This window comes from Streptomyces viridifaciens, assembly GCF_001888885.2.
GTDB classification, from domain to species: domain Bacteria; phylum Actinomycetota; class Actinomycetes; order Streptomycetales; family Streptomycetaceae; genus Kitasatospora; species Kitasatospora aureofaciens.
The window spans coordinates 1-56,550 of the sequence record NZ_CP090842.1; the positions used below are offsets into that span (position 1 = coordinate 1).

A 56,550-nucleotide genomic window follows, 5' to 3' on the forward strand; every position below is an offset into this window, starting at 1 on the left:
CGCGGCGGCCCCCGGACGGCGGGCACGGCGGCCAGGACGGGCGCCAGGGGGCGGGATACGGCAGGGGCGCGGACAGCGGCCAGACAACCGACCCGCACCAAGCTTGATGCCACGCGCGAGGCATCCAGCCAACCCCCCGGCCGGCAAGGACGGCGGCACCGAACAGGACCAGGGCCAGGCGGACACCGACAAGCAGCCAGGCGGCCTCGCGCCGCGCGGCCTGGACGGCGGCGAGCAGAACACCGACGGCACCGAGCAGGACCCCGACGAGCGGCCCCCGGACACCGTGGGCCCCTGGGAGACGAGTACTCAAATCGAGCCCCAGAGCGCGCGGGCAGAAAACCAGCAAAACCACCGGCGAAAACCTCGGCTAAAACTCCCCCGAAAACCACCCGCAGAAAATCCAGGAACCCGCCGGAAAACACGCCAACTCCCCACCCCCGGCACCCCCGCCCCCAGTCGTATGGCATGCCCACGGCGAACACACACAGCAACCAGCAACAGCCCCGGCCCGGGACGGGCGTAGCAACCGACCGGCTGCCCCAGCCAACCCCGCCAACCCCAAAAAGCGCCTCCAACCACCAACAGGTCACACCCCGCGGCCCCTCACCGGGTAGAGCTTGGCGTGCAGCACCCGTTCCTCCCACCACGGATCGTCCGGGGCGGAGACCAGCGCGGCCACCTGCTCGCGCTTGGTCGGGGCGGGCAGCACCAGCGCGCCCAAGTCCTTGATGGCGCGGTCCTGTTCGCACTGCGGGCACTCCAGCCGGTCCGGGCTGGCCTTCTCCCGCAGCTCCAGCTTCGAGCCCTCCTTCCCCCCGATCGAGCCCCGGCACGTCCAGCACGGGCGCAGCAAGGCGTTCGCGGTCCGGGCGGCCTCCAGCTGTTCTTCGGCCTCCCGTTCCAGGCGTTCCTCGCGGTCCTGGTGGCAGGGCCAGCAGCGGCCGCCGGGGCGGCGGGTCCACTCGACCTGTCCCTGGCGGCCGTATTCCCAGGTGCTCTCCTGCTCGGGAACGTCGCCGCAGTCGATGCAGACCAGGGAGTCCATCAGCTCCTGGTGGGCCTTGTGCTCCTCGTCCTCGCGGGCGGCCTGGCGCAGGTCGTAGGCGGCTCGGTTGTTCGGGTTCTCCAGCGCCTCGATGAGGGAGTGCCGGCCCGAGCGGCCGAGGCGCCACCACACCGGCCCGAGCGGCCCGTGCTCGGCCAGTAGCTCCAGGGTGGTCGCGACGATGGGCACCGCGTCGTCGTACTCGCGCCACCCGTCGTCGTTGTAGTCGCGGACCTCCCTGCACCACCGGCCGCGCCAGCAGTCGGCGGACAGGTCCACGACTGCCTGCTGCCGGTTGGCCAGCGCGACCGGTCCGGCGTCGGTGACGACCAGGGCGACCGGCGGGTACCCGGCCCGGGTGTGGCCGGGCCAGGTGCGGCGCCACCAGTGCACCGTCCGGTCGGCCGGCTCCCAGTCGGCGAGGGCCGGGTCGTTGTCGCGGACCCTGGTGCGGAACAGCTCGCGGTACCGGGGGAACTTCGCGGCGACGTCAGCCGGCGCCATGGTGGAGCGGTCAACCTCCACCATCAACACCGGCACCCCGATCTCCGGGGCCTGCCACACCCCGTCCGGACGCACCTTGCGCCTGCCACCCGGCAGCAGGAACTCGACCTCGGTCGCCCAGGACCGCACCGTGCCCACCCAGCCCGCCGCCCCGGGCGCGCTACCGCCGAGGACGAACGCGAGCACGGTCTCGTTGACCGCCATCGCATGCTGGGCACCGGAGCGCCCGGCGCCCCGGGCCGTGCCACCCATCTCCGAGCGGACCATCCCGAGCACCTGACCGGATGCCGTACACCCAGGAGGGCTTGTAGCCTTCGGTTCTCGAACCGAGGGCTACGTCGACGGGAGTAGGCGCTGCACCATTCCGTTCGCGGTCATGCCTATGGCTGTGGCAAGTTGGTGCAGGCTGCCGCGTTACGGTGGGTGGTCGAAAACACTGCTCAGGTCTCAGCGGCGCGAGGGGCATGGGGGCTGGTATGGGATCCCCGGGGCGTACTGCGTCCAGTCGTTCGTACTGATGCCGGTGCCGGCGTAGGCGCAGAGGCGATCGGCCAGTGCAGTCGGGTCGGTGTCGAAGAAGCGGACGGAATCACTGCCGACAACGGCGAGCCGGTCGCCGTTGGGCGTGAACTGGATGTCTTCCGCGTATTCGCCGGGGGCGATGGTCCCGGTCACGTGGGGGATGGACGGGTTGCGGATGTCCCACAGTTGAACTGCGGACTTGTCGCCACGGGCCCATACGGCCATGAGTTTGCTGTTCGGGCTGAAGGCGACGGCGCTGGTACCAGGCTGGGTGTTGATGGCCGCGATGGACCGTGGTTGGGCCGGGTTGCGGGTGTCCCAGAGAGCCAGGGTGTTCTCAGCCGCGCCGGTGGCGGCCAGTAGCTTGCTGTCGCCGCTGAATCGCACGGTGGATCCGGAGCGGTCGGAGAGTTTGACGGTGCTGGTCGGGTGGCCGGCGGTGAGGCCGTACAGGTACAAGCTGGTGCCGAACCCGCTGGCCTGCGTAGTCGCGGCGGCGACGCCAGAGGAACCCGCAACGCTGCCGTGGTTCACGCCGGTCAGCGGCGAGTCCACGCCATGCTGCGGGTGGTGCGGATCGCTGATGTCCCACCACGTGACGCCGTCCTGGGTGAGGACGCAGGCAGTGTGGTTGTCCACCAGGCCGGCCAGGTCCCGGTTGGGGTCGGGGAGGGGGAGCTTGCCTGCCTTGAGGACGGTGTGGCTGTCGGTCACGCGCCAGAGCTGGAGGTAGCCGTCGCCCTGTACGGCGACCAGGCTTCCATCATCGGAGGAGGTGACTCCCGAGGACACGATGACATCGCCGAGCCCGGTGGGGGTGGTGGGGAAGTGTGCCGTGCCGAGTGAGACGCCGGTTGGGTGTGTGGGATCGTGAATGTCCCATAGTTGCACCGCGCCGTCGTGGTCGACGGTCAGCAGCGCAGTCGCGGTGAGGAAGGTGATCGTTTGCGAGAAGGTGGCGAGGGGGATTGTGGCCAGGGGGTCCTTCCCGCCGGCTCCGGATCCGGGTACCTCCCACAGCCCGACGATTTTCGAGTTGTCGCCCATGGTGCCTCGTGCACGCGTTTCGACCGGTGCCGCGATCAGGTTCCCGTCTGGGCTGATCGCGAAGTTGTCCTTGCCCGTCACCTGGAGGCCGCCGACCCGCGCCACCGGGTCTCGCCACAGGCGTACCTTTCCGTCTCCTCCACCGCTCAGTACCGCGCCGTTCGGCGTGGCCGCCAGGGTTCTGGTGTCGAAGGCGGTGCTGGTGCAGGCCGGAACCACAAGGCTGTCAAGGCTGATATTCGAGACGTCCACATGGCACAGCGCGCCCTTGGCGTCATACGTGCCCATTCCGCCGAAGGTGAGTTGGCTGCCCTCTGGGCTGTAGGCCACGCTCATCACATCTACCGAGACCCCGGGGAAGACCGATAGCGGTTTCGAGGTGTCGCCGATCTTCCACAGGTCCACATGCGCGTCCCCGCCCGCGGCCAGCCAGTTGCCGTCCGGGCTGAAAACGAGCGACTGGTAGCCGGTGGAGATGGCGGTGGTCGAGACGGGTTTGGCGGGGTCGGTCAGGTCCCAGAGCTGGGTGGCGCCGGCCTGGTTGCTGGTGGCCAGCAGTTTGCTGGTGGGGGCGAAGGCCACTCCTCCTATCAGGGTGCCGTTGCCGTTGCCGGGCAGTACTGGCAGGAGGCGCGGGTTCGCGGTGTCCTGGACGGACCAGAGCATGCTGGAGCCCTGCTCTGTGGCGGCGGCGAGCAGGTTCCCGTCCGGGCTGAATGCGAGTGAGCTGACTCTCAGGCCGCCGGGGAGTTGGTCCGGTCCGGGCAGGGGTAGCTTGGCCAGGGTGCTCGGGTGCTGGGGATCGGCCAGGGACAGCAGACACAGGCCGCTCTGGTCCGGGCATCTTGCGGCCAGTTGCGGCTGGTCGGGAGCTAAGGCGATCGCGGCTGCGCGTTGCAGGTGCAGCGTCGTGTGCGCAACCGGGGCGGACGGGTCGGCCGTGTTCCATATCCGCACGGAGCCGTCTTCGGTACCTGCCCCTACCAGGGAGCCATGCGCCTGCGCAGCTACGCTAATCACTTCGCTGCCCGTGGTGGCGAGGACGTGGTCGAGCGGCGTGCCGAGGATTGTGTAGAGCTGGCTGGCAGCGGCTTGGGTGGGGGAAGTGCGGTAGGCGGCGATCGCGAGTTGGGCGGCCAGCCCCGGTTCTGTGGGGGTCAGGGCGGCTGCGTCCGCGGCGAGGGTGTTCGCGCGGGTGATCGCGACGTTGCGCGCGGCGTCCTTGTGTGCGCGTTGTGCGTTCACTGCGGCTGCCGCGGCGACGAGCGCCAGGACGCAGACGGTGGCGACCCCGGACCACAGTGCGCCACGACGACGGCGCAGGCGCCGCTTGCCGTGCTTGAGGAAGTCCTTCAGTGGCTCGCTCAGTTCGGCCGAACGGGCGGGCAGCCACTGTCGTGAGAGCGCGATGGCGGTTCGGGTCGGCAGTAGGTCCGCCGGCCGATTCCGGTCCTCCCAGCGGTCCAGGTCGTTCTGTATGCTCTCCCGCCAGGCCAGGAACGAGCGGTCCGCTGCCACCAGCTCCCTGGTGGTCTCCCATGCTGTGATAACCGCCTCGTGGGCGAATTCGACACGCCGGCCCTCGCCCGCGCGGTCGCTGCTGTCCTGGCCCTGGATCACCAGGAGCCTGGCTCTGGCCAGGCGCTGGGCGATATCCCATTCCTGGGGATCGATCTCGGTTCGGTAGACGGCGCGGCGCAGCGGCGCGGCCGTGCCGACCGGGATCCGCACCAGTCGGGTGAGCAGTCGTCTGGCGGCTTCCCGGTCCGCGTCCGGTATCAGGGCGCCCCACTGCTCCTTCGCGCAGTAGTTGAGGGCGCCGGCGACACCGCCGAGCCGGGTGTATTCCTGATAGGTGATGAGGCCGCCTGCGCACCGTCGCCACAACTGGTCGAGGGTGAAGCCGAGCAGCGGCAGAATGCCGGGTTCGGAGCCGGCGTCGGCCAGAATGCGCTCGATCAGCTCGTCCTCGTAGCGGGCACCGGGGACCGCGTCGACCGGCTTGGCGATGACCTCGCGCAGTTGGTCGGGGCGCATCGGTTGGAGTGCCTGGATCTTCCTGCTGACCAGCGGGCCCAGCCGTGGGTGGGCGAGGGCGTGTTCCAGCAGGTCGGCGCGCAGGGTGGCCAGCACGGCGACCTGGTCGGGGGTGCCGGGGCCGCCCAGCACCTCGGCCAGCTCGTCGATGGCGCTGTCGCTCTGGTCGAGGAGTTCCTCGAACTGGTCGAGCACGACCAGCAGACGTGAGCTTTTCTTCAGTTCCAGGATCCGGAATGCGGTCTCGCGAATCCCTCGGGTGGCGAGTTCTTCGGTCAGCTCGGTGATCCTGGCCGGGCGCTCGGCCTCGGACAGTTCGGGGTTCAGCTCCTGCAGCAGGGCCGCGGCCAGCGCCCGCAGCGCGGTGTTGTACGCGGCGAAGTGGACCACCACGGCGCTGTCTCCGGCCTTACGCCGCCTGGGGATGACGCCTGCCATGGCCAGCGACGACTTGCCGCAGCCGGAGGGCCCGACCAGCGTGGTCCAGCGCTCGCGCGCGGTGATGGCGGCGAGCTGGTCGGCGTCGGCTTCGCGGCCGAAGTAGCTGCCGGTGTCGGACTCCTGGAATGCGTTCAGTCCGCGAAACGGTGAGGGCGGCTCGGCGAGCGGTCCCAGGTCGGGCCAGGCCGCGATCAGCCGGTCGGTCGGGATCAGGTAGCTGACCGGCGGGGTGCCCGCCTCTGCCACCGTCATCAGGCCGACCACGCCGCCGAGTTGCTCGTCCCAGACCGCGCTGCCACTGAATCCCGCCGACACCCGGTGGCCCTGTCCGGACTGGTCGAGCTGCACCCACTGGCCGGCCAGCCTCGCCCGAAGGGTTCCGGAGTGCCACACGCCCTCGGGATGCCCCTGGGGGAATCCGAAGACCCGGGACGGGTGGTCCCAGGTCTGCTGCGGGCCCGTCTTGATCAACCTGATCGGCCGGGCACCGGGCAGTGGCGCCTCTAGCGCGAGCACGGCCAGGTCGGCCGCGGCCGGCTGCGCCGGGCCCCAGACTCTCACCCGCGCCGTGCCCGACACCGGTTCCCGCCCCGGCATGGCCGGTAAGAGAGCGGCTTCGAGCACGAGTTGCGCGCCGTCTGGCGGCATCTCACCACCGGGCAGCCCGAGTGCCGTGCTCACCACGTGGGCGCAGGTGAGCACCAAGTCCTCCGCCACCAGGAAGCCGACGCCGACCGGCTCGCCCCGCGAGTCCTGGACCCGCAGCAGCGCCGCGTGCAACGCCGCCGGATCCCCCCCAGCCGATGGCTCGGGAGTGGTCACGGCGTCCGACCCGCCTCGGCAGACGGCGGACGCCAGGTGAGCGAGACCTTGAAATTGGCCTGCGCCGTGGTCGTGGAGATCACCAAGTCGGCTTCGGCGGACATCGACAGGCCGAACTCCAGCGAGATCTCCTCCGGCGCCTGCGCCATCCCGCCCAGGCCCTCGACAAAGCTCTCCGCCACCGGCCTGATACCCGCCAGCATCTCCCCGAGCGAACGCGCCGCCCGTGCCGCCACCTGGCCGGGCCGGGACACCTGAATCAACCCCTCACCGGCCGGCTCGACCTCCACCCTCACCAACTGCCCCAGCCCGGCCTCACCCTCGACCGGGAGTTCCACCAAGTACTTCACGTCCACCCCTTCGCAAGAGTCGCACCCTGCGGGCAAAGCCATGAACGACACCGCTGCCGCACCGCGCTGTTGCGCGCCCGCGGTGCAGCTCGCACGGCCTGCACCGCCGCCAACCGGTAACTGGCTCAGCAGCACGGCAGGTCGTCGGTGCCGGAAAGTCAGCCAGCCGGCAATCCGGCAGTCACTCACAGTCTCCAGCCAACTCGGCGGGGAGAAAAGCGATTTGAGCAAAAGCGGAGCTTCGGGCAGGGGTAGACCGGCAACACCTCGCCAGCCGCCTACCCCCTCGCACGCGCCCTTGACGGCGAGGAACGGCCCGGCCCGTCCGAGGACGGGCGACGGTGTCGCCGGTCCCAACCGGCTTGCCCGGGCGGTCCGGCCTGGGGAAACAGGGGCGGCGCCGGACGGGGGCCGCTACCTCCGGTACAACCTCCGGTCACACCGTCCAGCACACCGTCTGGGCAACCCTTCAGCACCCTGCCCAGGCAACCGACGCCCGGCGGCCGTCACTGCAGACCGGTCAGCCCTGTTCCATGGGGAAGAGCGTCTCGTTTGGTTGCCGAGCAGCGGGGAGAGCAGCGGCGCTGGAGGGGTTGCGCAGCTGGGGCAGCTCCATCATCAGGGTGATCAGGTCGACTGGCGGGGTGTGGCCTCCGGAGCGCTTGCGGAGGAACTCCTTGAGGTGGACCTTTCGGGCCGGGATCGTACGGGCCCCGTCAAGAGCACCGCTGGCGACCAGTTCGTCGGCGAGTTCGGGCAACTGGGTCATGTACTCACTGAAGATGGCGTCCGCGGCTTCTTCGATGGCGCTGATCGCCTCCTGGATCGCGCGCGTTCGAATCCGGCGCGCCTCAAAGTCCATTTCGTCCGGACGTGGCACCAGCCGATCGGCTGCGCGGCGTCGGGCCTGGGGATCCTTGGCCTCGCGGAAGGTCGGATCGTCCTGCAGTAGTCGCGAGATTCGCGTGACCTCCGCCTGCTCGTCCCTCGCTCGGCTCGTACGGATCTGCTCGACCATGTCGTTCTTCTCGTCCTGGGCCTTCTCGGCGTCGTCCGCGAGGGCCGCCGCCCATGAGGCAAGGCGTGACCAGAACACGGCGACGCCGTCCAGGACGACGCACAGCTGCACGTCCACGATCTGGCCGTCGTGGCGCCTGGCTCGACGCCGTACCCGCTCGACCGCCTTCACGCTGGCGGTCTCGGCCTCCGACAGGGCGTCAGGGTCGTCGTCGTCCTCGGGGAAGGCGCCGGCCAGGAAGGCATCGGCGTCGAAGGCGGTCGTGCGGTGGAACAGCACCCGGGCGCCGGCCGCACGGGCGAGGCCACAGAACTCGTCCACCGTCATCGCCTCGCCGTCCACCTCCGCGCGACCTGGGTGGTCCTCCGGTACGGCCGGGACCATGTGCAGGCCGTACTCACCGGCCAGGACAGGCAACCGCTCACACAACTCAACGAGAACAGCGTCACCCTTCACCTCTACACCTTTCCTTGATCACTCAACGCATGCTCTTCATGACCATAGGTGAAGAGTCTGACGCTACGTCACCCATTCAGCGGGCAGCCGAATGGTGGAATCAGGGATGCGGACAGACCACACCCGACGCCGTCCGCACCCGGGAAGCGGCTGACCGCCTCGACCACGCCGAAGGACCGAAGGTCGGCACCCCCGGCTCGGCGTCAGCACCGCAGCCGGTCAAGCCAGGCCGCCAGGCAGGGCCCACCAACAAGCGCCGCAGGCCCCACCACAACCCGACGGCGCACCCCCACCCCCACCCCCACCACCAGGAGGACAGGGGCGCGCAGAGAGGGATGTCGGTATTACCGGCCACCTTGGTTGGCCCTGTGAGCTGCGCAGATGCCACCCCGCGCCCGGGCCGGGGGTGCTGGCATCAGGAGCTACAGCAGGAGTCACAGCAGGAGCTGCATCAGGAGCTGCATCGGGAGGCCCGGGAAGGGCCGTTCCCGGGCCGAGTGGAGGCCGGACCGCACTGCTGGGGCCGGACGGTGCGTCAGGACCCCACGGTCGCCGCCAGGGGCCGCCCGTGGGGCATCGGTCGTGCCAGGGGGCGGTGCCGGACCCGGTCGGCGTCGACAGTCCAACCGGACCGAGGGAGGGCCTGGCGGAGGATCACCGCCGATCCGGCCCGACGGGGCCCCGGAGGCGTCCGGCGTTCGCCGGGCGCTCACCAACCATCACGGCCCCGCAGGGTCAGACCCCTGCCGACCGGACCGTCACCCACCACCGCCCCTCCACCTACCAGCAAGCCGGGGAAAGGAATGGACAGAAGGGGTTGTCGCATTTTCCGCCCTTCCAAAAGCGGCCGCTGAGCTGCGGAAACGCGCGGCCGCGGCCGGGAGCGACGGGGTACGTACGGTGGTACCTGCGGTGGTGCCGTCGGTGCCGCCTACGGTGGCACCTGCGGTGGTGCCTACGTGGAACCAGCGCGGAACCGGGGTGACCGCCGTGGGCCGGCCGGTCGACGCGGACGGCTTCGCCGGACGCGCACAGGAACCACCGGCCCGCCGCAGGCGCGAACCCCGAACCGAACCGACCTACCTCCACCAAGACAAGGACAGGAGAAGGGTTGTCGGCACTTCCGGCCCACCCAAAACAGCCCCCGACATGCGGTGATGCCATGCCGGGCCGGATCACCATGCGCCTACAAGACCACCCGGAAGACGTCCCGGAAGACGCCGACAAGGCGCCCCACAAGACCACTCACAAGACGCGGCGGTGCTGCGGCGCCGGGCTGCTGGCGGTGCGGGTCAGGTCAGCTGCTGGTTGCGGGCGGCACGGAGCAGGGCGACGGCGTGGAGCGCGTCGGTGGAGAGCCAGGGATCGCCGTCGGTGGCGTCGATGATCAGGCGGCCCTGGATGTAGGTGCCCCAGCCGTCGCCGAGCGCCTCGACCCAGCCGAGCAGCCGGCGGTTCGGGTCGCGGACGGCGAACAGGTCCGACGTGCTGTCCCAGCCCTCCACCACCAGGTCGCTCCCCTCGATGCTCCAGGTGGAGTTCGGGGCCCCCAGACCGCGGGCGAGCGGCGAGGAGGAGGTGCGCTCAGACGCCAGAGCCAGGAGCAGTTCCTGCGGCAGGGTGTCGACCGGTTGCGGCCGCCGCGCGACGGACGCGGCCTGGTCTGTTTCGACGCGCGGGGAAACGGTGGAGCGGGCGGCGGCCGGGCCGGCGCCGTTTGTTTCGACGCGCGGGGAATCAAGGCGGGCGGCGGCAGGCTCCGGGGCGGGCGCCTGGGCACGGGCCCGCTCGCTGCGCAGCCGGGCGGAGGTCATCTCGTAGCGCAGCACGTGGGCTTTGCGCAGGATGCGCTGTGTGGCGCCGGTGAGGCTGGTCTCCAGGAATGCGAGGGCCTGGTTGCAGCGTAGGTCGTCGCCCTCGCCGCGGCGGGCCTGTTCCAGGTGTTCCAGGAAGCGGGCGGTGCTGCGCTGTACGGCGGCGGCGAGCTCCAGGAGCTCGCGGTGGCCGGTCTCACCGGTGGCCGGGATTTCGACGCGCGAGGTAACAAGGGCGTCGGCGACGGCGGCGCCATCAACCTACGCCCTCGCTCGTCAGGCGCGGTAGCGCTCGGCGTTGCTGGAGGCGGCTGGCAGCGCGCGGGCTCCCGATCGGTTCGGAAGCCGACTCGATCCGCTGGAGAGCACGGTGCTGGCCAGTCCCCCGGCTGCAGCCTTCCAAGCCGTACTCGAAGAGGTCCTCGCGGTGGCGGCGCGCGCCCAGGCGGTGGCGTGAACCTCGGCGCCGGGGGCCTGTCGGCATCAGTCGGCGGCTTCCTGGTGCGGCGTGATCGGTTGGGTGGTGGATTGGTCCGATTGGGTGAAATCGCGTCAAGGGCTGGTGTCGTATTGCCTATTTCGGGTTAATAGTGGTGACCGTTTTTCCGGTGGGTTGCCCATCTCTCCGGGGATAGAGGCAACCCCTGTGTGCGTGGTATGCGCAGGCGGGTCCTTCTCTCTGTCCCGGTGTGCAAGCGGTGATCCGGTTCGCGTATACCGGCGCCGTGCGGCGCGGGCCCCGGTGGGATTTCTTGGGTGGCCCTCTCAGCCCAGAGAGGTTTGCCATGGAGCCGAACACGGGTTGGTCGGGAGCTCCGGCGATAGTCTGCGGGGTTCGGCCGGTTGTACCGGCGGGTGGATCCCAGGTGCCCGCTGTACGGGGGCTTGTGGCGCCGCTGTTGAGTGCGGCGTTCTCCACGGTGACGATCCCGGCGGGCACGAGCCCGCTCGCGGTGGCGGTGGCGCCGAACGGCAACGTCTACGTCGGCAACAACAATTCGAACAACGTGACGGTGATCAGCAGCGTCTCGAACGCCGTCCTGGCCACCGTCCCCGTCGGCTCGAACCCGGCGATGATCGCGGTGGCGCCGAACGGCAACGTCTACGTCACCAACCAGAGCTCGAGCAACGTGACGGTGATCGACAGTGCCACGAACACCGTCCTGACCACCGTCGCCGTCGGCGGGGGCCCGTTCGCGGTGGCGGTGGCGCCGAACGGCAACGTCTACGTCGCCAACTCCACTTCGAACAACGTGACGGTGATCAGCAGCGTCTCGAACACCGTCCTGGCCACCGTCCCCGTGGGCGCGGTCCCGGACGCGGTGGCGGTGGCGCCGAACGGCAACGTCTACGTCGCCAACCGGAATGACAACACCGTGACGGTGATCAGCAGTGCCACGAACACCGTCCTGACCACCCTCCCCTCCGGTGGTTTCCCGGGCTTCGCGGCGGTGGCGCCAAACGGCAACGTCTACATCGCCAACCAGACCTCGAACAACGTGACGGTGATCGACAGTGCCACGAACACCGTCCTGGCCACCGTCCCCGCCGGCATTGTCCCGGGGGTGATCGCGGTGGCGCCGAACGGCAACCTCTACGTCACCAACACCGTTTCGAACAACGTGACGGTGATCAGCAGCACTACGAATACCGTCCTGGCCACCGTCGGCACCGGCGCCGGCCCGTTCGGGGTGGCGGTGGCGCCGAACGGCAACGTCTACGTCGGCAACTCCAATTCGAACAACGTGACGGTGATCAGCAGTGCCACGAACACCGTCGTGGCCACCGTCCCCGTCGGCGCGTTCCCGTTCTCGGTGGCGGCGGCGGCGAACAGCAACGTCTACGTCACCAACGCCAATTCGGCGAACGTGACGGAGATCTCGCCGTTGACGGTGACGACCTCACCGGCGTCGCCGAGGTGCGGGCAAGCGGTGACATTCAGCATTTCCGGGGGAACTCCGAACGGGACAGCGGTGGTGAACTTCGGGGACGCCAGCCCCACGGTCACCGCCGCCCTGGACGCCACCGGGAGCGGGCAGACCACCCACACCTACACCGCCGGTACGTTCACCGCGACCGTGAACGGCAACCCCACCCCCGTCACCGTGAGCCCCAACCCCACAACGCCGACACTGTCGGTGACGCCGAACCCCTCCAGCTGTGGGCAGAGCGTGACCGTGTGCGCCACCATCACCCCGGCACCAGGCACCACCTCAGTGCCGATGGGCACGGTCACCTTCACCCTCCCCAACGGCCAGAGCCAGATGATCCCCGTGAACGGCGTGGGGCAGGCCTGCTTCACCACCACCGCCCTGACCACCGGCACCCTCACCGCCGCCTACAGCGGTGACAGCTGCTTCACCGGCTCCACCGCCAGCACTCCCGTCACCGTGACACCCAATCCCACAACGCTGACCGCGCAACCAAGCACGATCCGGCTCCGGCTGACCCCGCTGCCGGAGTTCTACATCCCCACCCTCAGTGCCACCCTGACGACCACCTCGGGGATGCCGGTGGCTGGTCAGCCGGTGACCTTCACCGCCATCACGCTCTTCGGCCCGGTCAACCTCGGTACCGCCGTCACCGATGCCAGCGGCACCGCCACCATCCACAACGCCATCGTCCCCGTCTTCACCGTCGCCACCCCCTTCTACACCGCCACATTCGCCGGCACCGCCTGCTACACCGCCTCCACCGCCCACGGCATCCTCCTGTTCATTCCCCTCCCGTCCTGACCTCATTGGCTCCGGCAACCGCTGTCCTCCCCTCCACCGCATGCGGGCCGGCGGTGTCAGGTCAGCGTCGTCGCCGGTGCTCCAACCGGGCGAGGATGGCCTGCAGGACGAGCTCCTCCAGGGGCGGACACGGCCCTCGACGACCAGCCGGCGATTGCCGGCGGTGCGGTGCGCCTCATCCACGACGACCAGGTCCCACGCGGGCAGGCCGTGCAGCTGGTGAGCCTGGACGATCCGCTCCAGGGACGCGTAGGTCGCGTACACGGTGACCGGCTCGCCGGGCCTGGCGGAGGCGACCAGGTCGGCGATCCGCGCGGCCTGCGTCGACACCTGCGCCCGGATCCGGCCACCCGCCTCCGCGCTCTCCAGCGCCTCCTCACGGGAGCAGGCCGCCACCGCCAGGCCCCGGCGTCCGCCGTTCAGCGACCAGGCCTCCGCCGTCTGCGTGGTACGAGCGGCACCGGACCCTCCAGCTCCCGGCGGGCAAGGCAACGGGGGGCTTGACCGGGCAGGTAGCGTCCCGAGTACTCGACGCCCAGGTCGGCACCGTCGTTTACCGAGTCCATGAGCGCTACTGGGCCGTCCGTCGTCCAGATGCCGCAGTCCTCCCAGCGCGTGACGGGTCCGCCAGGACGCGGTCGGCCGCAGTGACCAGCCCGGCTACAAGGGCGTGCAGGTCTGGTACTTGCCGTGCAAAGACGAGGCAGCGGCGCTGGCCACGTCGGTTCGAGGGCTGGCTGCGCAATCCCGGAGGAACTCTTGAACCCGGGGGCCCGGCCATCCCGCTGCGGCGGCCGCGGCCCAGAACCGAAGGCCATCGTGGGGGCCCAGGGGGCCGAGGAGATCGAGAACGTGGTCGATCGTGGTTGTGTCCGGGCGCAGCCGCTGCATGGCGACAGCGCGCAGGGCGCCGTCGGCGAGCATCGGTGTGCCGCTGTCCAGGCACCAGCGCAGGGAATCGGCTGTGGCTTCGGAAGCACTCAGCCGCATGATGGCGTCGCCGAGCGCGGTGTACACCATGGTCGCCTCGAACGGGCGCTGGGCAAGGTCCCGGAGCAGGCCGAGCGCGGGACGGTGCCCGCACATCCCCAGTGCCATGACCATCTGGTACTGGGTCTCCCACGTACGGGGGTCGCGCACCTCCCGCTCAAGGGCGTCCAGGAGCGGCGGCCCCGCTACGGGATCGGCAAGCCAGCGCAGCCGTGTCGCGGCGGAACGCCGCTTCGGCGAAAGCCGGTGGCCGAGCTGCTCCACCGCCTCATCCAACGTCAACGCCATCGCGGTCCCTGTCTGCTCGGCTTCGTTCCCGGCGCAGCGTAGGGCCCCGTACCGACAGTGCCTGCCGGGTGGCTGGGGGAAGCGCGCGCTCCGGTGTTCTGGGCCGAGGGGGGAACCGATCGATGGATGCGGCCGGACGGTTGGCGTGGGTGTACTCGTCCGCGATGTTGAAGACGCTGGCGCACACCGGGCATTGCGCGTCGCCGAAGAGGTGGGCGATCCCGTCGGCGAGCGCCTCCTGCCCGTCGCGGACCGCGATCCGGTGCATCCACCGGCCGGTCCCGGTGAGCTCTTCGGCAACGGCCGGTCGCAGTTCCCGTCGCAGCTCCTCGTCACCGTCCCACACCTGCGAGTAGCACCCGAACCGGCCGACGGCGATCTTCATCCCCGCACCGCAGTGCGGGCACTCCAGCTCGTAGATGTCGTCCGCGAAGCCCTCCAGGACGTTCACCCAGTGATACTCCTGCGCGACGGCGAGCAGAGCGCGGAAGGAAACAAGGTAGTCAGCCGGCCGCGACCGCAGGTGCCGGTCCAGCACCTCGCCGAACTCCGCGATCGTGCCCGCGCAGTCCGCCAGCAGGTCGTCGCAGCCGTGGTGCGCAGCCGCGCGCTCGAGGATCCGCCCCGCCACGGCGCGCGCGTGCGCGCTACACGGCGCGAGGCTCACCAGCCGCGGCAGGGCAGCGAAGCCTGCCGGAAAGACCAGGTCGCCCTCGAGGACGAGCCGCCAACCCAGCTCCTGCCCCGCATCCGCGTCGTCCCAGCGCTCCAGCCGCGCCACAAGCGCCGGGACGCGATCGACCTCGAAACCGCTGTCGCCTACGCGCTCCCAGTCCACCACCCCGGTATTGAACACCGGACACCCGACATCCGGAGCCGGGCTCTGCACGCCGGCGGTTGGCATAGGGATCTGCATCATGATGTCACCGGGCGACGTCCTCTGATGTCACCACACATCCGCGCCCCGGTGACACCCACGACTCCCCCGCCCCCACACGCCATCACCAACAAGGGCCAGTGACATCAGCTGATTCCCAAGTGACAACAAACCGCAGATTCGCAGATGATATGGCGTAAATCCCCAGAAGAAGCGTCTCCCCCGGGGCCGGCACTCACCCGGGCGGCGGCCCCGGCAGCAGTCGCCAGGCGCAGCACGACCGGCACCGACACCGGGCGTCCCGGACAGGCCTCCCACCGGCCCTCTCGCACCCGTGCCAGGGCGGGGCGTCGAAGATGCAAGAGCTGTCACCGACCCGACCCCCACACCACCCCCGGAATCAGGCCAGGGAGCTGCCCGGGAAACAGCCCACCAACCGTCACAACCCACCCGGCCTTGGCCTGTGCCCTTTGCTGAGCCGCCGTCATCGTCGCCATGGACCGTTCTCCTGACCCCCGGGCGCCTTACGCACTGCGAAGTGCCTACTTCCTGATGAGGAGCTACGCACCAATAGTGGTGCAAGGCGCCGAGAACACCACCATCCTCTGCCCGATGCGAAAGGCACACCATGCGCACCTCCTCCGCCCCGCTTCCCGGCGGCACCTGGGCCCTGGGCGACCTGACCGTCACCCGGTTCGGCTACGGCGCCATGCAGCTCGCCGGCCCCTGGGTCATGGGTCCGCCCGCCGACCACGACGGCGCACTCGCCGTCCTGCGCGAGGCCGTCGGCCTCGGTATCACCCACATCGACACCGCCGACGCCTACGGGCCACACGTCACCAACCAGCTGATCCGCGAAGCGCTGCACCCGTACTCCGACTCGCTGCACATCGTGACCAAGGTCGGCGCGACCCGCGACCAGGAGGGAGGCTGGCCCCCGGCACGCAGGCCCGACGAGCTGCGCCGGGCCGTCATCGACAATCTGGAGATCCTCCGCCTCGACACGCTGGACGTGGTCAACCTCCGGCTCGGTGACGCCCAGGGACCCGTGCCGGGTTCGCTCGCGGAGGCGTTCGGGACGCTCGTCGACCTCCAGCGGCAGGGATTGATCCGGCACCTCGGCGTGAGCAACGCGACAGCGGAACAGGTCGCCGAGGCACGCTCGATCGCGCCGATCGTGTGCGTGCAGAACATGTACAACCTCGCCCACCGCCACGACGACGAGCTCATCGACGAACTCGCCGAGCATGGCATCGCCTACGTGCCCTTCTTCCCCCTCGGCGGCTTCACCCCGCTGCAGTCCTCGGCGCTCACGGCCGTAGCCTCCCGGCTGGACGCGACGCCGATGTCGGTCGCCCTGGCCTGGCTGCTGCGGCGCTCGCCGAACATCCTGCTGATCCCTGGCACCTCGTCGGTGGCGCACCTGCGCGAAAACGTCGCCGGCGCGGGACTCCCGCTCTCCGACGACGATCTCGCCGAGCTCGGCAAGATCGGCTGCTGATTCCACGGCGCTCCCCAGCGGGTGGGCCGCAGCGGCCGCGGGGCGCTCGGGGCGGCGGCGCCGCGCGTCGATCCCACGGTGGCTCGGTCAGCCGTGCTGGAAGAACGGGCACAGGTCTCCCAGTGATCACGGAGGCCTGTGCCCGCCTCACTACCGGGAACCCCACCGCGCCGATCCGCGCAGCCTCCTAGGAGCGAGAGCAGCTGCCGATGCCGACGGGCACGTGCCGGAATGTGGGCCAGTTCCTTCGAGCGCCCCGTGTGCGCCCAGACGATCTCGTTGTCGGGGTAGTGCGCGAGGATCTCCGTCAGTTCGTCTCCGCCTGCAGCGTCCGCGTTGCGCTCTGCGCGGCATGTTCCACTCCGCCTTGCAGGAGGACTTCGCCCAGCAGTGTGATGTGGTGCAGCACTGTGCCGCCTTGTCGCTGTTTGGTGGTGAGGCCGGCGTCGGCCAGGATGCTGGCGTGCTGGCTGGCAGTGGCCGGGGCGATGCCGAGCGCGGCGGCCAGGTCGCTGGTGCTGAGCGGGCCGCCCGTGGCCAGGGTGTCGAGCGCGACGGCCCGGGTCCGGCCCAGCAATGCGGTCAGCGCCGGTGGCGGGCCGACCCGGTCATCCGTGAGCAGCAGCCGGTCGGCCGGCAGGGGGTAGATGAGCACGGGCGGGTCTTCCGGACGCTCGAAGCCGGCGATCACCAGGCGGCCGGACGCGAAGACGGCCGGCTGAAGCACCAGGCCGCGACCCGCCAGGGGAAGCTCGGTCACGCAGGGCGACGACATCGGCAGGCTCAGGACAGGTGGCTTCCACCGGGCGGCCGGGTGCAGTGTGGCCAGTACCGCGTTCAGGCCCCCGGTGGCCAGCTGCCTCGTCCGGTACTGGTGCTCCGCGGCCACCACAGCGTCGATCTGCTCCCAGTACGGCGTGATTGCCGCCGACTGGTACTCCGCCGTGAGGTCGCCGAGCAGCACACGCGACCGGTGGTCACCGTTCGCCAGGTCCCTGGCGAACGGTGTCAGCCGGCGCAGGCGGCCCAGCCCTCGCAGATAGCCGCGACCGTCCCGGTCCATCCCGTCCGCCGTGGCCTCGGCCGTGTCCCGGCCCTCTGGCCGCGCGATCAGGAACTCCGGAAGGTCGGTCGCCGCGAACAGGTCGAACAGCATGGCCGAACGCGGCTTCCAGCGCCGCCCGAGTTGCTCGTGCCACTTCCCGAGCCTGCTCTCCGGCCGGCGGGTCGCCAGCAGGTGGAGACTCAACGACAGTTCCGCGGACATGTCGGCGGCCGGCGCGACCCGGGTGAGCGCCAGATCCCGGTCGGTGAAACGGATCCTCAACACCTGCTGATCCTGGACCCCGCCAGACAGCCGCGGCAAGGGATTCGTCGAGAGACGAATCCCTTGGCCCAGGAAGCGAAGTGACGCATCGTCATCGGCAGCGAGAGACCCCAACGGCCCCGCAACGGCTCCGGGCGACCCGCTGCAGAGCCGGGAACTGACAGATTTCCATCTCATCGAGAGCGAAGGTTGCCATGCTCAAGCGAAACCTTGCCCGCCTTGGCGCGCTGGCCGGCGTGGCCGCACTTGTGACTGCGGCCACTCTGGGAACGGCCAGCGCCTCGACGTCGGCGCCGTCCCTCAGCCTCGGGTCGAGCGGGGCGGGTGTCTGGTGCGTGCAGCACGACATCAACGACATCCTCCACCTCGGCCTGTCGGAGGACGGCCAGTTCGGACCGGCCACCCAGGCTGCCGTGAAGACCTTCCAGGCCAACTGGGGCCTGCAGCAGGACGGCATCGTGGGACCCCAGACGGGCAACTACCTGTTCTACTACGGGGACTCCTACTACAACGGCACCGCCAACGGCTACTGCTACTCGCACCTGCCGACGACGTGGTGAGCACCCGGTGAGCACCCGCGGCCCCGCCCCGCTCCCGATGGGGGCGGGGCCACACGACTGCGTCGGGACCGCGAAGCCCGCCTCATCGGCCCCACCATCGAACTCCGTGGCCGGGTCGTCGAGCGACATCACCCACACGTGTGCGGCGCTCCCGGCGACCGCGATCCCGTGGGCGGCGAGCGGCACGGGAACCGGGCCGGTGCCGGTCTCGCCGGAGGACGACCGGGCCTACGGGTGCTCGACCTGGGACGGCTCCCAGCGGTTCGTCGACACCCCGGTGGCCGCCCCGCCCGCTCCCGGCGCGCCGCCGCGCAGCGCGCAGGGGTGAAGAGGATCCAGTGGCCCCAGGTGGTGAAGGCCAGGATGAGGGAGAGGACCGTGACGATCCCGCACGTGCTCCCGGTCAGGAGGCACTCCCAGGGTGAGGGTGGTGGGCCGATCCAGCAGCCTTTCCGTGTGCTCCCCGGGAGCGCGATGGCGATCGAGGCCACCGGGGCGACGGGGAGGGCCTGGCGGATGACGGTGGCACGGTTGACGGCTCGGTGCCCCAGGGATTCCAGCCTTGCGCAGCGTGACCACCCTGATGCCGGCGCCGCGCGCAGGAACTCGCCGTCACCGTGCCGCAGGCCGGCCGGGCGAAGGCCTGGCACCTCACCGCGTCCGGCTCCGCCGTCACCGCCACCTTTCCCGAGGCCTTGCGGGTGGAGGTGAGGATGAACAGCACCCTCCGGCCGTAGTGCACGGCGGAGACGACCAGCGGAGGGTTGTCGTGGCCCATGTCCTCCTGGTTGACGCGCTTGCGGCTGATCTTTCAGGATTCGCCGCCCCTGGCGCGGTACGTGGCCGATGATGTGATCTGTCCGGCGCCGGGATGGGCGGGCCGGAGCCGGGGGAAAGGGACCGCTTGTGGAGATCGTCAGCAGCACCGGACTGGACGGCCTGCCCTGGCCGGAACTGCTGCCCGACCGAAGCCCCGTGCTGGTCTTCCCCGCGCACCCCGCACGCCTGCCCGTCCCCGAGGACGGCTGGGCCGGCTGCGACGCCGCCCGCACCTTCCCGGCCGCCCCACAGCCCGGCTGGTCCGCCGTCATGACCGGCACCCGGCTGACCATCCACCGCCCGGGCGGTGCGATCTGGTTCGACGGCGAGATCACCGCCACCCGGGAATGGCACCGCCGCCTGCGCGACCAGCACACCCTGCTGCTGATCACCGGCGCCTTCACCAGCGCCTTCGACCTGCGCCCGGCCGCCGCGGCCGGCCGGCTCCTGCTGCTCACCGCCCCGGTCGGGCACACCGACAACCCCTGATCCGAGCAGGCACGACCCGCCCCCTCGGTGACGGGGCGCCAGCAGGCCCCGTAGCCGGAGTCCGGTTGAGGCAGCCGGCCAGATCGTGGCGGTGGGCCGGGGCATGCCGGTCGAGGACCGCGACGGGCCGGACGGCTCGGCACGGGCCGCACGTTCTGTGGCAATTCGCCCACCATCTGTCATGTCCATGACTATCATGGGCGGGGCGCCACGCCCGATGCACGCCCGCCGAAGACGTCCATCTCACACCTGGAGACCTCGTGAATTCCACCGTTTCCCGGCGACAGCGCCTGTACGCTCCCACCGCCGCCGGCCTTGCACTGTTGTGTTCCGTCGCCCTCGGCGCCGCGACACCGGCGCAGGCCTTCAGCGGGGACAACCACGAGAAGGTCACCCGGGCCGCCCTGGGACCCGGGGGCTGGCACCCGAACTCGCTGACGGCGATGGCGGACGGGAACTCGGGCGCGATCGTCGCCAACGACCACGGCGAGTACTTCGGCATCGGCAAGCTCCACTGCGACAACGCCGACTACCTCGACCCCCGGTACGACAGCCGCTACCCCCGCACCCGTGCGCAGGCCGATGCCGAGATCATCGACTGCGTCGAGGGCTCCGTCGACCACGTCAAGCGGGCCCTGGCCGCCGCGGACCGGCTGGTCGACGCGAAGGGGCACGCCATCGCCGCCCAGACCTCCATCTCCCCTGCCTGCGCATGGAACGACCAACCGGGACGGGCGAAGTGCGAGGTGCTGGAGGACCTGGGCCGCGGCTGGCACCAGATCGAGGACTTCTACGCCCACAGCAACTGGGCCGACCAGGCCGCCCCGGGAGCCGTCGGCGCCAGGAACCCCCCGGGACTGGGAAGGACCGACCTGCCCGCGTTCTTCTCCATCGCCCGCTACAGCTCCATGAACCGGGCCGACTGGGTCAAGGACGCCACCCGCCACATCCCGCACGACCTGGCCACCGGCTGCTACCCGGACCGCGACCACACCGGGACGGTCTCCAACTGCGCGAACCGCGTCACCCACGACGGGGTACTGAACAAGGACACCAAGGACAGCCCCCGCTCGGCCGTCGGCCACAACTTCGACCGCGCCTACGATCTCGCCGTCAAGGACATCGCCCGCCAGTGGAAGGAGTTCAAGGACGAGCTCCAGCACAGGTACCCCGACAACGGCCGGGCCCAGGCAATGATCTGCGCCATCACCCATGACCACCCGGACAGGACCTGCGGCTGACCCGCCACCAGGAGGACGACGGGTCAGCCGGTGACGGTCTCGGCGTGCCGGTGGAGGGCGTCCAGGAGGGCGGCCTGCCGGTCGGTCAGCTTGCCCTCGGTTCGAGCCCTGGCCTGTTTGCGCAGCCAGGTGCCGGGGCGGAAGGTGGGGTCGGCCTCGCCGCCGGTGCGGTTGGCGGGGCCGGTGAGGGTGCCGCCGGCGGTGAGGTAGGCGAGCAGGCGGCGGTAGGAGCGGTTCCAGTCCGGCTCCAGGCGCCACAGCTCGTCCAGCGCGTCGAGCCTGGCGACCTGGTCCTCGGTGAGGCCCGCGGCCTTGCGCTGGCGGCGCATCCAGGCGCCCACGGCGTAGTCGTCGAGCTTCGCCGTCGCCGGGATCGCGAGGTGGCCGTGCTGGTGGTGGAAGGCGGCGGCGTAGGCGGCCCCGCGTTCCCAGGCGTTGGCGTTCTTCGACCAGATCATGCCGAGCGCGTCCAGCTCGCTGACGCGGGCGGGGTCGAGCAGGCCCTGGCCGTACAGGTGGCGCTGGCGGGTGAGCCAGGAGATCAGCTCGGCGTGCGCCTGCTTGTCGGTGGGGTCGAGGTGGCCGTGCCGGAGGTGGAACACGGCGGCGACGGCGTGCATCCGCTGCCACTCGACCGCGCGCGGGTTGAAGGCGCGCAGCTTGACCGTCTGGAGGATCTGCGCGGCGTGCCGGCGGGCGTTGATCTTGAGCCACTCGATCGGCGACTCGGCGGGCGCCGGCTGCTGCTGTCCCGCCTCGCCCTCGGCCGGCGTGGCTGCGGTGGTGTGCGCGGTGCCCTGGGAGCGGTGGGCGCGCAGTTCGGTGATCCGGCCGGCGACCCGGGCGTCGTGCGCCGCCAGGGCGCGCAGGACGCGCCAGATCGTGCGGAAGGAGCCGGCTTCGATCTCGGTGTCGGCCTCGGCTTTCACGGCCTCTCCGGCGTCGCGGACCTCGGCCGGGTGCGCGGTTGCGGTGTCGTCGCCGACCTCCGGGGTGGGGAGGTAGACGGGGATGATGACCCAGGAGACCTTGCCCTGGCGGTAGGACTGGCGCAGGGCCCGGCCGACGGCCTGGACGATGTCGATCACGCTCGACTTGGGATCGGCGAAGCAGATGGCGTCCACGGCGGCGACGTCGATGCCTTCCGTCAGGAGCCGGGAGTTGCAGAGGATTCCGCACTCCTCGCCGTCCTCGCCGGTGTGGGCCCTGAACTCGGCGAACGCGGCCCGGCGTTCGCGCAGGCGGTCGGTGCCGGCCACCGCCTTCGCCCAGATCCGCTCCGGGCGCTCCGCGTCCTCCAGCAGCTGGGAGGCGTCCAGCAGGGTGCCGGCGAACTCCCGCGCCGCGGACACCCGGGAGTGGAAGGTGATGACGCGGCGCAGGCCGAGGTCGGCGACCGCGCGCAGCACCGCGATCTGCAGGGCCAGGCGCAGGAGTTCCTCGTTGGTGCGCTGGGAGCGCAGGTCGGCGACGGCCGGGAGGTTGAGCAGGTCGCGCAGGTCCTCGTCGGTGACGACGGGGACCAGGACGCGGTAGTCGGCGAGGTAGCCGTGTTCGATGCCCTGTCCGAGGGTCCAGGTGAAGCAGGTCCTGCCGTAGGTCTGCTCGTCGTCCATGGAGCAGAGGGCGGGCAGTTTCTCGGCGCCGCCGCTGTCGGCGTCGGCGAGGTCGGCCAGGCCGTCCTTCGCGCGCCGGTCGTCCGCGATCCGCGGGGTGGCGGTGAAGTACAGCCGGCGGACGGCGGGGACCTGGTCGTCGGCGTGGATCGCGGCCCACGCCTTGCCCTCGGCGCCGGCGGTGCGGTGGGCCTCGTCGATGACGACCAGGTCCCAGGCCGGGAGGCCGAAGTCGCGGTGGGCCTGGACGATCCGCTCCAGCGACGCGTAGGTGGCGTACACGGTGACCGGCTCGCCGGGCTTCTCCTGGGCGACCAGGTCGGCGATGCGTGGGGCCTGCGTGCTCACCTGGGCGTGGACGCGGCCGCCGGCCTCCGCGCTCTCCAGCGCCTCCTCCCGCGAGCACGCCGCGACGGCCAGCCCCCGGCGCCCGCCCCGCAGCGACCACGCTTCGGCGCTCTGCTCCAGCAGCTCGATCGTCGGGACCAGGACCAGCACCCGGCCCTTCGCGGCCAGGCGCCGGGCGCAGCCAGCGGCGATCAGCGTCTTGCCGGAGCCGGTCGCCGCGACGACGGTCGCGCGGCCGCCGTCCTTCACCTCGCGCACCGCAGCCGCCACCGCGTCCTTCTGGAACCCGTGCAGCGGCAGCGGGTTCACCGCAGTGGTGCCGGACGGCTGTGCCGGGAGCGGCGGCACCGGGGCCTGGGCTCGCGGTCCGGGCGGCGTGTCCTGCGCGGCGGTGGCGGTGGTGGTCTCCACGGCGGTGCGTTTCCTTCGGATGCTGAGACGGCGGGCCGGTGCGGGCGGTGCTGTGGGAGGGTCGGGGCGGGCGGCCTCTCCCCGGGGCCGGGTCATGGAGTGGGGAGGGGCCGGCCGGACTCCCTACTGCTGCTGGGGCGGTACCCAGGCCCGGACCTCGAGGTACTGGATGTCGGCGTCCTCGACGGCGCGGCCGGTCTCCACCAGCCAGGCCTTCATGGCCTCGGTGACGTCGCCGTGGTGGTCGGCGACGCGCTGGGACCACTCGGCGGCGTCGAAGCCGCCGGTGCTGGCGGAGCCGTAGGTGCGCTCCTCGGTGCCGTCGGCGCGGGGGACGAAGCCGCGGCGCAGGCCCGGGGAGTCCTCGGTAGAGCCGGCCGACATCGTGTACTGGTCGGCCTTCATCCGGACCGTGAAGGCGAGGCGGCCGCCGGCCCGTCCGGTTTCGTGCACCACGGGCGCGAGGTGGGAGGCGCCGGACCTGATGGCCTGCTTCCCGGCGCGGCCGGCCATCGACTCGCCGGGCGCGCCGACGACGTCCTTGCCCCGCACCCGGGCCTTCTGCCCGGTCCGGGTCCGGCGGCGTTGCACGTTCTCCTGGGCGACGGCGCCGAGCGCCTCGGTGTCGCGTTCGCCGCCGCGCACCGCGCGCACGACCTGGCGCAGCGCGTTCACGAAGGCCGCGCCTTTGCCCTTGGTGAAGAACTGGGAGACGAGGGAGGCGTCGCGGCCGAGCATCTTGGCGATCTGGCGCTTGGTGTAGCCATGGTCGATCAGCTGCTGGGTCAGGCGCGCGGCCTCGTTCGTGTTGTCCGGGTCGGCCGGGCTCACTGGTCAGCTCCCGTGCGCGTGAGTTCGGCGCGGCCCAGGCCGCGCAGTGTGAGGTACTGCTCCTGGGTGGTGGGGTGCTCGACGGGGCCGGTGAGGTGGCCCTTGAGGAGGTAGTCGCCGGGCTCGCCGCGGTAGGGCCAGGGCTGGCGTTCGGTCAGGGCGATGCCGTCGGTGCCGAAGTACACGACGGTGCCGGGCTTCGCGTGGAGGGCACCGGCGTGGCCGATGACCTCCTTGCCCTGGCGGTACTTCATGTCCAGCAGCGCTGCCCGGGCTCCGGACCACACGTAGGCGGCCCACTCGGGGTGGGCGTACGGGTCGCGGGAGAAGCCGGCCTGGCGCTGCCAGGTCACGACCGTCTCGTCCTGGCCGAGGATCTCCACCCCGGCGGGGAGGGCCTCGCCGACGGGGGTGGTGCCGGAGACCAGGCGGGGGCGCTGGGCGAAGCCGCCGAGGCCGAACAGCAGCACCGACCGGACGGCGCGGGAGGCGAGGTAGGCGGCGGTGCGCTGGCGTTCGTCGGCGTGGGCGCGGGAGAGGCTGGTCAGGTCCGCCCAGGCCGACTTGAGGCGCTTGCCCCACTCGTCGAGGGGCTTGCCGTCTTCGAAGAGCAGGCCGTCGAGGACCTCGATCCGCCACGGTGCGATGTGGTTCGACAGGGCGAGGTGGACCTCGGCGCCGCCCGCCCAGGTGGTGAAGGTGGCGCCGGGCTCGGAGGGGTAGATCCAGGCCCGGTCACCGGTGACGGGGGCGGGCAGCAGGCCGACGTGGTTCCACCCGGGCGGGACGGTCACGCGCACGTTCCAGTGGGAGCAGGACATCAGGGCCTTGGTCTGCTCCTGCTCGGTCATCGCGGCGAACGCCTGCGCGGTGATGCGGCGTGGGGTGCCGACCGGGGACTTCCACAGGTGCTTGGCGTAGGCGAAGGTGCGGTCGTACTCCACCAGGGCGGGCAGCCGATCGGGCACGCGGGGCGGCAGGATCAGCTCGGTGCGGCCCTGGCCGCCGGTGGCGTGCAGCAGGCCGCGCAGTTCCTCGGACAGGACGGGGTAGCCGCCGGCCCACTTGCCGGTGGTTGGGACGGTGCGCGACCACAGGTCCCGGCCGGTCTGCGACGGGGAGCCCATCAGGACCGCGTCGTCCCAGTGGCGGCGCAGCGCCTGCCACAGCAGGGTGAACGCCTGGCGGCAGGTGACGACGTCGGCGCCGTCCGGGTCGAACCACTCCCCCATGGAGCGGATCTCCGTGGTGCCGCTGTCGGGGGCGGCGGCGGGGGCGTAGCGGCCGACGGGCTGGCGCTGGTGGACGAAGTGCCCGGCGAGCTTGTCGCGGCCGGAGCCGACGGCGGTGGTCCACCGCTCGCTGGGGGTGTTGAGCCAGGCGGCGACGGCGTCCTTGAGGGTGGAGTACCGCTCGGCGCCGTCGTGCCAGGGCGCGCCGGTGGTGATGTAGATGCGCTCGGTGCCGGGCGCGGTCGCCAGGACGGCGTCCAGGATCTCGCCCGGGGTGCGGGTGCCGAGGTCGAGGCGCACCACGCGGTCGCGCACGGCGAGGTCGCCGGTCGCGGCGTCCAGGAACACCGTGGAGCGGGCCTGCTGGGTGAAGTTCGGGCGCTTGGAGGCCAGGCCGGTGGTCGCGGCTTCGAACCGGGCGCCGGCGGGGCCTTCGGGGAGGGTGGGCAGTGCGCGCGGCCCGACAGCGGCCGGGGCGACCGGGGCGACCGGGGCCGTCGGGGTGGCCGGCGCGGCGGCGACGGGCGGGGCCGGGGCGGGCGGGGCCGCGGCGGGCTGCTCGGCGGCGGCCTGGTCCTCGGCCTCGGCCGGCGTCTCGACGGTCGGGGCCGGGGCGGGCGGGGCGGCCGGGGCCGGCTGCTCGGGCACGGCGGCGGGGCGGGTCAGCGCCGGAGCGACCGCGCTCACGGGTTCGGCGACCGGCTCGGCCTTCGGCGCCTCGACGGGCGCGGGCGTGGCAGCGGCGGCCCGGTCGTCGGTCTTGACGGCGCGGACGGCGGCCGGGGTCGGGTCCAGCAGCGGGGCGATCCGCACGACGTCGCCGACCGACAGGCCCGAGGCCTTCGCGACGGCGTCGGCCTTCGCACCCTCGTACCCCGCGAGCCCGGCGACCCGGCGCGCACGCTGGGCGGTCAGCTTGTCCAGCTCCTTCTGCGCGGCCGCGACCTGCTTCTCGGCGGCCGTGATCCCGGTGCGCAGCTCGCGCAGAGAGGCGAGCTCGGCGGTGTACGTCTTCCGGTCCATCAGCGGGTCATTCCCCCCTCGGTGTCGGGCTGGTGGGTGGTGGTCGGGTTGGTGGGGACGTAGGCGATCGGGCCGCCGGAGACGGACGCCAGGCGGGTGCCGAGCAGCAGTCCCGCCAGGCGGGCGTCCTGCGGGTCGGTGGGGGTGGCGGCGTTGGCGGGGGCGGTGAGGTCGGTCAGGTAGCCGGCCAGGCGCGCCTTCGGGAAGCGGAACCGGGCCGCGGTGCCGACGGTGCCGTCGCCCTCCCACTCGGTGAGGCCGGTCAGCACCGCGACGACGAACCCGGCGACGGTCACCGGCAGCACTGCGCCGGCCGCGACCCGGGCCGGGTCGCACCGCCACCAGCCGGACAGGGCGGCCAGCAGCTGCGCCCGGTCCAGCGCGGTGCCGAAGCCGATCCAGTCGCGGTCCGGCTCGTCGACCCGGGTCGGGGCGTCCGAGCGCAGCACTGCGATCTCGGGCGCGCTGAGCACGGTCAGACCGGCGGCGGGCCGGGCCTGGAGCGCCTGGAGCGCGGCCAGCGGGAACACCTGCCGGCCCTGCTCGCGGACCCCGGGGACCACGCCGGTGGCCATCAGCTTCTTCACCGTCGGGATCGAGCACCCCAGGGCCGTCCCGGCCTGCCCGGTCGTCACGAACACACCCACGACCCTCCATGCCTATTCAGCTGACTTGAACCGCTATGGCGACTCTACGCCCCTCCGGCAGCGTCCTGGCCAGGCCGCCTGCCCGGCTTCCTCATGGACGGCCGGAGGTCCACCGGACGGTGGGCCTGCGGCGACGGCTCGACACGGCGACGGGCACCGAGGCGGCGACACCGGCCGCATCGGGTAACCCCCGGCCGTCGGCAGCGAGCGCGACACCGGCTGCCTAGTCCTCGTCGGCCTCCTGGTCACTGGCGGCGTTGGCGCGGTCGATCTCGGCCATGTGCTCCTCCGCCCAGGTCCGCAGCCCCGCGAGTACGGCTTCCAGGGACATCCCGAGTCCGGTGAGCCGGTAGAAGACCCGCGGGGGCACGGCCGGTTCGACCCGGCGCGACACCAGCCCGTCACGGGTCAGGCTCCGCAACGTCACGGACAGCATCTTCTGCGAGACGCCGGGCATCCGGCGCCTCAGCTCCGCGAAGCGCACCTCCTCCGGCGCGGCGTCGGCGAGCGCCTTGACGGCCATGGACGTCCACTTCGTCCCGATGCGGTCCAGCAACTGCCGCGTGGGGCAACAGGGGTCGAACAGATCGCCGCGTACGCCGCGACCGCCGGCCGGGGCTCCTCGGGTGGTCACCCGCGGCTCACCACCTTCCTCGAAAGTGCCGTCTGGGAACTGGCCAGGCAGTTACCTATCGTTTTGTCGTCACCAATGGTAACCAGGCTGAGGAGCCGTCATGCCCGCCACCCGCACACCCCGGCTGCGCCGCATCGAGACGAACGGCGTCCGTCTCAATGTCGCCGTCGCCGGGGAAGGACCCGCGGTCCTCCTGCTGCACGGATTCCCGCACACCTGGCGGCTCTGGGACGGCATCATGGGCCGGCTCGCCGGGCGGTACCGGGTCATCGCCCCGGACCTGCGAGGCTTCGGTGGCAGTGAACGCGCCGTCGGCGGTTACGACGCGGGCACCCTCGCGGCCGACGCCGAAGGGCTGCTCGACGCACTCGGCGAACCCTCGGCAGCAGTGGTCGGCATCGACGCCGGCACCGCCCCCGCCGCCCTGCTGGCGCTGCGCCGACCCGACCGCGTCCGGCGCCTGGTCGTGATGGAGGCGCTGCTCGGCCACCTGCCCGGCGCCGAGCACGTCGTCGCGGGCGGCGCCCCGTGGTGGTTCGGCTTCCACGCCGCCCCCGGCCTCGCCGAGACCGTGCTGGCCGGCAACGAGGCCGCCTACATCGACTGGTTCCTCGACTCGGGGACACTCGGACGAGGAGTACCCGCCGACATCCGCGCGGCCTTCGTCCACGCCTACACCGGGCGCGAGGCCCTGCGCTGCGCGTTCTCCTACTACCGGGCCCTGCCCACCAGCGCGCGGCAACTCCAGGACGCCGTCGCCACGGCCCGGCTGACCGTGCCCACCATGGCCCTCGGCTCCCACCCCGTCGGAACCGGGCTCGAACGCCAACTCCGTCCCGTCGCCGACGACCTGGTGGGCCACCACCTCCAGGACTGCGGTCACATCATCCCCCTCGACCGCCCGGACGCGCTGCTCGCGCTCCTCGCTCCCTTCCTCTCCGAAGACCTGCCGAGGTGACCGAATCGCGCCCGTGGCGCGCAGGACTGCGTCGACCTGCGCACCGCTGCCCGGGCGGCCCGGGACCGGCTGGACGGCAACCGCCCCGCCGACGACGCGGGCCCGGTCCACGCCGGCGACCCGATGCCGCGGCTCGCGATCGGCCGGGCCTGCGACGTCCTCGTCCACCCGCACCGGGCCACCCGGGTCCGCGGGTTCTGACCCCGGCCAGGCGGAGGCGGAGACGTCGGTGGTGAACAGGCGCAGGAGTTGGCGGCCCGGTCGAACCGGGCGGCCATCACCCAGGCCGTCAACACCCCGCGCCGGGCGTGCGAGACCGTCTGAGCACGCCCGGCCCGCAGGCAGCGCCCGCACCAGGTCCTTGCGCCAGCACCTCACCCCGTCGCTCCGGAGCGGCCCGGCTCCGACCGGGCCGCTCCCCGGCCGTCCCGGCGCACCGGGCCCGCCGGTCGGGCCCGGTGTCCGTCGGCCGGCGGCTTCCTGGTCGCGGTATCGCCGGGCGGGGCCGAGGGTGGGCAGCGGAGCGCCCGGCCCGCTGCCGGCGCGGACAGGATCCGAGGAGTGCCGATGACCGAGTACGAGCGCACCCGCACCATGCCGGCCCTGCCGGAACTGGTCTTCGACCAGGCCTGCGACCCCGGGCGGTTCGACGCGTGGATGCCCCGCGACCTGCACGTGCGGGTCGACGACCCGCCCGCGGTGACCGTGCACGAGGACCGCACCGGCGAGGACGAGCGCGGACTCCTGCGGGCGCAGAGGGACCAGATGCGGATGGAGTGGGGCACCCGGGACAACGGCCGGTACGCCGGCTGGCTCCAGGTGGCGGGCCTGGACACCGGGACCAGCCAGGTGACCGTCCACCTGTCGTTCTTCGACGCGAAGTCGGCCCCGCCGCGCGAGGAGGTCGAACAGCTGCTGGAGGACAGCCTGGCCCGGCTGGAGGAGCAGGTCCGCCTGCGGGCCGACTCCAGCGGCTGAGCGACCGCGTCCCTGCCGACCGGTGCGCGGCCGACCGATGCGCGGCCGGGTCAGGAGCGCGACCGGGTCAGGAGCGCGGCGGGAGCCGGTGGAGGCGCAGCTCGGTGAGGTGGCCGTCGTCCGCGCGGGCGGTCAGGTAGGTGGCGAAGGGCTGGCGGCGCCGGTCGGTCGGGGAGCCGGGGTTGAGCAGCCGCGGGCCGCCGGGGGCGCGGCTGTCCCACGGGATGTGGCTGTGTCCGAAGACCAGGACGTCCGTGTCGGGAAAGCGGGAGCGGCAGCGCTGTTCGCGCCCCCGGGCGGGGCCGGTCTCGTGGACGACCGCGAAGCGCAGGCCCGCCAGTTCGGCCCGGGCCACTTCGGGCAGCCGTTCGCGCAGCTCCTGCCCGTCGTTGTTGCCGTGGACGGCGACCAGCCACCGGGCCCGGGCCTCGAACAGGTCGAGCGTGGCGGTGTCGACCCAGTCCCCGGCGTGGAACACCACGTCGGCCTCGTCGAGGGCGCGCAGCAGCGGGGCGGGCAGGGAGCGCGCCCGGGTGGGGACGTGGGTGTCGGAGGTGAGGAGCAGTCGGGCGAAGCTGTCCGACGGCATGGTGCGACCTCCCGGGGGACGCGGCGGTCCGCGCGGACCGGGGACCGCGTGCGACGCCTACCCGGGTGCGGCGGGGCCAACCGGGCGGGCCGGCCGCCGCTGCGGGGGCGTCGCGGACGGGCGTCAGCCGTCGCCCGAGCCGGGTCGGGCCATGGTGCGGTGCATCTGCGCCTTGGCGCTGTCGGGCAGCACCTTGTTCGCGGCGGCCTGGGCGCGGGTCCTGAGGGAACCGGCGGTCACCCTGTCCTTGCCGGCCATGAGGGCCTCGAAGCCCTGCCGGGCGACCTGGGCCGGGTCGTCCTTGTCCTGCCGGCCGAGCTTGGTGTCGGTCATGTCGGCGCGGCGGAAGAAGTCGGTCTCGGTGGGGCCGGGCATCAGCGCGGTGACGGTGACGCCGGTGTCCTTCAGCTCGTTCTGCAGGGCCTGGGCGAAGGACTGGAGGAAGGACTTGGAGGCGTTGTAGACGGCCTGGAAGGGGCCGGGCATGGTCGCGGCGATGGAGGAGGTGATGAGTACGCGGCCCTCGTCGCGGGCGGTCATGTCGCGCAGGACGTGCTTGGCCAGGCGGACGGTCGCGGTGATGTTGAGGTCGATGATCTCCAGTTCGTCGCTGAGGTCGGTGTCGACGAAGGCGCCGCCCCGGCCGACGCCGGCGTTGAGTGCGACCGCCGCGACGGGCCTGCCGGTGGCGGTGATCGCCGACCACAGGGTCTCCACGCCGTGGCGGGTGCGCAGGTCCGCGTGGACGTCGGTCACGACGGCGCCGTCGGCGCGCAGGCTCTCGGCGGCCGTGGCGAGGTCGCCGTCCTCGGCGTTGATCAGAAGGTCGAAGCCGTGTTCGGCGAACTGGCGGGCCAGTTCGTAGCCGATGCCGCTGGAGGCGCCGGTCACCACGGCGAGGGGTCGGGTGGGAGTCGTCATGCCGCGCGACTGCCCAGCCGCTCGCACGTGAATCACACCGGGCGTGGCCGCCGGCACCGGCCTGCCGCTCCCCGGTGGGCCGTCCGCGAAGGGTCAGGTTCTGCGGGAGACGACCATGACGTATTCGCAGGGGGCGTGCCGTGGCGACGGCTACGCGCTGGAGTCCCTCGCACCGTCGATCGGCTGACCGCGCCCACGGCGGCGGGCGTGGCCGTGCCCGCGCCCGCACCGGCTCGTTGACGGGGCATGCGAGCGATCACAGCAGCCGCGCGCACCCGGCGCGCCCTGCTCACCGGGGCGGCCGGGGCGGCCGCCGGTCTCGGCCTCGACCTCGGCCCGAGCGCGGGCGGGCCGGCGCGGGCGGCGGGACGGACCGAAGGGCCGGCGGGACGGTCCCAGGGGCAGGCGGGACGGTCCCAGGCCGGGCGGCGGGTCGCCGTGCTCGGCGGCGGGGTCGCCGGCCTGAGCGCGGCGCAGGAACTGGCCGAGCGCGGCTACCGGGTAACGGTCTACGAGCGCAACCGGGCGCTGGGCGGCAAGGCCCGCAGCATGGACGTGCCCGGCACCGCCCGGGGCGGACGGCGGCCGCTGCCCGGCGAACACGGCTTCCGAGGCCCCCTACCGCCGGGGCCTGCCGAACGCCCTCGACCTGGGCTGACGGCGGACCCGGCGGACCTGGGCCGGCGCCGGGGCCCGGGCCCCGGCGCGTGTCCTGCCCGCCCCGCTACAGCATGACGAGCAGCTTGGTGCCGGGGACGAGCTTGCGGTTGACCGAGGTCGACTGGACGAAGACGGTGTAGGCGGGGTTCTCGCCGGGCTTGACGGTGGCTTCGGCGCAGGGCAGGCCGAGGAGTTGGCGGGCGGCCGGGCCGGAGAAGACGCGGCCGGTCATCCGGCCGGTGGCCGGGTCCTTCTCGGCGACGGCGAGCTGCTTGTTGCCCTGGATCTTCTCGCGCTTGGAGAGCTCGTAGAAGGCGCAGCCGGTCCGGTACGTGTGGCCGGCGCTGGTGACGAAGTCGCGGATGGGGGTGGGCTGGTCGACGGGGACCAGCATGTACTTGCCGGTGTCGAGGGCGTCGAGCTTGGCCTTGACCTCGGCGGTGTTGAGGTCCTGGCCCATGGCGAAGAGGTTCTTGGTGCCGCGCACGCCCTGTTCGCGGCCGCGCAGGAAGCTGGTGGCGGCCGACTTGACGGTGCCGATGGCCTCTTCAACGCCCTGGCTGGAGTCGGCGTCCCAGATCGCGATGTTGCCGGCGGGGAAGCCGTACTCCTGGGCGGTGCGCTTGGCCAGGGAGTTGGGGACCAGGATGGCCGAGGTCCAGTGGTCGGGCAGCTCGTCCATGGCGCCCTGGATGCGGTCCCGCCAGGTGCGCAGGACGGTGGTGCCCCGGCCGGCGTTCATCCGGGTGTGCATCTGGCCGGTCTGGGAGAAGCCGGAGGCGTTCTCCTCGCCGTCGGTGACGACGACCTGGAGGAAGGAGTGCTCGCCGTAGCCCTCCCAGATGTTCTTGAGGTCGTCGACGGACTTCACGGCGGCTTCGATGAGCGCGGTGGCGCCGTTGTCGACGCGGTAGAGGCCGCGCAGGGAGGGCAGGTGTTTGACGTCCATGTCCCAGACGAGGTTCTGCACTTCGTGGTCGAAGGCGTAGAGGCTGATCCGGGTCTCGTGGCCGAGGCGGTCGGACTCCTCCTGCAGGCCCTTGACGAACTCGTCGACGACGCGGATGAGTTGGGCCTGGTGCTGGCGCATCGAGCCGGACTTGTCGACCACGAGCGAGACGTGGTTGACCTTGTGCTTGATCCTGTTCGCGGACATGGGTGTGCCCCCCCTTGTTCGTGCGGTGGTTTTTCGGCGGGCTCTGCGGGCGCCTTCGCGGCGCCCTCTCCGTCGTGGTTCCCACCCTAGGCGGGGGCACTGACAGTGCGTCCGCTCCCGTGGCGCCGGGGGTGCCACTCGGCCAGGGCGATGGTGGCGTCGTCGCGCAGCTGGTGGTCCTGGTGGGTGAGCAGGGCGTGGACCAGGCGGCGCAGGGCCTCGGGAGCGGGGTCGCCGCCGGCCATGTGGTGGACCAGGGTGTCGGTCAGGCGGTGTTCGCCGAAGAGTTCGCCGGCGGCCGAGCGGGCCTCGGTGACCCCGTCGGTGTAGACCAGCAGGCGGTCGCCGGGCTGGAGCCTGGCGTGGTGGACGGGTTGCGGCCCGTGCTCGTGGAAGCCGAGGCCGAGCGGCAGTTCGGGCCTTCGGCGCAGGGCGTCGGGGACGACGCGGGCGTCGCGGATGAGCAGCGGCGGCGGGTGGCCGCAGTTGACCCAGGACAGTTCGCCGGTGGCGGTGTCGAGGTCGGCGATGACGGCGGTGAGCAGTCGGTCCGGGATCCACCGGGCGAGGGTGCGGTCGATGGTGCGGGCGATGTCGGCCAAGCCGCCGCCGGAGCGGCGGGTGGAACGACAGGCGGCCAGGGCGACGGAGCTGGCGCCGCCGGAGGCGAGGTCGTGGCCCATCGCGTCGAACACGGACACGTGGAGGTGGCCGTGGGCCACCGCGTGGTCGAAGGCGTCGCCGCCGACGTCGTAGGCGGGTTCCAGGACCGCGCTGGAGGTGACGTCGCGGGTGCCGATGGTGCGCGGCGGCAGGAAGGCCCACAGCAGTTCGGCCTGCAGGCTCATCCGCTGCCGGCGGACCGCTTCGACGATGACGTCGCTGTAGGCGCTCTTGGACGCCACCACCAGGGCGACCAGGCCGGCCAGCGCCTCGCAGCACTCGATCGTGTGGCGGTCCAGCGCTGTGCCTTCGACGCCTTCGATCCGCAGCACGCCGATCCGTTCGACGCCGTCGACCAGGGGGAACCAGCCGGTGGGCGGCGGGCCGGCGGACAGCTGGGTCTGCTGCAGGCGGTAGGCGCGGCCGCCGAGTGTGCCCTCGATGTCGACCCGGTGGCCGTCCTCCCCCGGCTCGGGGCCGGGCAGCGGGACGAGGGAGTGCTGCTGGACGTCGGCGAGCAAGACCCGTGCGCCGTCGGTGCCCAGTGCGCGGGCGGCCTCGTGCACCAGGGCGGGCAGCTCGGCCGGCCCGCTGGTCCGGGAGCCGGTGAGCAGCCCGGCCAGGGCGCCGCCCAGCACCGCGTCGTCGCAGGTCACCGCTTCGCACCTCCCGTCGCAGCGGCGTGTACCCCGTTCGGGGCCGGCCGCACGCGGTTGGCGGCCCACCCGCGGTTGGCGGTGGCCCTCCACGGCCATCCGCAGGCCCGGCAGGCCGTCGTCAACTCCGCCCTCGCCGACTTCCCCATCATCGGCGGCCAGCTGCGCCAGAACGTCCACTCCGTCCAGGGCAGCGGGCTGGCGCTGGTGGTCGCCGTGCTCGGCCTGCTGTACGGCACGCTGGGCATCGCGCAGGTCCTCCAGCACGCCATGGCCGAGATCTGGAACGTGCCGGGGGTGGTGCGTCCCGGCTACTTCCCGCGCCTGGCCCGCAGCCTGCTGCTGTTCACCGTCCTGGCCCTCGGGCTGCTGCTGGCCACCTGGGCCGCCACCCTCGTCGCCGTCGCCCTCACCGGGCCGGCCGCGCAGGTGGGCGGGCTGGTGCTGTCCGCCCTGGTCAACACCGCCCTGTGCCTGGCGTGCTTCCGCGTCCTCACGCCCACGAGCGTGCCCACCCGCGCGCTGCTGCACGGGTGCCTGCTCGCCGGCCCGCTGTTCACCGTGCTGCAGGCCTTCGGCGCCCTGCTGGTCGCCCACCAGCTGCGGCACGCCACGGCCGTCTACGGGTTCTTCGCCACCGTGATCGGCCTGCTGTCCTGGCTCTACCTGAACGCCCAGATCACCGTGTACGCCGCCGAGGCCAATGTGGTGCTGCACCGGCGGCTGTGGCCGCGCAGCATCCTGCAGCCCCCGCTGACCGGGCCGGACCAGGAGGTCCTGTCGTCCATCGCGCGCCAGGAGGAGCGGCGGTCGGAGGAGCGCGTCAGCGTGGACTTCGGGGAGGGGGGCGGGAGCGGGGACGGGGAGGAGAGCAGGGACGGCGACGGGAAGGGGGAGGACGGGGACGGGGACGCCGGGAGGGCGCCGCCGTCCGGGTAGGGCCGCCCGGGGCGGCGGCGGCCCGCCGGGTGCGGGGACTCTGCACGCGGCGGGCCGCCGGGTGTGCGGGGTCAGCGCACGGTCACGGTGAACACGGGCGAGGCGGTGTTCCCGCTGACGATGCGCAGCTCGTTCAGGCCCTTGATGCCGAGCTTGACGCCGAGGGAGTAGGAGCCGTTGCGGGTCGTGTGCACGGAGGCCGGCAGGGTGACCCACGTGCCGTGCTGCTTCTGCTGGAGGGTCACCGTGCTCCCGGCCTCGAGGCCGGTGGTGGTACCGGTGACCCGGAACAGCTGCCAGGCCTGGACGGAGGTGACCGACGGCTTGGCGGTGATGCCGGCGGACACGGAGGCGACGGGGGCGGAGGCGACGGGGGCGGGGGCGGTGGCGGCGACGGGGTCGGGGTCGGTGGCGGCCGGGGCGGCCGGGGCGGCCGCCATGGCGGTGCCCGCCGTCCCGAGGAACAGCGCGCCCAGGGCGGCGACGGCGGCCAGGCGCAGGGAGTTCCGCTTGGTGACGATCACTGGTGCACCCCTTTCAGGGGGAGGTGGTCGTTCGGCCCGAGGCACCGTCGGTGCGGTTCGGGCACTGTCCTTCCTGAGGACGTCCCACTCCGCGCCACCGGTTGTGTGCGGAACGTCACTGTCATGTAACAGTCGGACGGGCTCCCGGTCGGACGGGACCGGGGTCAGTCCTCCTCGGCGCGGGAGAGGGCGTCGGTGATCAGCCGGGTGGCGAAGTCTCGGTCGTCGCCGCAGATGCGGTTGACGTACTCCGCGAGGAGGGTGGCGGTGGCTTCCAGCGGGTTCATCTCGGCGTCGGTCCAGGGACCGTACTGGGCGCGCCACAGGTTGGGGCTCAGGCCGCTGCCGGCGGCGATGAGCAGGCCGGCCATGGTGGGGACGACCTCGGGGCGGAAGGTCCTGGGCATCATGCGCATCGTGGCGACGAGGGTGGGCACCACGTACTCGATGACGTCCTTGCCGTGGTCCTCGCACGCCCGGCCGAGCCAGTTCATGTACATGTAGATGAGGGTGCAGGCGCCCTCCAGCAGGGCTCCGAACTCGTCGGGGCCCATGGAGGCGGCGAGTTGGTCGACCATCCGCAGGTGTTCGGGGTCGGCCTCGGTGCGGCCGTCGTAGAGGGCCTTGAGCCGGGAGTCGATCACCATGAGCGCTGCGCTCACGTCGCCGGCGGGAGCGTACTGGGGGTCGCAGGGCGAGGACACGGGTCTCCTCCTCCATGGGGCGTAGCGGGTTTCGCCGTGCCCGGGGCCGGGCTGCTCCATGACAGCCCGGGCGGGCCCGGCCCGGAGGGGAAACCGCGTGCGCGTCACCCGGACGGGACCCCGCAGGCCGCCCGGGTGTTGACGCGGGGGCGGTTCTGCGGACGGCTGGTCAGGGGTCGGCGGCCAGGGGCGCGGCCGGGGGCCCGGTCGGGGGTCCGGTCGGTGGTCAGGGCTTGAGGGCGACGCCGGCGTAGAAGGAGACCTGGGCGTCGGTGACGGTGGCCGGCAGCAGGTCGGCGGCGCCGTCGGTGCCGTCCGGGTGCCAGCGGTGGGCCGGGACGATGCCCGGGTCGAGGAGGTCCAGGCCTTCGAAGAGGGTGGCGAACTCGGCCCGGGAGCGCAGCCGCAGGGAGGTGCCGGCCTGGTTGTAGATCTCCTCGACCTTGGAGGCGCCGGGCGGGTCGAGTTCGGCGGTGGCGTGGGAGAGGACCAGGGCGGATCCGGCCGGCAGGGGGTTCAGGAGGTGCTCGACGATGGCGCGGGCGTCGTCGAGGTCCGGGACGAAGTGGAGCAGGGCCACCATCGACAGGACCACGGGCCGGGTCAGGTCGAGGGTTTCGGCGACCTGGGGGGTCGTCAGGATCGAGGCCGGGTCGCGGACGTCGCCGTGGACGTAGGCGGTGCGGCCCTGGGGGGTGCTGGTCATCAGGGCGCGGGAGTGGGCCAGGACGACGGGGTCGTTGTCGGCGTAGACGACGCGGGCGCGCGGTTCGACGGCCTGGGCGACCTCGTGGAGGTTGGGCGAGGTGGGGATGCCGGTGCCGATGTCCAGCCACTGGCTCAGGCCGCGCCGGGCCAGCGCGCGGGTGGCGCGGTGCATGAAGGTGCGGTTGGCGCGGACGGCGGTGCGCATGGTGGGGAAGGCGGTCAGGACGCGCTCGGCGGCTTCGCGGTCGACGGCGAAGTTGTCCTTGCCGCCGAGGAAGTAGTCGTACATCCGGGCGCTGTGCGGGATGTCCTGGCGTATCTGCGGCCCCGCCGGCTCGGCCGGGTCGGGATCGGTCACGGTCATCCAGGTCTCCCCCATGCTCATCCCTGCCCCTTCCCTGTCCCTTGGTGATCACACCGGGCCGGGGCAGTCTAGCCAACTGGGCGGTACCGCGCGGGAAGTGGGTCCAGGTCCGGTACGGCAGCGGCCGGCAGCGGGGGCCGGGGCCGTCGGGGCGGCCCGCTGGCCCCGGGGCGGGCTGACCAGTGCTCGGCGGGGGGGTAGCGCTGTCCCGGGCCGGGGCGGGATCGGCTACGGTCGGCCGTCCGGGTCCGGGCGTGGTCCGGGCCGGGGAGGTCCCGGCCCGGCGGGCAGCCGAGGAGGAAGGGGCGAGGGGTGGCGGCGCGGAGTGTGTTCCGGGGTGAGGGTGTGCCCGCGAAGGAGCGGTTCGACTGCTGGCGGGAGCTGATCGGGCGCACCCGGGCCAGCGAGATGACCAGCGTTCACGCCGACGACTTCCGGGCGGAGATGCGGCGCCTGGAGCTGGGGCCGGTGACCCTGCTGAGGTCCTCCTTCCCGCCCACCCGGTTCCGGCGCACCGCCGCGATGGTGCGGCGCGCGGACCCGCAGGTGTACCACCTGACGATGCCGCTCGGCGGCGGGCTGTCGCTGAGCCGCGGCGCCCGGGAGGGGGCCCGCGCCTTCGGGCCGGGCGACCTGTACCTGGTCGACAGCTCGACGCCCTACGACGTGCGGGCCGTCGGGGTGCGCGTCGACGGCCGCCGGGAGCGGCGGACCGACGCGGTGGGCATCGACTTCCCGGCCTCGCTGCTGCCGCTGCCGCCGGAGCGGCTGCGCGACCTGCTGGGCCGGGGGTTCTCGGTGCGGGAGGGGACGTGTGCGCTGCTGTCGGAGTTCCTGGTCGGCGTGGACCGGCAGGCCGCCGTGCTGGGGCCGGGCGAGGCGGCGCGGCTGGGGACGGTCGCGGTGGACCTGGTGGCCGCCTGGCTGGCCCGGGAGTTGGAGGCCGAGGCCGCGCTGCCGGACGACGCCCGGCGGCGGGCGCTGGTGCAGAGCGTGCGCTCCTTCGTCCGGCGCCGTCTGCACGACCCGGAGCTGTCGCCGTCCGTGATCGCCGCCGCCCACCACGTCTCGGTGAGCCACCTGCACCGGGTGTTCAGCGGGCAGTCGCGCGACGGCGTGACGCTGGCCGCGTGGATCCGCGGCCAGCGGCTGGAGCGGGCGCGTCGCGACCTGGCCGACCCGGCGCTGCGGGCGCTGCCGGTCCACGTCGTCGCCGCGCGCTGGGGCATCCCGCGGGCCTCCGACTTCAGCCGCTCCTTCCGGGCCGCGTACGGGCTCTCGCCCCGCGAGCACCGGCAGCGGGAGCTGGCCGGGGGCACGAGTGCGGGCGGCGCGGGCGCGGCGGGCGCGTAGACGCATTGCCAAGGAAGTGACGACGCAGTGACAACACGGCGGGGCGGCGGCCTGGCATCCTCCACGAGGAACACCGCGGTACGCGCCCGGGCCACCCGGCCGGGGCGCGGCAGAACCGCCGGTGACGGCCCGGCACGCCACGGGGGAGCGTGCCGGGCCACCGGCGCTGTCGGAACCGCTAGTTGCGGTAGCGGAAGCGGATCCGGCCGCGGGTGAGGTCGTAGGGGCTGAGCTCCACGAGCACCCGGTCGTGCGGGAGGATCTTGATGTGGTTCCTCCGGACCTTCCCGCTGATGTGGGCGAGCACGACGTGCCCGTTGGGGAGCTCCACCTTGAAGTTGGCGTTGCGCAGGCACTCGACGACGGTGCCTTCGACTTCGATGCCGTTCGTTGTCTTGGTCATGGTCCTTCATCTCTTCGGTTCGTGACGTTTCGTAACGTGTAGTGGCCCGGGGACGCGTCAGCGGCGGACGAGTTCCGGGGGGCTGCTCGTGCGGAGGGCGCCGACGCCCTTGAGGAGTGCGGTGGCGGCCGGGGCGGGCGCCACCGCCTCGGCCCACGCTTCGGTGGTGCCTTCACGGTGCGGGGATTCCGGTGCGTGGGCCGGCAGGGCCCGGGCGGCGCCGCAGCGGTGCAGCTCGGCGCGTACGGCGAGCCGGCCGATCCGCGGGCGGCGCGGCGGTGACACCCGGATGTCCTCCACGGCGTGCCACTCGGTGTCGCGGACCCGCGCGAACGCGGGGGCGCGGTGGTCGGTGCTGCGCCCGTTCGGGGCGGGGTGGGCAGGGTTCATGGTGGTGCCTTTCGGAAGTGCCTGGTCTGAGGCGCTCCCGGGCGACACCGACGTCAATCGCCCACCGTGACGACAAGGGGGAGCACCCACACGGATACAGCCTTCATGGGTCTCACCTCCTCGCGCTTCTCTCATGGCTGCGCTGACGGTAGCAGTCAACGGCGCACCCGCCCAACCGATTTACGCCGACGTAGTGGATCATGAGGGGGTCGCTCCGCCGGTAGGGAAGAGGTGGTCTCGTGGTTCCCGTCGTGCCCGATCCTGGGGTGCTGCACCCGTTTCCGGAGCAGCCGCGGGTGGTGCTGCTGAAGCCGTTGGTGACCTCGCCGTTGATCGAGGTGGGTGAGTACTCGTACTACGACGACCCGGAGGACCCGACGGCGTTCGAGACGCGCAACGTGCTGTACCACTACGGGCCGGAGCGGCTGGTGATCGGGAGGTTCTGCGCGTTCGCGCAGGGGGTGCGGTTCGTGATGAACGGGGCCAACCACCGGATGGACGGGCCGTCGACGTTCCCGTTCCCGATCATGGGCGGCGCGTGGGCGGAGCACTTCGACCTGCTGAGCGGGCTGCCGGGGCGCGGGGACACGGTGGTGGGGCACGACGTGTGGCTCGGGTACCGCACGACGGTGATGCCGGGGGTGCGGATCGGCAACGGGGCGATCGTCGCCGCCGGGTCGGTCGTCACCTCCGACATCCCGGACTACGCGATCGCCGGCGGCAATCCCGCGAAGGTGGTCCGGATGCGGTACGAGGAGGACGAGGTGGCGCGGCTGCTGGCCGTCGCGTGGTGGGACTGGCCGGTGGAGCACCTGACGCGCCATCTGCGGACCGTGATGTCCGGCAGCGTCGAGGAGTTGGAGGCCGCCGCGCCCCGGCCGTGAGGCCTCGGACCCGAGGCGTCGGGCCCGAGGCGGCGCGCGGCGGACCCGGGCGCGGCGGGCCGGTCAGTGGCGCAGGACGGCGGCGATGCGCCGGCTGTCGGCGAGGGTGTCGTCGGGGACGAAGGTGATCCGGGCGCCGGTGTCGAGGGCGCGTTCGATGACCTCGTCGACGATGTCCTCGCGGGCGCCGGCCTCGTCGGCCTGCGCGGGGACGAGGTGGTCGCCGTCGTCGCGGACGGTGGCGCGGTAGTTCTCCTCGACGACCAGGCGGGCGATGCGGGCCTCGCCGGCGGCCCGCCAGACCTCGTCGAGGCCGGCGGCGAACTCCTGGCGGCCGCGGGCCTTGTCGAGCTGGGCGAGGGTGTCGTCGACCTCGCGTTCGGCGTGGGCGCGGACGGCGGGTTCGACCACCCGGTGGACGGTCGCGACGTCGGCCTGGGCGAGGCCGCCGTGCGGGACCTGGGCGGCGGCCTCCTTGGCGATCGGGCCGGCGGCGTCCAGCAGGGCCAGGGCGGGGGCGTCGCCGACGACGTACAGCGGGCGGGGGTCGGCGGCCAGGACCTTGCCGATCGCGGTGTCGGCCTGGCGCAGGAAGGTCTTGGTCTCCTCGTCGCGGAAGGTGCTGGGGGTGTCGCCGATGCGCTCCTGGCGTTCGGGGTCGGGGTTGGGGAAGGTGCGGACCAGCGGGAAGCCGTTGCCGCTCTCCTCGGTGACCCGCTCCTGGTTGCCGCCCCACAGCACGGCCCGGTCGGCGGCGACGGCGAGGACCCAGTAGGGGCGCTCGGCGGCCTGGGCGGCGACCAGGTTGCGGGTGAGGAAGGTGTCGGACAGGACCACCCGGGCGGGGGCGGTGCGGGCGAACGACCACACCTGGTGCTCGCCGGGCGCGGCGAGGACGGCCAGGCCGTCCTCGGCGTGCACGAGGTCGACCTCGGCGAGTGCCCGGTCGAGCTGTTCGAGGACGTCGATGCGGTCGGCCCGGGAGACCTTGGGGTCGGCCTGGACCCGCTCCCTGGCCTCGGCCAGCAGGTTGCGCAGCCGGACCGGGTCCTGGGCGCTGTCCGGTTCGCGCCGGTGGGTGGGCATCAGGACGGACACCGCCGGGTAGGGCCGGGGCCGGCGCAGTTCGGCGAGGACGGCGGGGCTGAGGGCGGGGCGCATGAAGACCCCTTTCCGAAGGCGGTCGGCCTTCTCTGCGTGGACGCTCGGTTCCTGGCACAGCTGCCCAATGTCCTCAATGTAACGATTTGCACACCGGGTCGCCGGGTCAGCTCTTGCCCCCGGAGCCGTCCAGGCTGTACCTACTGGTACGTACAGTTGGGGCCAGGGAGGGAGTCGGCATGCCGTTCGTCCGCATCGACGCGTTGGGGGCCGGACCTGAGCGGCTCGGCGCCCTCGGGCGCGCCGTCCACGAGGCGCTGGTGGAGGCGATCGGGATCCCGCCGAACGACCACTTCCAGGTGCTGGTCGGGCACGACGGCACCAACAGCCTGCTGCGCTACGGCGATTACCTCGGGGTGCGGCGGGACGAGGGCATCATGTACGTGGCGATCACGCTGCGCGCCGGACGCACGGACGCGCAGAAGCGGGCCCTGTACGCGAGGATCGCCGAGCTCGCCCAGGCGTACGCGGGCACCGAGCCGCGCAACGTGTTCGTCGTTCTGACGGAGAACACGTCGGCCGACTGGTCACTGGGCCACGGGCTCGCCCAGTACGCCCTCCCGGACGGGGAGGGCGTACCGCTCAGCTGAGGCGGGCGGGCGCGTGGTCCGCGGTCTGCCGCGTGACGGGGTCGGCGGGCGGCCAGGGGGCGTGGGCCGCGACCTGGGCGCGCAGTTGGCGCAGGGCGCGGGCGCAGGCGATGCCGACCGCGCCGGTGACCCGGCCCCGGTGCAGGCAGGCGGCGGCGAAGCGGTGGTCGGCGGGGCTGCCGTCGACGAGTTCGAAGCGGTCGGCCGTGCCGGGGCTGCCGAACGCCTGGATACGCAGGCCGTACTGGTCGGTCCACAGGTACGGGACCGGGGCGTAGGCCTGCCGGGCGCCGTCCGGGCCGGCCAGCAGGTTGCGGGCGGCGTGCAGGGCCTGTTCGGTGGCGTTGGTGCGCTGTTCGAGGCGCCGGCGGCGGCCGGTGCGCGGGTCGGGCCAGGAGGCGGCGTCGCCGGCCGCCCAGACGCCGGGGCCGGCGGCGCAGTGGGCGTCGCAGGCCACGCCGCCGCCCGCGTCCAGGGGCACCCCGCTGCCGGCCAGCCACTCGGTGGCGGGCTCGGATCCGATCGCCATCAGCACGGCGTCGGCGGCCAGTTCGGATCCGTCGGCCAGCCGCACGCCGGCGGCCCGGCCGCGCCGCCGGACCACCGCGGCGGCCGTGCCCCGGTGGATGCGCACCCCGTGTTCGCGGTGCAGGCCGGTCAGCAGCGCGGCCGTCTCGGCGCCCAGGACGGCGGCCAGCGGGGCGGCGGCGGACACCAGCCAGACCACCTCGGCCCCGAGTCCGACGGCGGTGGCCGCCGCCTCGGCGCCGAGCAGCCCGCCGCCGGCCACCAACAGCCTTGTCCCGGGGCGCAGTTCCTCGCGCAGGGCGAGGGCGTCGGCGAGGGTGCGCAGCACGTGGGCGCCGGGCAGCGGCGCCTCGGCCCCGGGCAGTCGGCGGGGGCGGACGCCGGTGGCGAGGACGACGGCCTGGCAGCGGACCTGGTGGCCGTCGGCGAGGTGCACCGTCCGGGCCTGGCGGTCCAGGCGTTCGGCGGGTACGCCCAGGCGCAGGTCGAGCCGTAGCTCTGCCAGGGCGTCGGGGCTGCGCAGGGCGAGTCTGTCGGGTTGCCACTGCCCGTCGAGCAGGTGCTTGGACAGCGGCGGCCGGTCGTACGGGGGTTCGTCCTCGGCTCCGATGAGGGTGAGGCGGCCGTCGTAGCCGGCCCGGCGCAGCGCCTCGGCTGCGTGCAGTCCGGCGGCGCCGGCGCCGACGACGGCCACCTCCCGCAGTGCGGTCATGCCCGGTCCGGGGCCTGGTCCAGCTGGATCGCGGCGGCCGGGCAGACGGCGGCGGCGTCCTGGACGGCCTGGTGGAGTTCGGCAGGCGGGCGGGCGTCGAGCAGGACGACGATGCCGTCCTCGTCGCGCTGGTCGAAGACGTCGGGGGCGGCGAGGACGCAGTGTCCGGCGCCGCAGCACTTCTCCTGGTCGATCTGGACGAGCACGGGGGTTTCCCTTCAGGGGTACGGCGGGTGTCGGGGTGGGGCTGCGGTGGGGCGGGCGTGGTGGCGCCCGGCGGGTCACCAGGCGAGCGGCAGCTCGTGGACGCCGTAGATGAGCATGTCGCCGCGGAAGCGGACGTCCTCGAACGGTACGGCCAGGCGCAGTTCGGGCAGTCGCCGCAGGAGGGTGGCGAGGGCGATCTGCAGTTCCAGCCGGGCGAGGGGCTGGCCCAGGCACTGGTGGACGCCGAAGCCGAAGGCCAGGTGGCGGCGGGCGTCGCGGGTCAGGTCGAGTTCGTCGCCGTCCGGGAACTCGTCCTCGTCGCGGTTGGCGGTGCTGATCATGCAGACGACGCCTTCGCCGGCCCGGATGCGCACCGCGCCGAGGTCGACGTCCTCGGTGGCGACCCGGCCCAGGCCGGAGTGGACGATGGTCAGGTAGCGCAGCAGTTCCTCGACCGCGCCGGTGACGGCTTCGGGGTGGCGGCGCAGGTGGTCGAGCTGGTCGGGGTTGCGCAGCAGGGCGAGGACCGACAGGGCGGTCATGTTGGCGGTGGTCTCGTGTCCGGCGACGAGCAGCAGCCGGCCCATCGCGCCGATCTCCGCGGTGGTCAGTTCGCCGCGTTCCACCAGGCGGCTGAGGATGCCGTCGTCGGGCTGGGTGCGCTTGGCCTCGGTGAGCCGGTTCAGGTAGTCGACCAGGCGGTCCTGGGCGGCGCCGACCTCCTCGGCGGAGGATTCTCGGCGCAGCATGACGCGGCTGCACTCCTGGAAGAACTCGTGGTCCTGGTAGGGGACGCCGAGCAGCAGGCAGATGACCAGGGAGGGCAGCGGCAGGGCGAACTCGCGGACCAGGTCGGCGCCGGTGCGTCCGTCGGCGGTCATCCGGTCGAGCAGGTCGTCGGCGATGCGCTGGATCCGGGGGCGCAGCGCCTCGACCTTCTTGATCATGAAATCGCCGGTGAGCATCCGGCGCAGCCGGGCGTGCTCGGGGTCGTCCATCCGGATGAAGGTGGGCCGGCCGGCGTTGAGTTGCCGGACGCCCGCGGTGAGGAAGGGGAAGCCGGGGCGGGTGCTGTCGGCGCTGAAGCGGGGGTCGGCCAGGACCGCCTTGACGTCCTCGTGGCGGGTGGCCAGCCAGCTGGCGCTGCCGTCCCACAGGGTGATGCGGCTGACCGGCTCCTCCTGCTGGGCCTGGCGGTAGGCGGGCGGCGGGGCGAAGGGGCAGGTGCCGCGGGCGGCGGGGTGGGTGAAGCGGGGGGTCTGTGCGGCGGTGGCCATCAGGGGGCTCCCTTCTCGGAGCTGGGTGTGCTGGCGGTGCCGGGTGGGGGTGCGGTGCGGGCCCTGAGCATTTACGTGCCAAAAGCAACTAACTCGCCGTCACGCTAACTCGCGGTCCGTGGCGGTGGAAGAGCCCGTCCGGTGGGCGCGGAAACTGTCCGAAATCCGGTCAGCGGTCGGCACCGCAGCGGTGGCGGGCACCGGCTCGCTACAGTTCGCCCATGTCGGACGCCGCAGACGATCGGACCGCCGCGGACGCCACCGCGGACCTGGAGGCCGTACTGGCCTCGCTGGCCTACCTGCTGACCCGCTCCCAGGAGCACGAACGCCGCACCGCCCGGGCCGGCATCACCGCCGCCCGCTCGGACGTCTACCTGCTGCGCGCGCTCGCCGAGGCCGAGGGGCCCAGCCGGGTGGGCGACCTGGCCGCCAGACTGATGGTCAAGCCCTCCCACGTCACCCGGCAGATCGACCGCCTGGAGGGCCAGCGGCTGGTCGAGCGCACCCCGGACGCCCTGGACCGGCGGGCCCGCCGGGTCGCGCTCACGGCCGACGGGCGGGCGATGCTGGAGCGGCTGAAACAGGCCAACATCATCGGGCTGACCAGTGCGCTGGACGGCGTGGCGGAGCCGGACGTCACCGCGACGGTGGGGGTGCTGCGCCACCTGATCGAGCGCTACGTGCAGCGGGTGCGGGGCTCGATGCTGCCGGAGGAGGACGGCTCCGCTCCCCCGGCGGACGGGGCCGCGGGGGCGCGGCGGGGCATCGTGCGCGACGCCGTGGAGACCTGAGCACCCCCACCGCCGGGGCCGGTCACGAGCCGGACCCGGCGCAGGATGCGCAGGATGCGCAGGAAGGCCCGGTTCCGGTCGGCGGGGCCGGCTCGGTGCGCCAGCGGGCCCGCAGGACCCCGTCGGCGTCGGGCAGCACGGCGGCGAACAGCGGGCTGCGCTCCCCGGTGTACACCGACAGGACGGCGGCGGCCCGGGCTCCGGACAGCTCGGCGGTCCGCGCCCTGAACTCCTGCGGGTCGTCGACCTCGCTGGTGATCCTGCCGCCGTGGTCCTCCCGGACGAACTCGACCAGCCCGTCCTCGGGGAGGGCGGCCAGGACCGCCGCGACGTCGGTGGACAGGTCCGGCCAGACGGCGAGCCTGGCGCGCGGGGTCAGCCGGGCGCGCACCGCCTCGATCGCTCCCCCGTCGAGCCGGTGCCAGCGGGAGGCGTTGTCGATGTACGTCTCCTCCAGCAGCGCCGCCCGGCCCGCCGCCACGCACCCGCGCAGCCGGGCCCAGAAGTCGTCGTCGGCGGGGCGCTGCTCGCCCGGTTCGCCGGACCCGGCCTCGGCCTCGGCCTCGTACGGGGAGGCGTCCAACGGCTCGGGGTGGAGGCCCAGTTCGCGGGTGCGCGCCACCGCGGCCGGGCAGGGCCCCTCGCTGCCGACGTAGACGTACTGGTCCCAGCCGACGTGCACGGCGAAGGCGGGCTCAGTGGAGGAGGGCACGGTGAACGCGGGCCCGGTGAACGCGGGCCCGGTGAACGCGGGCCCGGTGAAGGTGTCGGGCTCGGTTTCCAGGCGGCACCAGGCGCCGCTGTCGCGGAGCATCGCCCGTACCAGTTCCAGGCCGACGGCGGCCGGTACCCGGGCGCCGTCGTGGAAACCGGTCAGGTCGGGCGGGAAGATCCCCGCGAGGCCGCCGCCCTCGAGCGCCGGCTCCAGGCCGAAGTGGGTGAAGCCGAGCGGGGCCTGGGGCTCGCGGATCGACAGGTGCCGCACGCCGCTCTCCTCGGCGAAGGCGGCGATCGCCTCCAGGTAGGCGGCCTCGACCGGCCCGTGGTCGCTGACCGCCTCCTCCGGTCCCGTGTAGACGCCCCGCTCGTCACGGTCGGCCGGGTCGTACTTGGTGATCCGGTACACGTGGGGCGGCGCGTCGCGGGGCCGTCGGGGAAGGGAGTCCATCCGGGCCATCGTGCCGCAAGCGGTGCTCAGGGCGGCGGTCGGGGCAGATCGGGGCGGGGCGGGCGGGCCGGGTCAGGGCAGGCGGGCGGCGGCTTCGGCGGTGTTGGCGTGGTGGGCGGCCTGGCGGTGGACGGGGAGCCAGGTGGGGCGGAAGCGGCGGCGGTAGTGGGCGCACCAGGTGTGCAGGAGTTCGTCGAGGCGGGGGTCGGGTTCGGGGGTGGCGCGGCGCAGGAGGGCGGCGGCGCGTACCGGGATGCGGTGGGCCCACAGGTCGATGCCGGCCAGGTGGGCGCGGGTGAGCAGGGGCGGCGGGAGGAGGGGGGCCTGGGCGGTGCGCGGGTCCCAGGCGTCGGCGAGTTGCCGTAGGGCGGTCAGCTGGGTTCGGACGGCGCGCAGCAGCGGGGTGTCGTGCGGCGGGAGCGCGGGGGCCAGGTCGGTGAGCCGGCGGCCGCGTTCGCGCAGTTGGTCGGCGGCGACGCGCAGGCGCGGGTCGGCGTCGTCGGCGGGGCGGGTGTCGCCGAGGCGGTCGGTGGTCCAGGCGGGCACTTCGACGACGACGGTGCGGCCGCCGTGGCGCCGGGGGGCGAACCAGGTGGCGGCGCGGGCGCCGGGCGGGGTCTCGTCCGGGGCGAGCATGCCGGTGGTGTTCTCCTGGGAGTCGATGTGGTGGGGCTCCATCAGGAAGACGCCGGGGCCGGCGACCGGCAGGCGGTAGGTGTCGAAGGAACCGGTCTCGACCGGGATGCCGAGGGCGGCGGCGGAGCGGGCGAAGGGTTCGGCGAGGGCGCTGGGGTCGGTGCGGGCGCTCGGGTCGGCAGTGGCCTGGAGGAAGGTGCCGCCCACGTCGGCGGTGTGGAGGGTGAGTTGGAGGCGGGGGCGTAGTTCGTCGATGAGGTCGAGGAGGATCCGGCTCTCGGGCAGGCGGCCGCCGACCGCCGGGGCCCATTCGGGCTGTTCGTCGGCGGCGGGGCGGTAGTAGCCGGCGAAGTAGGCGGGCAGGGTGCGGGCGAGCAGGCCGCCCTGGGCCAGGTGCGCGCCGTCGGGGTCGAGGCAGAGCAGGAAGTGCCAGGCCGTGGCCGCGGCCGGGGTGGGGCGGGCCAGGACGCGGTGGGCGAGTTCGACGATGCCGGCCCGGCCGGAGAACTCGTCGGCGTGGGCGCCGGAGACGACCAGGACGTTGTCGGGGGCGCGACGGGTGTCGGCGTCGGCCCCGGGGCCGATGGACAGCAGGTGCAGGGGGCGGCCGGCGCGGGAGGTGCCGAGGGTGCGCACCCGGCAGCGCCGGGGGTGGCGGGCGGCCAGTCGGTATGCGGCGTCGGCGAGTTCGTCGAGGGTGGGATAGCGGTCGTGGAGCAGCATCGCCCTGCCCGCGCCGGTCGAGGTGTCGGTCAGCACCGGTTCTCCTTCCCCTGGCCCCGGCAGCCGGTGGGCCCGGGGGTGTCATTGGATCCGGCCGGGTGCGGGTCCGTCCAGGGGCTGGCCGCCGCCGAGGCCGACCACGACCCCGGCGCCCCCCGCGGAGGCCGTCCTCCACCTGGAAGCGGACCTGCGCGCCGCCCGGACCCACCGGTACGACGAGGGCGAGGCGGCCGCCCTGGCCGCCCTGCGGGCCCTGCCGGGCGGGGCCCGCACCGGGCTGGCGGCCTTTCGGCCGTGACCCCTCGCCGACCCGTCCAGGGGGGCATGATGCCGGGATGGAAACAACCACGGCAACAGCCGCCGACGGGGAGTTCACCGCTCTCTGTGATCGGGCCTGGGACGTCCTGGTCCCCGCCCGCGCCGGTTACCTGGCGGGCGTCTCGCCGCACTACGACGAGGTCTTCGACGAGGTCGCGCAGCGGGCCCGGCTCAGCGGCAGCCTCGGCAAGGCCGACATCGCGGTGCTGACGGTCTGGAAGCGGCTGTCCGCGCGCACCCCGTGGGCGGCGGTGCTCATGTCCCGGCCCGATGCGGAGGTGCGGGCCGTCACCGCGCGGGCCGTCGCGGCCGTCCGGGACACCGCCCTCCCGCGCGGCGAGGCCGCCCGTGCGGGACGGGCCGTCCTCGGGCAGCTGCCCGGGCTTCGCACGGGGGACGCACTCGCCTCCGCCGTGCTGACCGCGGCGGCACCGGGGCGGATGGCCGTCTACGACCGCCGCGTCCAGGCCGCCCTGGACGCCCTCGGATTCACCCTCACCCCGGCACCGGGCCGCTACGGCCGCTACCTGCGGCTCCTCGACGGCCTCCTGCTGCACGGCGGGCCACGGGCGGACGGCTGGACGGCCCGCGACCTCGACACCGCCCTGTACTGGGCGGGCGGCAACGGACCGCAGCCGTCCTGACGCACCGGCCCCGACCCGCCACCCCACGGGCCATCGGGTCCGGGGCGGTCAGGGGTGGTAGTCGGTGAGGGTGTGGTGGGGGTGCCAGCCCTGGGTGTGGGCGCGGGTGAGGTCGAGGACGACGCTGCGGGTGAGGAGGTCGAGGGTGTAGGGGGTGAGGCCGGGCAGGAGGGTGGTGCGGGCGGCGAGGCGGGCGAGGGGGGCGGGGAGGTGGAGGATGCGGGCGGGCCGGCGGTGGGCGGCCAGGACGTGGCGCAGGGCGGTGTCGCGGCGGTAGGGGGCGGGGTCGGCGATGTTGTAGGCGCCGGGGGGCCAGGGCGGGGTGGTGGTGAGGCCGAGGGCGGCCAGGCAGGCGTCGGTGAGGTTGACGACGGCGGTGAGGCTGAGGGGGATGTCGGGGCCGGGCAGGGGCAGCAGGCCGTGGCGGGCGCGGGCGAGCAGGGGTGGCAGCAGGTGGGGGTCGCCGGGGCCGTAGACGGCGCGGGGGCGCAGGACGACGGCGCCGGCGGCGAGGGCGTGGTGTTCGGCGGCGGCCTTGGTGCGGCCGTAGGCGTTGAGGTGGCCGGTGTGGGTGGGGTGGTCCTCGGTGAGGGCGGCGGCGGTGGTGCGCGGGTCGTAGACGCTGGCGCTGCTGACGTGGACGAGGGGGCGGCCGGCGGCGGCGCGCAGGACGCGCTGGGTGCCGGTGACGTTGACGGCGTGCTGGTGGGCTTCGTCCGGGTGGCCCGGGGGCAGGTCGGCGACGGCGGCGGCGCAGTGGACGACGAGGTCGGCACCGGTGAAGTCGGGGTCCGCTTCGGTGGCGTCCCAGGGGAGGTGGCGGCCGAGCGGGCCGGGGCGGCGGCCGTGGCAGGTGACGTCGAGGCCCAACCGGGCGGCGGCGCGGGCGAGGTGGGAGCCGCAGAAGCCCGCGGCGCCGGTGACGGCGATGCGCATCAGCGGGTTCCTTCCGCGCGCAGGGTGAGGTGGGCGTATCCGGGCAGGGCGGCGTGGCGGTCGACGCGGGCGCGTACGACGCGGGGGCGGTGGGGGGCCAATGCGAGGAGAGTGTCCGCGAGTTGGGCGCGGGCCAGGGCGGCGCCGGGGCAGGCGTGGGCGCCGGTGCCGAAGACGGCTTGGGTGGCGGCGGGGTCCTGGGGTGGGGTGCGGTGGTGGGCGCGGGCGGCGTGGCGGGCGACGAGGACGAGCCGGTCGCCGGCGCGCACGGGGTGTCCGGCGAGGGTGGCGTTCGCGGCGGCGGCTCTGGGCAGCAGCGGGGAGGGGGCGGTCAGGCGCAGGAGTTCGGCGGCGAGGGCGGGTGCGGAGGTGGCGTCGACGGCGGGCCACAGGCGGGCGTCGGCGCACCAGGCGGCGGCTCTGGGCAGGGCGGCGACGGTGGTGTTGACGGCGGCGACGGCGAGCATGGCGTCGCGGGGGTCGGGCAGCAGGGCGGTCAGGCGCGCGGCGGCCTCGGCGGCGTCCGTCCCTCGTGGAGGGCGGGGCCCGGGCAGGTGGTCGCGGGCGGTGGCGGCGGCCGCTTCGCGGGCGGCGCGGGCGAGTTCGCGGGGCGGGGCGTCGGTGCCGGTCAGGGCGGCGGCGGTGGCTGCGGCCAGTTCCTCGGCGAGGTCGACGAGTTCGAGGGTGCCGGTGGCGAGGGCGGGGACGCGTTCGGCGAGGACGTCCTGCCACAGTGGGCGCAGCCGGGACAGGGCGGGGGCGGCGAGGTCGGTGGTCAGGGCGCGGCGGGCGGCGCGGTGGTCGTCGCCGTCCTGGTCGAACAGGATTCGGCCGCCGGTGAATTGGGCGGCGGCGCCGCCGGTGGTGCCGGGTGCGGTGCGTTCCAGGGGGATGCGGGTGAGGGCGTGGCGGTAGGCGTCGGGGTCGTGGACGATCAGGGTGCGGCCCAGGCGCAGGACCGGGCGGTGGCGGGTGGCGCAGAGCAGGGCGAACAGCAGGGGGTGGCTGCGCAGGTAGACGGTGCGGTCGCGGCGGCGGGCGCGGCGGGAGGCGGCGGGGTGGACAGCGGGCGGTGTCATCGGGCCAGCTCCCGTGCGCAGTGGGCGGATGCGGCGGCCCGGTCGGGTTTGCGGGAGCGTCCGGCAAGGGGGACGGTGCCGAAGAGCAGGGCGTCGGGGCGGGCGGCGCCCATGCGTTGCAGTGGGCCGTCGAGTCGGGTGCGCAGCTGTCGGGGGTCGGTGCCGGGGTCGGGTTGGACGAGGGCGACGAGGCGTTCGTCGCCCTCGGTGTCGGGTACGCCGACGAGCAGGGCGAGTTCGACGCCGGGGATGTGCAGGGCGGGTTCGTACAGGCCCGGGTAGATGTTGCGGGCGCGGCGCAGCACCATGTCCTTGAGTCGGCCGGCGAGGACGATGCGGCCGTCCGGGGTGAGGGTGGCGCGGTCGCCGGTGCGGATCCAGGGGTCGGGTTCCTGGCCGAGGTAGCGGTGGCGGGCGGCGGGGCCGGTGAGGTGGAGTTCGCCGTCGTCGGCGAGGCGGGTGCGGACGCCGGGCAGGGGGTGGCCGACGAGGTCGCCGTCGCCGGTGTGGGCGCTCTTGTCGCTCTCCTCGACGGCGGCGGCGGGGAAGAGTTCGGTGAGGGCGTAGACGCTCCAGGCGGTGTCGGCGCCGGCGTCCTTGGCGCGGCGCAGCAGGGCTGCGTCGGCGGGGGCGGAGCCGGTCCACAGGGTGCCGGTGAGGCGGGCGCCGGCGGCCAGGGCGGTGCGCAGTCGGGGCGGGGTGAGGTAGGTGTGGGCGGGGGTGAGGTGGGTGAGTTGGCGGGCGAGGACGGTGGGGGTGCGGGCGGGCAGGGCGACGGTGGCGCCGGCGGCCAGGGCGGGGGCGAGGACGAAGAAGGTGCCGCCGAGGACGGTGGTGCCTTCCTGGGGGCGGACCAGGTCGGTGACGGTGCGCAGGCCGGCGGTGAGGCCGGCGTGGGTGTGGACGACGGCGCGGGGGCGGGCGGTGGTGCCGGAGGTGAAGACGATCACGGCGTCGGCGTCGGGGTCGTGGCGCCGAGGTGGGACGGGGGTGGTGGCGGGGCGCAGGCGGGGTGCGCAGCCGGGCAGGCGGGGGCCGAGGGTGGCGACGGGGCCGAGGGTGTCGAGGCGGGGCAGGTGGAGGTCGGCGCGGCGGGCGAGCGGTGCGGCCCAGCCGGCGGCGGCCTGGGCGGTGGCGTCGGCGAGGATGAGGCCGGGCCCGGCGAGGGCGAGGTGGGCGGCGAGGACGTCGGGGCCGGCGGTGGGGTCGAGGACGGCGACGCGCAGGCCGAGGCGGTGGGCGGCGATCAGGGCGGCGAGGGCGCGGGGGCCTGGGCGCAGGGCGAGGCCGAGGGTGGCGCCGTGGGTGAGGCGGCGGGCGTGGAGGGCGGCGGCGTAGCCGTCGGCGAGGTCGGCGAGCTCGCCGCGGCGGATGCGGGTGCGGGTGGCGCCGGTGCGGGTGTGGTGCAGGACGGCGGGGCGGTCGGGGTGGTGGGTGCGCAGGGCGTGGGCGAGTTGGTCGAGCACGGCGGGTTCCCCCTGGGGTGTCAGCGGATGTCGGCGGGGCGGGGGCCGGCGCCGCGTTCGAGGTACCAGCGGGCGGTGCCGAGGACGCCGTAGGCGCGGATGCGGCGGGTGGAGTTCTGGACGACCATGGCGCGGCTGCGGGTGATGACGGTGGTGTGGCGGCGGACCTGGTTGAGGAAGGTGCGGTCGGTGGGCGAGGGGCGCCGGGGCATGCCGCCGACGGCCTGGTAGAGCGCGGCGGTGATGGCCATGTTGTTTCCGGCGTGCATCCGGTAGGGGGTGAGGTAGCCGTGGCGGCGGTGGTGGGCGGGGCGGATGCGGCCGAAGAACGCGCCGAGGGCGACCAGGAGGAGGAAGAGGGCGCGTCCGGCGGGTCCGTGTTCGTCACGGCGGGCGGTGACGCGGCCGCAGACCAGTCCGTCGTGGGCGAGCAGGGCGGTGCGGGCGGCGGCGGTCCAGCCGGGTTCGGGCAGGCAGTCGGCGTCGGTGCGGGCGAGCAGGGTGGCGCCGTGGGCGATGGCGTGGCGGAAGGCGGTGTCGACGGCGCAGCCGACGCCCTTCTGCGGTTCGGTCAGGACGTGGACCGGGAAGGGGGCGTGGGCGGCGAAGGCGCGGACGGTGGCGACGGTGGCGTCGGTGGAGCCGTTGTCGGCGACCAGGAGGGTGAAGTCGCGGTCGTGCTGGGCGGCGAGGGCGCGCAGGGCGCCGTCGATCCGGGCTTCCTCCTGGTAGGCGGGGATGATCACCCAGAGGGTCATGAGGCCTCCCAGACCATGGTCATCAGGGAGACGCCGCCGCCCAGGCCGATCATGAGGACCTTCTCCCCCGGTTTCAACTGCGCTTTGACGAGGTCGAGTTGGATGCCGATGGTGGCGCTGGCGACGTTGCCGAGCTCGGGCACGGTGAGGACCAGCCTGTCGGCGGGGGCGCCGGTGAGTTCGACGAAGCGCTCCAGGTAGGGGACGGTGACCTGGTGCACCAGGACCCGGGCGTAGTCGTCCCAGGTGAGGCCGGTGCGCTGGGTGAGGTCGGCCAGGGCGGCGGGGCCGATCCGTTCGAAGATGCCGCGCAGTTCCTTGCCGCCGCCGCGGAAGTAGCTGTACTCGTCGCCGCGCGGGTGGCGTGAGCCGCCGCCGGGGATGCCGCCGGCCTGCCAGTGTTCGGAGGCGGTGACGGTGGCGGTGTCGAGGATGCCGCCGCGTTCGACCGGTTCGACGACGACGGCGGCGCCGGCGTCGCCGAAGGTGTAGCCGGCGAAGCCGTCGCGCAGGGCGGCGGCATCGGCGGGGTCACGGCGCATCGCGCGGCTGGGGGTCTCGCCGGTGACGACCAGGGCGCGGCGGGCGCGGCCGGCCAGGATCATCGCGCGGGCCAGGTCGATGCCGTTGAGGAAGCTGTTGCAGGCGTTGCTGACGTCCAACGCGTGGGCTCGGGTGCCGAGTTCGGTCTGCACGATGTGGGCGGTGGCGGGCTCGCAGATGTCCCGGGTAGCGGAGGCGAAGAGCAGCAGGTCAATGTCGCGGGGGTCGAGGCCGCGAGCGGCCAGGGCGCGGCGGGCGGCGCCGGTGGCGAGGGTGGAGGCGTACTCGCCGTCGGCGGCGAAGCGGCGGGTGCGGATGCCGGTGGCCTTCTCCAGCATCCGCTCGGGCAGGGCGAGCCGGGTGCCGGCGGTGATCTCGTCCTGGAGCTGCTGGGAGGTGAGCCGGCGGGCGGGCAGGTGGGAGCCGACGGCGGTGATGCCGATCCTCTGTGTCGCTGCTGGATGTTGCATGGCCCCATGCTGCGTGGCGGGTGCCGGGGCCCACCTGAGTACGGGTACTCAGGTGGGCCGGGGCGGATACCCGTTCGGGTCGTGCGGGCTACCCGGGCGGGCGGCGGCCTCAGGGCGTGAGGACCCACTTCTGGTTGGCCAGGCCGTTGCAGTCCCAGATGCCCAGCTGGGCGCGGTTGGAGGTGTCGAAGCCGAGCTCGTCCAGGCACTTGCCGGTGAGCACGTTCTTCAGCGAGCCGTCGGGCTGCGGGATCCACTGCTCGCCCTGGCTGCCGACGCAGTCGTAGATCTCGACCTTGGTGCCGTTGGGGCTGGAGGCGCTGCCCCACACGACGTTCAGGCACTTGCCCAGGCCGCGGACGGTGTTGTCCAGGCCCAGGGTCCACCACTGGGCGCCAGTGCCGTTGCAGTCGTAGATCTGCACGGGAGTGGCGTTGTTGTTGCTGCCGTGGGCGATGTCCACGCACTTGCCGCCGTATCCGACCAGGCGGCCCTGCTTGCCCTGCATGCCGATAACGACCGGGCGGATGGTGTCGGTGGCGGTGTCGCCGGGGTGGCACACGGCGGTGGAGGTCCCGTTGCCGACCACGGTGTTGCCGGCGACCCAGTAGGTGATCGGCTGGCTCTGGACGACGTAGAAACAGACCACTTGGACCTGCCAGACCGTGCCGGGTGGCACGTTGTTGCAGGTGGCGGAGGCCATCGGGCCGCCGCGGCCGGTGCCGCAGGCGCCCGGGGTCTCGGCCTGGGCGGTGGAGGACAGGGCGGCGACGCCCACCAGGGTGAGCAGGGTGGTCAGGAGGGCGGCGAGGGTTCGTCGCAGGCGCATACGCGGGGTCCCTTCTGGTCGACGGGGCCCAACCGGATGTGTGGATCGTGTGGTTGGTGCCGCCCAGCGTGGGCGATGACATGAGCGTGCGTCAACTGTTGTGAATTGCTTGTCCGGAAACGATTCATGTCAGCTTGCTGCGCCAGTGGCCCGGCCGGCCCGGGGGACGGGGGTCGGGGACCGGCTGTCACACCCGCCCGGCAGACTGGGCGCGGACCACCCGAGCGAAGCGAGGACGACACCATGGCCGACCGGCCCCTGACGCTGATGGCAGTGCACGCCCACCCCGACGACGAGGCCACCGGCACCGGCGGCGTGCTCGCCCGCTACGCCGCCGAGGGCATCCGCACCGTCCTCGTCACCTGCACCGACGGCGCCTGCGGCGACGGCCCCGGCGGCGTCAAGCCCGGCGAGGACGGGCACGACCCGCAGGCGGTGGCCGCCCTGCGCCGCAAGGAGTTGGAGGCCAGCTGCCGCGTCCTGGGCGTCGACCACCTCGAGACGCTCGACTACGGCGACTCCGGGATGATGGGCTGGCCCGCCAACGACGCCCCCGGCTCGTTCTGGGGCAGCCCCGTCGCCGAGGGCGCCGCCCGCCTGGCCGAGCTGATCCGCCACTACCGGCCGGACGTCGTCGTCACCTACGACGAGAACGGCTTCTACGGCCACCCCGACCACATCCAGGCCCACCGCATCACCATGGCCGCCCTGGACCTGGCCCCCGACCTGGCGTCCAAGGTGTACTGGACCACCGCACCGCACTCGGCGATGAAGCGCTTCGGCGAGGTGATGCGGGAGTTCGGCGCCGACTGGGACGAGGCGGGCGATGCGGCCGAGACGGCCGAGGCCGGCGAGGGGACCGACGGGACGAGCGGGGCCGGATCGGCCGTCGAGGCCCCCGAGCTGCCGCCGATCGGGCTGCCCGACGAGGAGGTCACCACCTGGGTGGACACCAGCGCCTATGGCGGGCAGAAGTACGACGCGCTGGCCGCCCACGCCAGCCAGGGCGAGAACATCTTCTTCCTGCGGATGGGCAAGGAGCGCTTCACCGACCTGATGGGCATCGAGACCTTCGTGCGCGTCCGCGACACCACCGGCGCGCCGCTGCCCGAGCAGGACCTGTTCGCCGGCCTGCGCTGACGCCCCCGGCCCCCGGGCCCCCAGCAGGGGCCAGGGGGCCGTTTGTCCTTTTGACGCGGGGGTTTATGGGCAGTGGCCCCCTATGGGCATCCCCAG

General features: G+C 73.3%; 49 protein-coding genes and 3 pseudogenes (1 of these 52 only partly in view). 17 read left to right on the forward strand and 35 right to left on the reverse strand.

Annotation, left to right across the window (positions count from 1 at the left end; translation table 11 throughout):
* Window positions 1–589: 589 nt before the first annotated feature.
* From BOQ63_RS42740 to BOQ63_RS42765, 6 genes and pseudogenes are all read right to left on the reverse strand, one after another.
* Complete coding sequence (locus tag BOQ63_RS42740; RefSeq protein ID WP_454129587.1) at window positions 590–1,819, reverse strand: replication-relaxation family protein; 1,230 nt, start codon at window positions 1,817–1,819, stop codon at window positions 590–592.
* Window positions 1,820–1,999: 180 nt separating this feature from the next.
* Entirely contained in the window at window positions 2,000–5,863 is a 3,864-nt protein-coding gene (locus BOQ63_RS42745; RefSeq protein ID WP_465398280.1) for an nSTAND1 domain-containing NTPase, read from the reverse strand.
* A pseudogene (locus BOQ63_RS42750) lies at window positions 5,864–6,421 on the reverse strand (trypsin-like peptidase domain-containing protein); the annotation flags it as partial. It lies immediately after the preceding gene.
* The gene (locus tag BOQ63_RS42755) at window positions 6,418–6,777 is read right to left on the reverse strand and encodes a CU044_2847 family protein (RefSeq protein WP_037831378.1); all 360 of its coding nucleotides are present in this window, start codon (window positions 6,775–6,777) and stop codon (window positions 6,418–6,420) included. The gene BOQ63_RS42755 and the pseudogene BOQ63_RS42750, both read right to left, overlap by 4 nt.
* Window positions 6,778–7,291: 514 nt before the next feature.
* A complete protein-coding gene (locus BOQ63_RS42760; protein WP_030290171.1) occupies window positions 7,292–8,245 on the reverse strand; it encodes a hypothetical protein in 954 nt (317 codons plus the stop codon).
* A gap of 1,292 nt (window positions 8,246–9,537) precedes the next feature.
* Window positions 9,538–10,074 (reverse strand): hypothetical protein, encoded by a 537-nt coding sequence (locus BOQ63_RS42765; RefSeq protein WP_072656171.1) that lies wholly within the window; start codon window positions 10,072–10,074, stop codon window positions 9,538–9,540.
* 851 nt (window positions 10,075–10,925) lie between these two features.
* Here BOQ63_RS42765 and BOQ63_RS42770 point away from each other — a divergent pair.
* Complete coding sequence (locus BOQ63_RS42770) at window positions 10,926–12,794, forward strand: virginiamycin B lyase family protein (protein ID WP_030290173.1); 1,869 nt, start codon at window positions 10,926–10,928, stop codon at window positions 12,792–12,794.
* A 660-nt stretch (window positions 12,795–13,454) separates the two neighbouring features.
* On the opposite strand, the gene BOQ63_RS42775 is transcribed toward BOQ63_RS42770, so the two are convergent.
* Window positions 13,455–14,072: a hypothetical protein gene (locus BOQ63_RS42775; protein WP_072656170.1), complete on the reverse strand. Its 618-nt coding sequence runs from the start codon at window positions 14,070–14,072 to the stop codon at window positions 13,455–13,457.
* Window positions 14,053–14,991, reverse strand: a complete 939-nt coding sequence (locus BOQ63_RS42780) for a hypothetical protein (RefSeq protein ID WP_143174883.1) — start codon at window positions 14,989–14,991, stop codon at window positions 14,053–14,055. Before BOQ63_RS42780 ends, BOQ63_RS42775 begins: the two co-directional genes overlap by 20 nt.
* Window positions 14,992–15,577: 586 nt before the next feature.
* Between BOQ63_RS42780 and BOQ63_RS42785 the strand changes: the two genes are divergently transcribed.
* Window positions 15,578–16,450: an aldo/keto reductase family oxidoreductase gene (locus BOQ63_RS42785; RefSeq protein ID WP_072656169.1), complete on the forward strand. Its 873-nt coding sequence runs from the start codon at window positions 15,578–15,580 to the stop codon at window positions 16,448–16,450.
* Window positions 16,451–16,757: 307 nt separating this feature from the next.
* Here the strand turns inward: BOQ63_RS42785 and BOQ63_RS42790 are convergent, their stop codons facing one another.
* Window positions 16,758–17,777: a helix-turn-helix domain-containing protein gene (locus BOQ63_RS42790; protein WP_499504985.1), complete on the reverse strand. Its 1,020-nt coding sequence runs from the start codon at window positions 17,775–17,777 to the stop codon at window positions 16,758–16,760.
* 335 nt (window positions 17,778–18,112) lie between these two features.
* On the opposite strand from BOQ63_RS42790, the gene BOQ63_RS42795 reads away from it, so the two are divergent.
* The 4 genes from BOQ63_RS42795 (at window position 18,113) to BOQ63_RS42810 (ending at window position 20,886) form a co-directional block, all read left to right on the forward strand.
* Complete coding sequence (locus BOQ63_RS42795; RefSeq protein ID WP_050366278.1) at window positions 18,113–18,337, forward strand: peptidoglycan-binding domain-containing protein; 225 nt, start codon at window positions 18,113–18,115, stop codon at window positions 18,335–18,337.
* Window positions 18,338–18,443: 106 nt separating this feature from the next.
* On the forward strand, window positions 18,444–18,665 hold the full coding sequence (locus BOQ63_RS42800; RefSeq protein WP_030558293.1) for a hypothetical protein: 222 nt from the start codon (window positions 18,444–18,446) through the stop codon (window positions 18,663–18,665).
* 578 nt (window positions 18,666–19,243) lie between these two features.
* The gene (locus BOQ63_RS42805; protein ID WP_030290182.1) at window positions 19,244–19,645 is read left to right on the forward strand and encodes a hypothetical protein; all 402 of its coding nucleotides are present in this window, start codon (window positions 19,244–19,246) and stop codon (window positions 19,643–19,645) included.
* A 260-nt stretch (window positions 19,646–19,905) separates the two neighbouring features.
* Window positions 19,906–20,886 (forward strand): hypothetical protein, encoded by a 981-nt coding sequence (locus tag BOQ63_RS42810; RefSeq protein WP_072656167.1) that lies wholly within the window; start codon window positions 19,906–19,908, stop codon window positions 20,884–20,886.
* A gap of 23 nt (window positions 20,887–20,909) precedes the next feature.
* Here BOQ63_RS42810 and BOQ63_RS42815 read toward each other — a convergent pair whose 3' ends face one another.
* The 5 genes from BOQ63_RS42815 to BOQ63_RS42835 all read right to left on the reverse strand — a co-directional run bounded on the left by BOQ63_RS42815 (window position 20,910) and on the right by BOQ63_RS42835 (window position 27,628).
* Window positions 20,910–23,261: a DEAD/DEAH box helicase gene (locus tag BOQ63_RS42815; protein ID WP_072656166.1), complete on the reverse strand. Its 2,352-nt coding sequence runs from the start codon at window positions 23,259–23,261 to the stop codon at window positions 20,910–20,912.
* 123 nt (window positions 23,262–23,384) lie between these two features.
* Window positions 23,385–24,092: a hypothetical protein gene (locus tag BOQ63_RS42820; RefSeq protein WP_072656165.1), complete on the reverse strand. Its 708-nt coding sequence runs from the start codon at window positions 24,090–24,092 to the stop codon at window positions 23,385–23,387.
* Complete coding sequence (locus tag BOQ63_RS42825) at window positions 24,089–26,347, reverse strand: hypothetical protein (RefSeq protein ID WP_150475700.1); 2,259 nt, start codon at window positions 26,345–26,347, stop codon at window positions 24,089–24,091. The genes BOQ63_RS42820 and BOQ63_RS42825 overlap by 4 nt, the downstream gene beginning before the upstream one ends.
* Window positions 26,347–26,988 carry a hypothetical protein gene (locus tag BOQ63_RS42830; protein WP_030290188.1) on the reverse strand — a complete coding sequence of 214 codons (642 nt, stop codon included), beginning with the start codon at window positions 26,986–26,988 and terminating at the stop codon, window positions 26,347–26,349. Before BOQ63_RS42830 ends, BOQ63_RS42825 begins: the two co-directional genes overlap by 1 nt.
* 229 nt (window positions 26,989–27,217) lie before the next feature.
* Complete coding sequence (locus BOQ63_RS42835; protein WP_030558288.1) at window positions 27,218–27,628, reverse strand: winged helix-turn-helix transcriptional regulator; 411 nt, start codon at window positions 27,626–27,628, stop codon at window positions 27,218–27,220.
* Between the two features lie 100 nt (window positions 27,629–27,728).
* Between BOQ63_RS42835 and BOQ63_RS42840 the strand changes: the two genes are divergently transcribed.
* On the forward strand, window positions 27,729–28,586 hold the full coding sequence (locus BOQ63_RS42840; protein ID WP_030290190.1) for an alpha/beta hydrolase: 858 nt from the start codon (window positions 27,729–27,731) through the stop codon (window positions 28,584–28,586).
* Between the two features lie 567 nt (window positions 28,587–29,153).
* Window positions 29,154–29,564, forward strand: coding sequence for an SRPBCC family protein (locus BOQ63_RS42845; RefSeq protein WP_030290191.1), 411 nt, complete (start codon window positions 29,154–29,156; stop codon window positions 29,562–29,564).
* A 67-nt stretch (window positions 29,565–29,631) separates the two neighbouring features.
* Here BOQ63_RS42845 and BOQ63_RS42850 read toward each other — a convergent pair whose 3' ends face one another.
* The gene (locus tag BOQ63_RS42850; protein WP_030290192.1) at window positions 29,632–30,153 is read right to left on the reverse strand and encodes a metallophosphoesterase family protein; all 522 of its coding nucleotides are present in this window, start codon (window positions 30,151–30,153) and stop codon (window positions 29,632–29,634) included.
* A gap of 123 nt (window positions 30,154–30,276) precedes the next feature.
* Complete coding sequence (locus BOQ63_RS42855) at window positions 30,277–31,074, reverse strand: SDR family NAD(P)-dependent oxidoreductase (RefSeq protein WP_030290194.1); 798 nt, start codon at window positions 31,072–31,074, stop codon at window positions 30,277–30,279.
* A gap of 246 nt (window positions 31,075–31,320) precedes the next feature.
* On the opposite strand from BOQ63_RS42855, the pseudogene BOQ63_RS42860 reads away from it, so the two are divergent.
* Window positions 31,321–31,686, forward strand: a pseudogene (locus BOQ63_RS42860) (FAD-dependent oxidoreductase); the annotation flags it as partial.
* A gap of 112 nt (window positions 31,687–31,798) precedes the next feature.
* Here the strand turns inward: BOQ63_RS42860 and BOQ63_RS42865 are convergent.
* A complete protein-coding gene (locus BOQ63_RS42865) occupies window positions 31,799–32,890 on the reverse strand; it encodes a vWA domain-containing protein (protein WP_030290196.1) in 1,092 nt (363 codons plus the stop codon).
* An 86-nt stretch (window positions 32,891–32,976) separates the two neighbouring features.
* A complete protein-coding gene (locus BOQ63_RS42870; protein WP_072656162.1) occupies window positions 32,977–34,209 on the reverse strand; it encodes a PP2C family protein-serine/threonine phosphatase in 1,233 nt (410 codons plus the stop codon).
* A gap of 81 nt (window positions 34,210–34,290) precedes the next feature.
* Between BOQ63_RS42870 and BOQ63_RS42875 the strand changes: the two genes are divergently transcribed.
* Entirely contained in the window at window positions 34,291–35,148 is an 858-nt protein-coding gene (locus tag BOQ63_RS42875; RefSeq protein ID WP_072656161.1) for a YihY/virulence factor BrkB family protein, read from the forward strand.
* A gap of 71 nt (window positions 35,149–35,219) precedes the next feature.
* Here the strand turns inward: BOQ63_RS42875 and BOQ63_RS42880 are convergent, their stop codons facing one another.
* The 3 genes from BOQ63_RS42880 to BOQ63_RS42890 all read right to left on the reverse strand — a co-directional run bounded on the left by BOQ63_RS42880 (window position 35,220) and on the right by BOQ63_RS42890 (window position 37,448).
* Window positions 35,220–35,669, reverse strand: a complete 450-nt coding sequence (locus tag BOQ63_RS42880; RefSeq protein WP_079184182.1) for a hypothetical protein — start codon at window positions 35,667–35,669, stop codon at window positions 35,220–35,222.
* 167 nt (window positions 35,670–35,836) lie between these two features.
* Window positions 35,837–36,376, reverse strand: coding sequence for a hypothetical protein (locus BOQ63_RS42885; protein ID WP_030290130.1), 540 nt, complete (start codon window positions 36,374–36,376; stop codon window positions 35,837–35,839).
* Between the two features lie 226 nt (window positions 36,377–36,602).
* The gene (locus BOQ63_RS42890) at window positions 36,603–37,448 is read right to left on the reverse strand and encodes an SAM-dependent methyltransferase (RefSeq protein ID WP_046387038.1); all 846 of its coding nucleotides are present in this window, start codon (window positions 37,446–37,448) and stop codon (window positions 36,603–36,605) included.
* A gap of 345 nt (window positions 37,449–37,793) precedes the next feature.
* Between BOQ63_RS42890 and BOQ63_RS42895 the strand changes: the two genes are divergently transcribed.
* The gene (locus tag BOQ63_RS42895; protein WP_223885853.1) at window positions 37,794–38,801 is read left to right on the forward strand and encodes an AraC family transcriptional regulator; all 1,008 of its coding nucleotides are present in this window, start codon (window positions 37,794–37,796) and stop codon (window positions 38,799–38,801) included.
* Window positions 38,802–38,979: 178 nt separating this feature from the next.
* Here BOQ63_RS42895 and infA read toward each other — a convergent pair whose 3' ends face one another.
* Entirely contained in the window at window positions 38,980–39,204 is a 225-nt protein-coding gene (gene infA / locus BOQ63_RS42900; RefSeq protein WP_030290127.1) for a translation initiation factor IF-1, read from the reverse strand.
* A 57-nt stretch (window positions 39,205–39,261) separates the two neighbouring features.
* The gene (locus tag BOQ63_RS42905) at window positions 39,262–39,594 is read right to left on the reverse strand and encodes a hypothetical protein (protein WP_030290125.1); all 333 of its coding nucleotides are present in this window, start codon (window positions 39,592–39,594) and stop codon (window positions 39,262–39,264) included.
* A gap of 251 nt (window positions 39,595–39,845) precedes the next feature.
* Here BOQ63_RS42905 and BOQ63_RS42910 point away from each other — a divergent pair, with 251 nt between their 5' ends.
* On the forward strand, window positions 39,846–40,478 hold the full coding sequence (locus tag BOQ63_RS42910) for a CatB-related O-acetyltransferase (protein WP_223885854.1): 633 nt from the start codon (window positions 39,846–39,848) through the stop codon (window positions 40,476–40,478).
* A 63-nt stretch (window positions 40,479–40,541) separates the two neighbouring features.
* Here the strand turns inward: BOQ63_RS42910 and BOQ63_RS42915 are convergent, their stop codons facing one another.
* On the reverse strand, window positions 40,542–41,639 hold the full coding sequence (locus BOQ63_RS42915; protein WP_150475702.1) for a baeRF3 domain-containing protein: 1,098 nt from the start codon (window positions 41,637–41,639) through the stop codon (window positions 40,542–40,544).
* A 179-nt stretch (window positions 41,640–41,818) separates the two neighbouring features.
* Between BOQ63_RS42915 and BOQ63_RS42920 the strand changes: the two genes are divergently transcribed.
* Complete coding sequence (locus tag BOQ63_RS42920) at window positions 41,819–42,229, forward strand: tautomerase family protein (protein WP_072656158.1); 411 nt, start codon at window positions 41,819–41,821, stop codon at window positions 42,227–42,229.
* Here BOQ63_RS42920 and BOQ63_RS42925 read toward each other — a convergent pair.
* The 3 genes from BOQ63_RS42925 to BOQ63_RS42935 all read right to left on the reverse strand — a co-directional run bounded on the left by BOQ63_RS42925 (window position 42,222) and on the right by BOQ63_RS42935 (window position 44,953).
* The gene (locus BOQ63_RS42925) at window positions 42,222–43,469 is read right to left on the reverse strand and encodes an NAD(P)/FAD-dependent oxidoreductase (RefSeq protein ID WP_046387134.1); all 1,248 of its coding nucleotides are present in this window, start codon (window positions 43,467–43,469) and stop codon (window positions 42,222–42,224) included. The two genes, BOQ63_RS42920 and BOQ63_RS42925, sit on opposite strands and share 8 nt — an antisense overlap.
* Complete coding sequence (locus BOQ63_RS42930) at window positions 43,466–43,675, reverse strand: ferredoxin (protein WP_030290119.1); 210 nt, start codon at window positions 43,673–43,675, stop codon at window positions 43,466–43,468. Before BOQ63_RS42930 ends, BOQ63_RS42925 begins: the two co-directional genes overlap by 4 nt.
* A gap of 75 nt (window positions 43,676–43,750) precedes the next feature.
* Entirely contained in the window at window positions 43,751–44,953 is a 1,203-nt protein-coding gene (locus BOQ63_RS42935) for a cytochrome P450 (RefSeq protein ID WP_072656156.1), read from the reverse strand.
* Window positions 44,954–45,174: 221 nt separating this feature from the next.
* On the opposite strand from BOQ63_RS42935, the gene BOQ63_RS42940 reads away from it, so the two are divergent.
* Entirely contained in the window at window positions 45,175–45,744 is a 570-nt protein-coding gene (locus BOQ63_RS42940) for a MarR family winged helix-turn-helix transcriptional regulator (protein ID WP_063738041.1), read from the forward strand.
* Window positions 45,745–45,766: 22 nt separating this feature from the next.
* Here BOQ63_RS42940 and BOQ63_RS42945 read toward each other — a convergent pair whose 3' ends face one another.
* Both BOQ63_RS42945 and BOQ63_RS42950 read right to left on the reverse strand, forming a co-directional pair.
* The gene (locus BOQ63_RS42945; RefSeq protein ID WP_150475704.1) at window positions 45,767–46,912 is read right to left on the reverse strand and encodes an RNA-binding protein; all 1,146 of its coding nucleotides are present in this window, start codon (window positions 46,910–46,912) and stop codon (window positions 45,767–45,769) included.
* A 72-nt stretch (window positions 46,913–46,984) separates the two neighbouring features.
* Window positions 46,985–48,307 (reverse strand): M14 family zinc carboxypeptidase, encoded by a 1,323-nt coding sequence (locus BOQ63_RS42950; RefSeq protein ID WP_150475706.1) that lies wholly within the window; start codon window positions 48,305–48,307, stop codon window positions 46,985–46,987.
* 299 nt (window positions 48,308–48,606) lie between these two features.
* Here BOQ63_RS42950 and BOQ63_RS42955 point away from each other — a divergent pair, with 299 nt between their 5' ends.
* On the forward strand, window positions 48,607–49,233 hold the full coding sequence (locus BOQ63_RS42955; protein ID WP_079184010.1) for a hypothetical protein: 627 nt from the start codon (window positions 48,607–48,609) through the stop codon (window positions 49,231–49,233).
* 48 nt (window positions 49,234–49,281) lie between these two features.
* Here BOQ63_RS42955 and BOQ63_RS42960 read toward each other — a convergent pair whose 3' ends face one another.
* The 6 genes from BOQ63_RS42960 to BOQ63_RS42985 form a co-directional block, all read right to left on the reverse strand.
* Window positions 49,282–50,169 carry an NAD-dependent epimerase/dehydratase family protein gene (locus tag BOQ63_RS42960; protein WP_150475708.1) on the reverse strand — a complete coding sequence of 296 codons (888 nt, stop codon included), beginning with the start codon at window positions 50,167–50,169 and terminating at the stop codon, window positions 49,282–49,284.
* Window positions 50,169–51,248, reverse strand: coding sequence for a cytochrome P450 family protein (locus tag BOQ63_RS42965; RefSeq protein WP_051835638.1), 1,080 nt, complete (start codon window positions 51,246–51,248; stop codon window positions 50,169–50,171). The genes BOQ63_RS42960 and BOQ63_RS42965 overlap by 1 nt, the downstream gene beginning before the upstream one ends.
* Window positions 51,245–52,714: a class I adenylate-forming enzyme family protein gene (locus BOQ63_RS42970; protein WP_150475710.1), complete on the reverse strand. Its 1,470-nt coding sequence runs from the start codon at window positions 52,712–52,714 to the stop codon at window positions 51,245–51,247. The genes BOQ63_RS42965 and BOQ63_RS42970 overlap by 4 nt, the downstream gene beginning before the upstream one ends.
* Window positions 52,715–52,734: 20 nt before the next feature.
* Window positions 52,735–53,472 (reverse strand): glycosyltransferase family A protein, encoded by a 738-nt coding sequence (locus BOQ63_RS42975; protein ID WP_072656153.1) that lies wholly within the window; start codon window positions 53,470–53,472, stop codon window positions 52,735–52,737.
* Window positions 53,469–54,485, reverse strand: a complete 1,017-nt coding sequence (locus BOQ63_RS42980; RefSeq protein ID WP_030557456.1) for a 3-oxoacyl-ACP synthase III family protein — start codon at window positions 54,483–54,485, stop codon at window positions 53,469–53,471. The genes BOQ63_RS42975 and BOQ63_RS42980 overlap by 4 nt, the downstream gene beginning before the upstream one ends.
* Window positions 54,486–54,594: 109 nt before the next feature.
* Window positions 54,595–55,314 (reverse strand): ricin-type beta-trefoil lectin domain protein, encoded by a 720-nt coding sequence (locus BOQ63_RS42985; RefSeq protein ID WP_167395866.1) that lies wholly within the window; start codon window positions 55,312–55,314, stop codon window positions 54,595–54,597.
* Window positions 55,315–55,557: 243 nt separating this feature from the next.
* Here BOQ63_RS42985 and BOQ63_RS42990 point away from each other — a divergent pair, with 243 nt between their 5' ends.
* Window positions 55,558–56,454: a PIG-L family deacetylase gene (locus BOQ63_RS42990; protein WP_030290104.1), complete on the forward strand. Its 897-nt coding sequence runs from the start codon at window positions 55,558–55,560 to the stop codon at window positions 56,452–56,454.
* A gap of 82 nt (window positions 56,455–56,536) precedes the next feature.
* A pseudogene (locus BOQ63_RS42995) lies at window positions 56,537–56,550 on the forward strand (ATP-binding protein); its annotated part runs 214 nt beyond the window's last position; the annotation flags it as partial.

Coding starts and splice junctions, on each gene's coding strand:
- BOQ63_RS42785 (WP_072656169.1), top strand. CDS start 15,578: ATGCGCACCTCCTCCGCCCCGCTTCCCGGCGGCACCTGGGCCCTGGGC.
- BOQ63_RS42905 (WP_030290125.1), bottom strand. CDS start 39,594: ATGAACCCTGCCCACCCCGCCCCGAACGGGCGCAGCACCGACCACCGC.
- BOQ63_RS42925 (WP_046387134.1), bottom strand. CDS start 43,469: ATGACCGCACTGCGGGAGGTGGCCGTCGTCGGCGCCGGCGCCGCCGGA.
- BOQ63_RS42855 (WP_030290194.1), bottom strand. CDS start 31,074: ATGACGACTCCCACCCGACCCCTCGCCGTGGTGACCGGCGCCTCCAGC.
- BOQ63_RS42940 (WP_063738041.1), top strand. CDS start 45,175: ATGTCGGACGCCGCAGACGATCGGACCGCCGCGGACGCCACCGCGGAC.
- BOQ63_RS42845 (WP_030290191.1), top strand. CDS start 29,154: ATGACCGAGTACGAGCGCACCCGCACCATGCCGGCCCTGCCGGAACTG.
- BOQ63_RS42965 (WP_051835638.1), bottom strand. CDS start 51,248: ATGACACCGCCCGCTGTCCACCCCGCCGCCTCCCGCCGCGCCCGCCGC.
- BOQ63_RS42775 (WP_072656170.1), bottom strand. CDS start 14,072: ATGGCGTTGACGTTGGATGAGGCGGTGGAGCAGCTCGGCCACCGGCTT.
- BOQ63_RS42975 (WP_072656153.1), bottom strand. CDS start 53,472: ATGACCCTCTGGGTGATCATCCCCGCCTACCAGGAGGAAGCCCGGATC.
- BOQ63_RS42865 (WP_030290196.1), bottom strand. CDS start 32,890: ATGTCCGCGAACAGGATCAAGCACAAGGTCAACCACGTCTCGCTCGTG.
- BOQ63_RS42990 (WP_030290104.1), top strand. CDS start 55,558: ATGGCCGACCGGCCCCTGACGCTGATGGCAGTGCACGCCCACCCCGAC.
- BOQ63_RS42980 (WP_030557456.1), bottom strand. CDS start 54,485: ATGCAACATCCAGCAGCGACACAGAGGATCGGCATCACCGCCGTCGGC.
- BOQ63_RS42825 (WP_150475700.1), bottom strand. CDS start 26,347: ATGGACCGGAAGACGTACACCGCCGAGCTCGCCTCTCTGCGCGAGCTG.
- BOQ63_RS42740 (WP_454129587.1), bottom strand. CDS start 1,819: ATGGTCCGCTCGGAGATGGGTGGCACGGCCCGGGGCGCCGGGCGCTCC.
- infA (WP_030290127.1), bottom strand. CDS start 39,204: ATGACCAAGACAACGAACGGCATCGAAGTCGAAGGCACCGTCGTCGAG.
- BOQ63_RS42955 (WP_079184010.1), top strand. CDS start 48,607: ATGGAAACAACCACGGCAACAGCCGCCGACGGGGAGTTCACCGCTCTC.
- BOQ63_RS42850 (WP_030290192.1), bottom strand. CDS start 30,153: ATGCCGTCGGACAGCTTCGCCCGACTGCTCCTCACCTCCGACACCCAC.
- BOQ63_RS42945 (WP_150475704.1), bottom strand. CDS start 46,912: ATGGACTCCCTTCCCCGACGGCCCCGCGACGCGCCGCCCCACGTGTAC.
- BOQ63_RS42915 (WP_150475702.1), bottom strand. CDS start 41,639: ATGCGCCCCGCCCTCAGCCCCGCCGTCCTCGCCGAACTGCGCCGGCCC.
- BOQ63_RS42985 (WP_167395866.1), bottom strand. CDS start 55,314: ATGCGCCTGCGACGAACCCTCGCCGCCCTCCTGACCACCCTGCTCACC.
- BOQ63_RS42920 (WP_072656158.1), top strand. CDS start 41,819: ATGCCGTTCGTCCGCATCGACGCGTTGGGGGCCGGACCTGAGCGGCTC.
- BOQ63_RS42960 (WP_150475708.1), bottom strand. CDS start 50,169: ATGCGCATCGCCGTCACCGGCGCCGCGGGCTTCTGCGGCTCCCACCTC.
- BOQ63_RS42935 (WP_072656156.1), bottom strand. CDS start 44,953: ATGGCCACCGCCGCACAGACCCCCCGCTTCACCCACCCCGCCGCCCGC.
- BOQ63_RS42780 (WP_143174883.1), bottom strand. CDS start 14,991: ATGATGCAGATCCCTATGCCAACCGCCGGCGTGCAGAGCCCGGCTCCG.
- BOQ63_RS42890 (WP_046387038.1), bottom strand. CDS start 37,448: ATGACCGTGACCGATCCCGACCCGGCCGAGCCGGCGGGGCCGCAGATA.
- BOQ63_RS42840 (WP_030290190.1), top strand. CDS start 27,729: ATGCCCGCCACCCGCACACCCCGGCTGCGCCGCATCGAGACGAACGGC.